The following is a 57,671-nucleotide window of genomic DNA, read 5'->3' as shown; positions in this document are numbered from 1 at the left end:
TTCCTTTGGTACGGGATATTTACCGTGCAAGTTCCCGACCGCTGCCGCAAACGTATCGATACCCGTCGCCTCGACAAATACACGTGAGCCATCTGGTGTCGAGAACGTTTTCTTGATTTCTTCGTAATCTATAGTTTCAGTGTGCAGATTAGACGATCCGCCAAAGTAATGTGGCTCACTCTCGATGAGAGCGCCGGTAAATTTAGCATATTCTACAACTTCCCTAGTAGCCCGAATAATTTCCTCGTCACTAGCGTCATGATTAGCCTGACTAATATCGATATGGATGAATTCATAGCCAACATCAATTGCCGCTTTGGAAGCCTCGACCGTTGGACTATGGTCGAGGTTAATATACATTTCAATGCCCAGTTCCTCACGATAGTTATCTACTAAATCGCGCATATTTTCGAGCCCCATCGCCTGGGCTTCCTCGTGACTAACCTCGACGAGTACCGGCGAGTTTAATTTTTTAGCTGCCGCTGCAATAGCCCGTAATGTTTCCTGATCGTCAACATTAAATGCGCCGACAGCAAAATGCTGCGTTCGGGCACGCTGCATTAAATGCCGCGCTCGCAGCGTCCGCTCTCTGATCTCTCTAATTGACATATTCCCTCCCGAGGTTTGAATTTATGCTTATATTGTAGCACTTTATCTGGACTGGGACAAAAATTCTGTGATTGTCTGCACCATTTTATCCGCAGTTAGACCATAGTAGTCGAGTAGTTCAGCCGCCGTCCCAGATTGACCGAACTGATCGTTCACCCCAATTCGTTTCATTTTAGTTGGCAACTGATCACCTAGTAACTCGGCAATCGCCGAGCCAAAACCACCAGTAATTTGATGCTCCTCGATAGTAACAGCGTTGCCCGTTTTCCTCACTGATTTCAAAATTGTTTCCTCATCGAGAGGTTTAATTGTCGGAACATGAACAACCTCAGCCAATACGCCCTGGTGAGCCAACTGATCGGCCGCCAGTAGCACCTGCGCCGTCATAGTACCTGTCGATAATAGAGAAATATCCGAGCCTTCTCGCAACACATAAGCAGGTCCGATTTCAAACGGTGAATCATCAGTCGAGAAAATTGGTGATTTTTCGCGAGCGAGCCGAATGTAGGTTGGTCGGCTATCGCTCGCCACTGCCTGTGCGACCTTTTCGGCCTCAACTGCATCGCCTGGCGCAATGACTACCATATGTGGCAACGTTCGCATTAGCGCAATGTCCTCTAACACCTGATGCGTTGCACCATCTGGACCAACATTCAGACCTGCGTGCGAGCCAACGATCTTGACCGGCTGGTTATTCAGGGCTATAGTAGTGCGGATTTGTTCCCAGTTGCGACCTGGACTAAACGCCGCATAACTCCCGGTAAACGGAATCTTGCCAACATGCGCCATACCGCTCGCAACCGTCACTAGATTCTGCTCAGCAATTCCGACCTCGATAAAACGTTCCGGAAATCGTTCGGCGAAATGATGAAATTGAACTGATTCTGCTAGATCCGCCGTGAGCGCCACAACATTTACATTATTTTCACCCGCCTGTGCGAGACCTCGCCCAAAACCAGCGCGAGTGGAATCAGAGCTGGTTTCCTCTAGCTTTTTTGGTTTCAATTCGACCCTTCCCTTTCGGTTTAATCGAGTACTTGCCAGAGAAAAATATCATCTAAAGCTAATGAGCAGCTCATTGCCGACCTTTTCCCATTAGCGACACGTCAGAGAAACGCTCTCCTAAATACGAATATCAGTGCGATCACAACCCTCACTATAAACTCTCGCCAATTCCAAAATATTATCAGCCTCCGATTGGGTTGTAATTCAAACGGTCTAAAGCTTAATCACTGAAAAATTGAGCGCTTAATAGGGTATTGGCTCGAGCCCAATCCAGATTGGAATCGCTAGATACAGTATGCCTAATCCCGACAACAAAGCCACGATAAATCCTAGCACTCGTTTCATATTACCTCCAACTGCGCTAATGCGCGATGCGCGACGAGCTTCCTCTTCGTTTGGCGCTTTGCCATGCCAATGGTAATCATTCTCCATGAAATCGACGCCTTTTCCTGGAATCGTGTAGGCGATGATCACTGTTGGTCGTTCGGTAACCGCACGAGCCATTTGACACGCATCGATAAAGTTCTCGATATTATTACCATCAACTTGCAACACATGCCAGCCAAAACTCTGCCACTTGTCGGCTAGCGGCTCGAGCGGCATCACGTCCTCAGTTGCACCGTCAATTTGAATATTATTCCGATCAACAATTACCGTTAGATTTGACAGGTGATACTTGTTGGCAAACATGATCGCTTCCCAGTTATTACCCTCGTCTAACTCACCGTCACCCGTAACAACATACACGTGACGTTTCGTGTTGTGATCGATATTTTTGATAGCATACGCCATGCCAGAGCCTTGGCTAATACCGCAGCCTAGAGGGCCACTGGTTGTTTCGAGCCACGGTAATTTCTCGCGCTCCGGATGGCCCTGGAGACGAGAGCTAAATTTTCGTAACGTCATCAATTCCTCCTCGGGAATCAGCCCAGCTTCGGCTAGTGCCGCATATTGTACCGGTACAACATGGCCAGACGACAAAACAAAGATGTCGCGGTCTGGATCATTCGGATCGTCTCGGTTGTACCGTAAAATATCGAAATATAGTGCAGCAAAAATATCAGCCAGTCCCAAAGGACCAGCTGTGTGACCGCTACCAGACGCCGACAGCATCTTGATAATGTTGCGTCTCATGTTGAGCGCATGTTGTTTAATCTCGCGAAGTGTCGCTGGATGCATGCTCATATTTTAGCATAATTTCTTTCAAGCGACGCGCCACGCTATTAATTGGAGCCTGAATCTTGACCTTGGGCAGAGCTTGTTTTATATCATTTTCAATAGCTAAATAATGCGTGCATCCTAAGACAATCTCATTGACCCCTTCAGCTCTAGCCTGGTCGATTATTGGCATCAGATCGTTTTTAGAGAAACTACCCTGTTCAATCTTTTCGGCCCACGTCGAACAATCCGGCTCAATAACCTGACTATTTTTAGCCCAACGTTGTTTCAACATTACATATTTATTAGAGTGCAGCGTCGAATCAGTTGCGAGCACCATGATTTTGGCATGTTTTGTATCATGCGCCGCCGGTTTTATAGCAGGTTCAAAGCCAATAAAGTGCACATCTGGATAACGAACGCGAAGTGTACTAATGGCCGCTGCAGTTGCAGTATTGCAGGCGATCACGATAATTTGACATATCGGCAGTAATTGTTGAATCGCCCTGTCTGTTAATCTAATGATCTCATGTACAGTTTTATTGCCATATGGCAAGTGAGCGCGATCATGCGCCGTGATAAATTCGACATCAGGAAAAAATTTTGCTAGTTGCTCGGCAACAATTTCCCCGCCTAGGCCACTATCAAAAACTCCGACTTTCATAATATAGTTGTAATTATGTCGCATAGATGTAAATATGATACCCTCGGATCGTCTGATTTAACTATCGCCGAGCCAACGTTAATCGCGTCGATACCAGCATGTGCAATCTGTGCTATATTATCGAGATTCGCACCACCATCCCAAGCGATTTCTGCGCTAGGGTTAATTGACTGAATAGCAACGACTTTGTCTAGCTGACGCAGATCCGCCTCGCCACCTTGATAGCCCAAGTGCCCGCCAAAGATCAAAACTTGATCAGAGAGCGCAATAATTTCCTTCACATCATCTGGATTAGTTTCGGGCAGTAATGCCACGCCGACTTTGATTTCGAACTTGTGTAGGTGCTCGAACATACGCGGCAGAACGGTCTGCGATTCATCACTCTCTGCATGGAAAATAACTAGATCAGGCGCTAGTGCAACGATCTGATCCAGCCAATCAATCGGACGACGCAGCATTAGATGTAGGTCAATTTGATGTAACATATCAGATCTGTCCCAATAGACTTGGTTTAGATTGATCGTTTGACTCGGCGCAAAATCGCCATCAGTAATATCAATGTGAAGCCTAGGGGCAAAACTCGCTAGCGTTTCCATCTGCCTAGTATATTCATCTGGCGTATAAGCCGTGATAGTCGGGATAATTTCTGCCATAAGCCTACTCTTTTGTAACAGATAAAGCCTTTGCTATTACTTCATCATCTGGCGGCATGACATTATGGCTAGCAAAATCATCTAGCCCCACCCATGAAAATGCATCATGTTCTTCGCTAAGCGTTATGTTTTCATCAAGCGGTTTACATAGCACAAATAAAGCAACAATGTGGTTCTTTACATCATGAATAGTTGGCCACCACTCGCCAATGTGAACTGGATCGCCAATTTCAATATCGAGACCGGTCTCTTCGTGAACCTCGCGGCGCAAACCGTCAAAAAATGATTCTGCGGCTTCGATCCTTCCACCAGGAATTCCCCATTTTCCAATATTTGTGCCTTCTGCATAGGTTGAAGCTTCTCGTAGTATCAAGACTTTACCATCTTTCACGATAACAGCCCTGGCGGCAACGCGTAGATTAACTTCGGACTGGCTCATGACTCCATTGTAGCACAAGAACTTTATGAGAGTTCGTCGAGTTCGCGGTTGCGCCTCACAAAACGTGCAGCAGAGCTAAACTCGGTACCGAGGAACGTATCAACGATGTCTTGCCAGTATTGGTCGTCATCGTTCTCGAGCGTTCGGGCCGGCAAAGACAAGACATTAGCATCGTTATCATTACGACCCCAACGCGCATCATCGCTGGTTGCAGCGACAATCGCACGGACGCCTTTGAACCGGTTTGCGGCCATTGCCATACCCTGACCACCGCCACACAGTAAAATTCCCCTGGCGTCGCTATCGTCGCCGATAATTTTTAGAGAGACTGCAGCTGCAAACTGCGGAAAATCGTCATTTTGATCAAGCTCTTTACTGCTGACGTCTTCGACCTCAAAGCCGCGTTTTTGTAGATAAGCAAACACTTTGTTCTTTAGGTGAAAGCCCTTGTGATCAGCACCGAGATAAATTTTCACCGTTTTATTGCTCCAATATTTTTGCTACATCAGCAGTTAGCTCGACGAGGCGATTGCTGTAGCCCCACTCATTATCATACCAGCTGACGACCTTTACCAAGTCACCATCGACGACATCAGTCAGATTCAGGTCGACAGTACTCGAGCAGGAATTGCCAATGAAATCGCTCGACACTAATTCCTCGTCGGTCACGTCCAAAATACCCTGGTAATATGGTTCACTAGCTGCCTTGCGCATAACTTCATTAATTTCCTCTTTGGTAGTGCGGCGTTTCAATAGGACAACGAAATCTGAGATGGAAACGACCGGTGTTGGTACGCGCAGGCTCAAGCCGCCAAATTTACCTTTGAGCGACGGGATCGTTTCGGTTGCGGCAATCGAGGCACCGGTCGAAGTTGGCACGATATTCACAGCAGCTGAACGCATACGGCGCGGATCGCTATGTGGCGAATCGAGTAGTCGCTGATCCTGGGTGTAGGAATGAACTGTCGTCATCATGGCTTTTTGAACACCGAAATTATTTTCGAGCACCGCCATCACCGGAGCAATACAGTTGGTCGTACACGAGGCGTTACTGACAATATCACCGGCCTCGCCGAGTTTGTCGTCATTGACACCGATCACGATCGTCTCGGCACCTTCACCTTTGGCTGGAGCGCTGATAATGACTTTTTTGGCACCAGCATCGACATGAGCCCTGGCTTTGGCTGGATCAACAAACAAACCTGTTGATTCGATGACGACATCGACACCCAAATCACGCCATGGCAGTTCGGCTGGATCTTTGACTGATAAAACTTTGAAATGTTTGCCGTCAACGATGACGCCATCGTCATCATAACTCACCTCGTGATCATAAATTCCGTAGGTGCTATCGTATTTCAATAGATGCGCTAGAGATTTGTTATCCGTCAGATCATTCAAGGCGACAATTTCGATGTCGTCTCGATTTAGTGCAATTTTAAATGCGTTGCGCCCGATTCGTCCAAAACCATTAATCGCTACTTTGGTTGCCATTATCCCTCCCGTTTCGTTAATGCTTTTATTTTACCATCTCGCTAGAGTCAGTGCAAGCGAAGCAATGCTATAATTGATGCATGCGTAATGCAGAATTTGGTCGCCTATCCAAAGAGAAGTTCAAGAAGAAGTCGGACCTCTCTCGCCTTCAGGCCGCACTCGAATTCGCCACGGAAAAGCACGCTGGTCAAAAGCGTCTCAGTGGCGAGGACTACATTTCGCATCCGATCGCTGTTGCTAATATCCTCATGGAATGGGATATGGATATCGATACTGTTGTCGCAGGATTGCTCCACGATGTCGCCGAAGACACCGATGTCGATCTGTCTGAGATTGCTGATCGGTTCGGCAAAGATATCGCGCTCCTCGTTGATGGTGTAACCAAAGTTTCAGCAGCTCGCGCCGGTCGTAGCGACATTACCACCTATTTACCAGCCACCAAAGACAATCTAACTAAACTCCTAGTTGCTACCGGGTCTGACGTACGCGTTATTATTATTAAACTCGCCGATCGACTCCATAATCTCCGAACGCTAGAGTATCAAACGCCAGAGAGACAGCTAAAAAAAGCTCGCGAAAGCCTAGAGGTGTTTGGACCACTCGCGGATCGTCTCAATATGGGTCGTGTTCGTGTCGAGATCGAGGATATCAGTTTTCATTATCTGGCGCCGAAACGCTATAACAAATTACGCAATGAAATAGATCAGCGACTCGATGCTTCGAAAAAGAAACTCGACAAAGTCCGTAGCGAAGTCAAGGCCGAACTAAACAAAGAGAAATTACGTTTTGAAATGGATGGACGAATAAAATCCGTTTATTCGCTCCATAAAAAGCTGCGCAAACGCCAAACCCTGGATGACGTCTACGACCTCATCGCACTGCGAATCATTGTTGACGATATCCCGACCTGCTATTTGGTACTCGGGCTACTCCATCAACTCTACACCCCACTCGTAGGACGAATCAAGGATTACATCGCCAGGCCTAAACCGAACGGCTATCAAGCCTTACACACTACCGTTGAAACTCATCAGGGTCAGATCGTCGAATTTCAGATTCGGACTCGCGACATGCACGAATATGCCGAGCGCGGACTTGCCGCGTCATTCCACTATAACGAGAATAAATTAACCGAGGTTTACCAAAAAGGCGGCCTGGCTCCACTGCCAGTCGATCTAATGTGGATTCGCGATCTCCAAGAAGCCGCTGCCCGACTCAGCGCTGGCGAAAAAGTCGACTTTGACGCCCTAAAAATCAACCTGTTCGGCGATCGAATCTTTGTCTACACACCGCGCGGCGATATCTTTGATCTTCCGTCCGGTGCACTACCCCTCGATTTTGCCTACCAAGTTCACTCCGAACTCGCCGCCAAGGCCAGCGGCTTCCGTATCAATGGCAAGATCGCGAAATTTGATACTGAATTAAAGTCTGGCGATGTCATCGAAGTCCTCACCCGCCGCAACATCTTGCCGAATCTAGGTTGGCTCCGTAAAATTACGACGCCACACGCTCGCAACAAATTACGCTCGCAGCTACGTCGAGAGAATATCGATGTAGCAGTCAAACCAGCCGCTCCCCAAGCCAAAAAGATGCCGTGGCAACGCAGCCGAGTCAAACCAAAACCCACCAACAAAGCCGATACCAAGAAAAACTAGATGTTAAAAATGGTCGGATGAGACACGATATAGTCGACTGCTCGACGATGCACTCCTGAATGTAGGTAGTTATTGCCAACAACCTCTGCTATCGGAACCCATTCGAAGCTTTCGTGCTCCCAGCTCAGACTGACCGTCGGTGTGTGATCAAGTTTTAATAGATAGACTAATCGAGCCTGGGACCGCTCACCGTGCTTGCGATAACTCGTTTCAGCATAGGCAAGCCTAGCCTGATTAAACGGAGCTTCGATACCAGTCTCCTCAAATAATTCGCGTAATGTTCCAGTTGTTACATCCTCCTCTACCGCCTGATCGCCCACCATGCCACCTGGCAAATCGGTCTGATGCGATAAGTCTGGACGATAATCTTCACCAGGAATTCGCTTCCACTCGGAACGACGCAGCACTAATAGCTGGTTCTTTTCGTTGAGAACCAAGACATTTGTAACGGTGAAATAGACGTTTTGGTTGGCTAATACTACTGGTTCGTCCATCGCTCCTGGCTCTCACGAATAATTTGTTTAGCAGTTTCGATATCTTCCCAGCCCTTGACGACAGTAGAGCCTGGTTTTTTCAGATCTTTGTAGTGGGTAAAGTGATGCTCGATCTGTTTGATAGTTTGCTCGGACAAATCCGCCAGAGTCTTGATAGCGTTACCTGTACTACGATCATCGGCCGGTACGACAACTACTTTATCATCAACCTCACCATCATCGACAAATCGCATCACCCCAATAATATGAGCTTCGAGATAAACGCCGGTTGGCAATGGTTCGTCAGTAATTATTAGGGCGTCCAGTTCGTCGCCGTCCTCGTCGAGGGTCTGTGGGATAAAGCCGTAATTAGTTGGCTTTGCAAAAATTTTTGGCTCGACTCGATCAATCGTAAAAACTTTTAGATTACGTTTCCATTCGATTTTGTTATTTGAGCCAGCCGGAATTTCGACAACTACATTGATGATGCCACCATCAACATCGCCAGCATCTAAAACTTGATTCCAATCCATATGAACCTCCTATTATTAGAGAATTATTTTATCTACTAGCTAATAGTATATCACAAACTGGTGGCTTGTGCGGCGTCGTCGCCAGTCAGAGTGGCAATTTGTTGCTTGGTGTCACGTTTGAAAGCTTGGACTTCGTCGTAGAGCTGGGAAGCCTCAGCAGCAGCGGCTTCTGATTGCTGTTTCGCCTCATTCGCTCGCTCCATGACTTCGCGAACTAGTTCACGAACGTCTTCGAACTTCTCGACTTTGTTATCCGTTGGTGGTTTCTTTAGAAACTCACTTGCTTCTTCTGGAATGGTTATGTCCGGCAATTTTTCATGGATTGATTTGTCAACCGAATCAAGCATTTTTTCGATAGAATCAGTAGCTCGCGACAATGCTTCGTCGTATTCGGCGGTGTAGGTTTTGATAAAATCAGTTTTCTCGACATCCTCAACAGGAGCTGGCACTGGTCCTGGTGCAACTATAGCATCTGGAACGGATGTTATTTCGGGTTGCACGGCTGGCTCTGGGATAAATGGTTCAACAGTTGGTTCGTTTGAGTCTTCTGGCTGCCCCGCCTCTTTGGCCTCTCCTACTACAGTTGAATCGTTGGTGGTAATAGTTTCATTAGGAACAATAACGTCCAAAGGATCAAGGCTAACTGTCGATTGATCATCACTAGGTGTGGCGGTACTATCGTCAGTCGATACTGAGGCTGCTCCGCTAGCATCATCGCCCAGCAAACTATTGACGTCAACGACCGGAGAAGAACTAGCGCTCGCGTCTACATTAGCTGTTTCGCTGCCATCTGAATTTGGGCTAGCTTCGTTAAACATTCCTGAAATATCCATTACCCACCTTTCTTTCTATTATCTCCATATTACCACAAGCACCTTGCCGGTGCAACACTTTTTTATGCTAGGCTAGGTGTTTTTGCACAAAGCTTTCGAGCTGTGTAATAATATCTGAATCGTTAGTTTCGAGAGCAATTTCCCTAGTGCCGAGCCAGACTCCGCCGCCCGCAAAATTATGCGATCCGGTGATGGCCACCTTTGAGCTATTAGGCATGGTGCAAATAATGAATTTGCTGTGAATGTAATTTTGCCGACTATAATCAGTTTCGAGATTCGTTTTCCAGCTGCTAATCCGAATAAAAATAGCATTCAAGGACTGACTTTGTTGCCAGGGATTAAAATACAATTTGGTTGGCTTGTTTTTTAACAGATCAGCTAATTTACCGGTGGGACAATACTGTGAGACATAAACAACCGATTTGGCATCTTGCACTAATTGTTTGGCTCGTCTATAAATGATTGAGTCGCGAGCTCGACCACCGTCGATCAAAACTTGACCATGTGGAATACTAAAATGATAGCTGTGGTATTTGTTCCTGGTCTTGTTGGCCCTGATGATGCGATGATATTCTCGCACCAAATTGTCAGCTAGATCATGGTTGTCGAGCCGCAGCATAAAGTCCGTATTATTGACACCTTCGTCGTATAAATTGATACCGCCAAAAGTATAGACCGTATCATCAACCACTAGCCACTTCGAATGCGTTCGGCCAGAAAACAAGAACGATGAGTCAGTTCCTAGCCAGTTGATTTTTACGTCAACTGATCGCAGTTTCTTTTTCAACGTTTCGACAGGTTTGATCTTGTGGCTGCGCGACGTCTTGAAGCGCAAATGTCCGCCAATTTCCGAATACGTAAAGATATCAGCCGCTAGATCGACCTTGACCCCGCGCGTTTTAGCCGTGATGATAGCGTCGAATAAATCATCTGTAGTGTCATCATAGCTTGCAATCATGGTCATTAGACAGATACGCTCCTTGGCAGAACCAATAACCTTTACAGCATCCTTGGTGTATTCATTACTGGCTAATAACTTTGGGGCTTTGGTTGATTTCATATTAGTATCACGAATTAACTATGCTAACGATCTGAACGATGAAACGTAGTGGTGTGTTAGCTGGAATCGTGTCGCCAGAACCAGTTTCACCGTACGCCAAGTCCGATGGAATGGATAGGTAGTAAACTCCGCCAGCACGTTTACCAACTAGGCCCTCTACCCAGCCATCGATGATTTTCGATTTTGCTAGCTCAAAACTAACCGACGAGGCATCGCTGCCTTCGGATTTTGTGCTATCGAAAATAGTGCCGTCTGGCAACCAACCAGTGTAATTAGCTGATATCGTGTCGCCTGCTTTGACAGTAGCACCCGTGCCCTCGACGAGAGTTTCGACTGTTAGTTCAGTGATATCGCTAGCATTAAATGCCGTCACTTTATCGGCGTAGCCATCGAGGGCACGCAGGTTAGCTTTGGCTTCTTCTTGCTGTTTCAGATAGGCTTTATATTCGTCGCTTTCTAGGTATTTCTGGTAGGCTTCTTGCTGTTTTTTGGCAGCAATAGTATTAGGATCGACATCCGAATTCTGTCCGGCAAACACCATCACGAAAAAGGTCAACAAAGTGCCGAGACCCATCACGATAGCTATGATCCAAATCGAAACCCGCTGCCAGTTGGTTGTTTTTGAGTCGTACTTCTTGTTCACCATGCGTCTCCTTTAGATTACTTTCGCGTTCAAATCTCTCGTTACTGCATCTGTCAATTTTGCCATTACCGTCGCAATCTCGTCACCGCTCAAGGTTCTATCGCTGGCAGTAAATGTCAGGCGGAACGATATATTCTTGGTCGTATTGTCATCGCCTTGATACATCGACAAAGGTTCGACATTTATGGCTAGGTCAGTTTGCGCAAAAGCATTCGTGATCACGTCTATCACCTGTTTATAGGTCATGTCAGCCGCCACCTGCAAGGTCAAATCACGTTCGACACTCGGATATTTGCTCAGCGGTTTATATGTATTTACCACTGTCTGCGTTTCGAATAGCATGTCGATGTTCAGCTCGAGCACTGCGGTATGATCTGGCAATTTAAAGGCTCGTCGAACTGATTGTTTCAGTTCACCAATGACGCCGATAATTGTACCGTTAGCGATAGTTAACGCACCGGATCGTTTCGGCTCGAAAGCATTTGCTCCGTAATCGCTAACGTCAGCCGATAATGGTTGAATATAGAGATCACCACGTCCGATAACGAACTCAACAATTTTTTTCATTTGATAGAAAATCGAGCTATGTTTATCTGCCGGATCCTTTGCAACGAGTACCGCAGATAGCATGTGGATTTCGGCCGGGACTTCTGGTTCCGCCTCGTCCATACGGTCTTTGGCATGAGTTTTACCGAGCTCAAATAACAAGAAATCATCGTAGCCGGCCCGGAAATTAGCAGTTGCTTTGTCGAGAAGCCCGGGGAATATATTCAGGCGATAATGTTGCAGTTCGGGACTGATAGCGTTAGTGATGCGATAGGCGTTCGTAGGATCGCTACCGACTTTTTCGATTAGGGCGGCTGGTACGAAACTATAGGTCAGGACTTCATTGCCTCCAGCTCGAGCTAAACTGCTGCGCACATTATCGCGGAATAAATCAAATTTACTCGGCGCCGTAGCAGTAAAATCTCGTGACGGCAGGGTTGGCTCAATAGTGTCGTAACCATTGACGCGGCCGAGGTCCTCGATCACGTCCTCTTTGATGTGTATATCCGTGCGCCACCATGGAGCGGTCGCACTAACCTGTCTGTGATCCACCATGACATTGACGTATTCTAGATTGTTTAACGTAGATGTAATGGTTGATTGCTCATAATCTGTACCCGTCAAGACGCTGGCGATCTGCGATTCAGATATCGTCAACCGAACTGGTTCTGTCGGAGCGGGATAAGCATCTGCAACGTCGCTCGCCACTGCTGCACCCGTTTGATCCGCAAACATCTGGGCCGCCTCCGCCAAGACGGGCGCGGTTAGCGCAGCTGGTTGACCTTTGGTGAAACGCGTGATGGCTTCGCTAAAAATACCGTGGCGGAACTGGGTACCTCGCAAATTGTATAAGTTAAAAGTTGCGCTCTCTAGAAAAATATTTTTAGTAGAATCGTCGATCTCAGTTTCGCTACCGCCCATTGCACCAGCCAGGGCGACTGGTTTTTGGTTTTTTTCACCAGCTGTAATCACAATGTCTTCTGGGTCCAGCTCAATCTCACGGCCATCGAGCAATGTCATCTTTTCGTTATTGCGACCCGATCGCACCACGATTTCCGGGTGATCACTACCGCTCACCTGCAATAATTTATCATAGTCAAAAGCGTGGAGCGGCTGACCCGTCACCAGCATCAACCAATTCGTAATATCGACAGCCGCGCTGATCGGGCGCATACCACTACGCGCCAAATAGCTGCTGGTCAATATATCGCTCCGCGCCGAACTATCAACATCGGCCAAAACTACTCCTTGATAACGAGCGCAGATCTTTGGATCGGCAATAGTCACCGTAGGCTGTTGTAGACCGGCCGTTTTTGAGAATTTGGGATCAAGCGTTATTAACCAATCCGGCGAGGTAAACTTTTCACCTTGGATCGCAGCAATCTCACGCGCTAAACCGATCAAGCCAAAACAATCCGGGCGATGGGTCAGTGATTTATTTTCGATATCAAGCAAATAGTCGTTCAGTTCGTAAAGCTCGGCAAATGAATCGCCCGACTCAGCTGCTCGATCAATTTCCAGAATGCCGTCGTGCTCGTCCCATAAAGCCAGCTCACGCGCCGAGGCAATCATGCCGTTACTCATGAAGCCACGTAGTTTTCTCGCACCCAATACGAACGGTTCAGCCGTGCCATAGGTTTCCGGCACTACCGTATTCGGTGGTAGCCACGCCACTAATAATCCAACTCGCACATTTGGCGCGCCGCAAACCACCTGGATCAAACCATTTTCATCGCGCTCAACATCTTTTCGCACGCCGCCATCGTCGATTTTGCAGAGATTTAAATGATCAGAATCGGGCACCGGTCCAGCTTCGATTACTTTTGCTACGAGAACGTCTTGGTATTTAGTGCCGAGATCAATCACCTCTTCGATTTCAACTAATCTCGCGCCGATCAATTCCGCTAGTTCATCAATCGGACGATTGATGGCGACATATTTTTTTAACCAATTTACTGAAACTATCACGATTTGCTCCTTTGCACAGAAAAATGATTGTTACTGTCGAGATTATCAATGACGTATTTTACATAATCAGGTATATTATCCGGCAGCTTATCGATATCGAACCACTCTAGCCCGCCACATTTTTCCGGTTCAGCATTGACGAACTCACCACGCCAATCGTTGCACGTAAAGAAGAAGTCGATATATTCATCGCCTTTGTCATCTTTCAACCTATGCATGACATGCGCAAAATTGAGATCTTTTGGTTCTATATCGATCGCCGCCTCTTCCTTGGCCTCACGACAAAGAGCTTCCTCAACCGTTTCGTTGCCATCAACATGACCAGATACTAGACTGTAATTTCCATCCATCCAACCGGTATTTTGTCGCAGAGACAACAAAATCTGATTTCCTTTCATAGGAATCAAATAAACAGCGCTCTTTAATCGGAATCTCTCTGTCGTCATTTGAACTCCCGCAGGAAAGCTAGTTTACCAGATTCAAAATGACGTAGGTCCTCGATGCCATATTTCAACATAACTAAACGTTCCAGACCGCCGCCCCAGGCAAAGCCACGATAGTTATCTGGATCGATATCGGCCGCACGCAAAACATTCGGGTGAATCATACCGCAACCCAGCATCTCGAGCCACTCTTTGCCGCTGCCGCCTAAACTAGCTGGTTTTTCAATTGCAAATTCCAAACTCGGCTCGGTGAATGGAAAATAGCCGGGCTGCGTTTTGGTTTTGAGCTTTTGACCATAATAAGCCTCAAAGAACGCCTGCAACGTCCCGAGCATCTGGCTCAAACTAGCTGTAGACGACACAAACACACCTTCGCATTGATGAAACGTATGCTCGTGCGTCGCATCGACATCCTCGTTGCGAAACACTCGGCCGTAGCTAATCGCGGCGATTTGACCGCCACTCTCTAGTTTGTCGCGGCCAGCCCGTAAAATGCGATTCTGCATGGTCGAAGTATGCGCCGGCGGAATAAAGCCCTCTTCGGTACGAAATGTATCGTAGCCATCGCGCGCCGGATGTCCGGGTGGAAAATTGAGGCTCGTAAACATATGAAAATCATCATCGATCTGGCGCGACTCAACCGCCTCAAATCCCATGCGGGTAAAGATATCAATGACATTCGAGATTTCGCGCGACAGCGGATGAACGGTGCCGTTTTCCGTCGGTAATAATTGCGGTTTTGTACCATTAATATCAAACGGTGCCGTGACGTCAATTGGTTCAACTGTCTGGTCTAGGGCGGCGTTTTCACGCTCGATAATTGCCGCCTCTAAAGCTTGTTTTAGCTCGTTGATCTGTCGTCCAAACTCACCACGCTGTTCGTTTGGTAGTTTAGGAATCTCGGCATAGAGGGCTTTTAGCTGACTATCTTTTAATAGCTCGCGCGGATTATCTCGCTCCCTAGCGCGCTCTAATAAACTAGCCCTAACCTCATCAATATTCATAGATCGATTATACCATTAATTTATCTTTTTCTGAAAGGCAGCTATCTGATTATTTAGGTCATCACGAACCTCGTTGAGCCAAGTACCATTACCGGAAATGACCGCGGCCATAGGGCTAGCAATAGAGTCAAAATCACTGGCCGCGAGAAGGCTCTCACTCAGGCTATCAGCAGCCGCTATGCTATCGGTTTCATCAGGGAACTTGCTGGCAATGAGGTCTCTATATTTTTTGACCAAGGTTAGCAAATCGCCATTTACGATATTTTTACCTTTTAGACCATCATTATATTCACCGACTAGTTGGTTATGTATATCTAGCACCATGACATAGTTTTTAAGGGCGACAAATATTTTTTGATACTCACCCTGCAATGAATCGACTTTTTTATAATCGCTACTGAGCAAGCCGCCTAGCCAGACCGAGCCAAGCTCCACCGTAGCACCAGCGTCTTTACCCTTGATCACATCATTGACCTGGTTCGCGGCGTCCGCACGAAAAGTATTGACGGCGCTCTTTGCCATAAACATCAAACAGATGACACCCGCGACTAGGAGCCCGATTACAGCCAGGCTAATAATGCCAATTTTAGCTTTACGATTTATTTTAAATGCCAATTGATACCTGCCCTTCTTGTATAACATTAAAATCTAACTCGTCATCACCATAATCGCAATTATAATACCGAATACGGCGACGCCGATTAATCCCCAAACCCAGGCCAAACTCGTAGTTGGTTTCAGATCTTTCATATATGCACTGTCGTCACTATCGTACGTTGGCGCCTTGACATCGCCGCCGACTAGCTGATTTTTCATCTGCTTTTCGCGCAGTTCCGCGGTAACACGTTTTTGGAGATCAGATTGCTGCTCTAGATCTTGACCATTCAATATGATTGCCATAAGAATATTGTAGCACTTTTTTGTTTTCCTGTGATACAATGTTTTTTGTAAACTTATGTAAGGAGGGTTAATGGCTACAAAAAAAGCCTCGTCGAAGAAACCTACTTCGACAAAAAAGTCCGTTGCTGCAAAACCAGCGGCGGTAACAAAAGTTACTGCAAAAAAATCTAGCGAAGCAAGCACTACTACAATCAAACCTGGTGCTTTGATTGCTGAGCTGCTCGGTACGTTCGTACTAGCTGGAGCTGTTATCAGCCTAGCCGCTAACGCCAATTTTGGTGTTGTCGGTATCTCGCTGATCTTGGCTATCTTGGTAGTTGTCTTTGGCGCAATTAGCGGCGCACATTTGAACCCAGCTATCACGATTGCGCAATATGTTAACCGAAAAATCGGTGGACTCAAAGCTCTCACCTATGTCGTATCGCAAGTCCTAGGCGCGATCCTAGCTCTCGCGATCTTAGCTGGTGTTTCCAGTGCCAACTGGGACTACAATGCAGCCGTTAAAACCGCTGTCGAGAATGCTGGTGTTTCTAGCTCCGCTATCGAAACAGCTGGTGGTATCGAAAAATGGTCTGAGACCTACGGTGGTATAGAGGCCGTAGCCGCACAGGTCGGTGTCGAAAACAAAGCACCGGAAACTTTCACTGTCTCAAAAATGGCCAGTGGTAAAGAATGGGTCGCATTCCTAACTGAGATCCTGGGTGCTCTCGTCTTTGGTCTCGGTGTTGGTTACGCAGTTTTTGGCAAGAGCAAAAGCCGCATCGAAGCCGGTCTAGCCGTTGGCTTAGGTCTACTAGCTGGTCTAGTGATTGGCGGTGCAACTGTTATCTTGAACCCAGCCGTAGCTGGTGCTATCGGTGGCTTCCACTGGGCCAACCCATTCGGCGCTGACGCTGGCGTTTTCTGGTGGCCAGTGCTGGTCTATATCGTAGGCACAACTGTCGGTATGACAGCAGGTGTAACAGCCTATCGTTTCCTAGCAAAAGATGCCGAACAGGCATAAGACGATTTATCACTCGTCAAAAAATCGCCTCGAAAGAGGCGGTTTTTAGTTTGGCTAACGTACATTAGACGTCGCTGCGCGGCTTGTCGATTAGCATTGGATCGACCGAGGTCTCACCGCCGGCGATCTTGACAACATCTTTGTCGACCTTGGCGAACTCTTTGTGAGCATTATTAAAATGATTGACCGTCGTACCGAGACTGCCACCGAGCTTGCCCAGGTATTCCTCGTATTTGCGTAGATGCTGCCCCAGCTGTCCAACGCGAACTTGGATCTCCTTGGCCTGTTCCTCGATTTGCAAACTGCGTAGACCTTGTAATACTGTTTCGAGATATGCCATGAACGACGTCGGGCTGGTGATAATGACGCGTTTATCGCGAAACGCATATTCGATCAAATCGCGTGAGCTACCGCCCTGACCGACGTTATTGATCAATAAATCATAGTATAACGCCTCGCTCGGAATGAACATAAATGCAAAATCCATCGTGCCTTCACTCGGTCGAATGTATTTGGCTGTCTCGTCGATTCGACCTTTTAGATCGGTTTTAACTTTGTTGAGCAGACCAGCTCGCTCAGTCTTGTCAGCCGCCTCGATAAAACGATTGTAGTTTTCGAGTGAGAATTTGCTATCGACTGGCAAGATTTTACCTTTGTTTAGAAAGATCACGGCATCCACAATTTCGCCGTCTTTGAATTTGTATTGCGCCTGCCATTGGTTTGGCGGCAAAATATTTTCTAGGACGCTGGCTAGATAATATTCACCGAAAACACCGCGTTGTTTAGGATTTGAGAGGATATTCTGCAACGTTTTTAGCTCGTCCGCCACGTCAACAACCCGTTTGTTGGTCTCATCGAGCTTAGTGAGCCGCGCACTAACATCATTAATAATTTTCGAACTCTCACTCAATTGGCGATGGACGGAATCTTGCGTTTTATCTAGTCGCTCATCAAACGTTTTACGTAGATTATCGCTCAGCGCGCCGATATCGCGCCGCAAATTCGCTAGATCATTCTGCAAAAACTGGTCTGTCTGATCCGATTCTTTCCTCGGTTTTTTGGCGGAGATAAATAGACCGACTAGCGCGATGATAATGATAACTAATAGAGCAACAATAAAGTATTCCATACCTTCTATTGTACACTAACTAATGCTATTTAAGCTCGAGCGAGTAGCCAGAAGGCGATAGTCAAGGCAACCATCAAAATAATCGCTAGGAGATAACGTTTGACCGCGGCAACCAGTGCGAAAAATAGATACAGCAAAGCACCAAAGATTGCTGATAACAATGTCGCCAAGATTGCCGAGCGGCTATCGAGGATAAACCACAGAGCGCCGAGGCTCACAAAGGTCGCAAGAGTTACTAAAACTGGTCGAAATACTCGAGCAGATACGAGTAGTGATACGGCGACTGACCCGACAATAATCAGACTCATGACAAATGCGGTTGACCCGGCATTAGCGCAAATACTGGCTGTATCTGGCGTACGACAAAATAGCGGCGACAAGACCCATGATTCTAGGATCAGTCGGAGGATCCATACTAGCGCTCCGCCAGCTAGCCCAATAATAGCTAGCCTAATCGCCTCGCGACGCGGCAACACTCTAGTAGCGCGTGGCTTCTCGACTTTTACCGTCGAAAAATCAAAATCTTTCCATTCATCTGGCTCAGAAGTACCACTAGATGACACCATAGTCTGACTCATAATGATATTATTCTATCATATGTTAGAGGTTTGCGCAAATACGCCGTATATTCGTCCCTAGGTTGGTCGCACGTCTTTTACGCCAGACACCATAAAGCCTGTCGCGCCGTATGATCTAGCCGTCGCCACGGCGGCAGAGTTCGGGCAAATATGCCCCATCATTCGTTGACCATTCGTCCTATATGCCGCCAGCGTATCCCAATCCGATTGTGAAGCTGTATAATCCATACCGATCAAGGTCCATTGGTTAACTGATGGCGCCGTTAGAGATGGCAAGTCGCTAGCGTAAAAGTAACCCCATCGCTCATAACCACGGTTAGCACAAGACGTGGCAAAGGAATTAGTACCCGGGCCATACGCTTTGCCGACAAATCGCTCTTTGCCACCATATGAATCGAGGATATTGAGCAGTTCTTCGCGATACGTATTAGCATATTTCACATCAACTACAAATAAATGCTCAGAATAAGCCTCCAGAATATCCTGTAATCTGGCATACGGTCGACTAGGCTGTGATGGGTTATTCGTAGCCATACTTCCTAAAATCTGATAGCCTTGGACCTGTGACCATGTCATCGTCGATGCTGCACCTAGCCCAGTAGTACCGCTCGTGCGATTGATATCTTGGTCATGCAACCCAAACCAAACACCGTCAGACGTCCTCGCGAGCGACAGCTCGAGACAGCCATACCCGAGTAGAGCCGACTGACCATAGGCAAACGACGACATCTCTGGAAAATCACGGCTACCACCGCGATGTGCCCAGTAAATTTCGTCTTGGGCTAACATCTCAGAAACATTGTGATAGCGCGCCACCATAGCCCTCATATCACTAACCTGCGACAAAACACCACCTGTATCACCTACTCGTACTTTTACATCAGTCAGAATATTGCCCGTATCACCGATCTTTGCCGTAAAATCTGGAGGTGTCGGAGTCTCAGAGCCAGCTGCTCCGATGGCGATTGACAACGCTGCGGCTCCTGCCACAACAGCCCAAGTTATATCCGTTTCTGTACGACCAACAGTGTTTGTTGAACCAATTAATTCACGACTACCGACATACATATATGTTCTAGAACTTGTAGTATAGTCGCCACCGGTTACTACTTCAGCTAGTGTAGAGAAATTATCCGGATACTTGGTAGGTACATGATTATTTCCAGCCGAAAACTCACTGCCTCCAAATTCTATAACCAGCGACGGATCGTGCGCCAGGTACGAAGGAATACCACGCCCACCAGTAATAGATAAGCCATATCCATCATAAAAAGATATCGCGTCCGAATCCCCGCCACGAACCAGGAACATAGCTCCGACTAAACGAGCACCAGTCGCTGTAGTAAACGTATACGATGATGGCTCTGTGCCTATCACCTGATGAATATAAAAACCATTTAACCTATAGCCAGACGAACTTGCTACAAACGCTGTTCCAATCCTAGTAAAGCTTGCGTTCGCCCAGTCTTCTGTAGCTGTTGGACTCTGCGAACGTAGTGCAGCTATTAATAAATCGCCAGTTTGATATCCACTAGGAACATTTAATGTTAGCGATCCGCCTCCCGAAGCATAGGCTGTAGAGACAGCTCCAACGATTTGTGGTGCATCACTGTTCCCACCTACTGCTTCGGGCGTAAACCAAATATGTCCTGCTATACCATTATTAGTCTGAGTATTTGGATATGTCCAGGTTGTATTATTCGATACACCTGCCGTAGCTATTGTCTTGTCGGCAATATTTATATTTCGATCGTCGCCCGCGGGATACGCTCCGTGATATTGCTTGGTCATGCCATTATCGACTATGATCTGACTATCTGTCTCTGCGGCAAGTGTTCTCTCGGTAGATATTGAAACTACGACACTATTATCGACTGTTGTGGTCACGCTAGGCGCAACATTCGTAGTGCTCGTGCCATGACCATTACGATCCCAAAATACTCCACTAAATGCATCTGCAGCGCCCCTATACCATACCATGTGCCAACTAGTTTGAATACCAGTACCATCTAGCGGCCAGTCATAGCTAGTCTCACCGGCTTCACGCTTTTTCATCCATACACCAGTTTCAAAAGCCCCCGCGCCCGTCGAATAGCCAAAAGATCTTACTATCGTCCATCCCGATAGGTCGCCAGGTACGTTCGTATCACCCATGCCAGATCCACCTATCATGACTAATATCATCCAGTCTCCCACATTACAAGCGGCGCCTCCTGATCCACCACCTCCGAGGTTTGGATTTATATTGACCGTAGAGACATTACTGCCTGTAGCACCATAGCGATAACCGCCAAATGTGACCGCCATTATTATGACCTCACTACATATAATGTGCCATAAACTGGAGTAGTTACCTCGGCGAACGAATCAACGACCTGTACTGGCCTGTTGCGGCAAGTGCCGATTGAGCAGTGGCTGTATCAGGAGCGGTCAAAACGGCTCGTCCGACAACTGAGGAGTCACTGATTTGCGATCCGGCAGTATGAGTATGTGAGGTTGCGCCTTTAGAATCCAATGCCGCTGTAATCCGGCCCCCCCGCCCCGCCGCCCCCTCGCGCCCCCCGGGCCGGGCGGCCGTCGGGCCCCCCGGCCGGGGCCGGGCCCCGGGCCCCCCCCGGTCCAGGGAACCGTTGCCCAGTCAACCTTGGGCACCGGTTGCCCTGTAGTTCCGGTTGCCCCTGGCCCCGGAGGACCTGTGCACCTGCCGCCCGGGTACCTTGAGCACCGGTAGCACCAATTGAACCTGCGCCGTCGCACCAATACCCCGGTGTTCCCATGCCTGTAGGGCCCGTTGACCTCGCCCCTGGCACCTGGCGTACCTGGGCCGGTTGCGCCCTGAAGACCAGTTGAACCAGTTGAGCCTTGGACGCCTTGTAGACCAGTAGCGCCAGTGGCGCCGGAGACCCAGTTGGTCCTTGAGGGCCGGTAGCGCCAGTAGCGCCTGCAATAGAGTTTGGTTTAGTGGCAACTGCAGGATCTAGTAAGTCTTCAGTAATGGTAGCTGGTTGGATAGTATCGGCAGAGACGGCATTGGTAGCTAGACTAGCAGCGGTAACAGCTCCGGTAGCTATGTTAGCTGAGCTAACTGAGCCAGGAGCTAGGTTATTAGAGGTTACTACGTTATCTTTGAGACTACCATCAGTTTTATGGGCGGCAGACAGGTAGTCATTGAGGATTTGACCCCATTGGCCTTCGTCGGAACCTGGTGTTGGGAGACGAGTCATAGTAGTACTACTTCTCCTCTATGGGTACTTTTGCTTGTTTGCGGTAGTTTTATAACCATAGTTGGTTCACACTCCTCCTAGGTGACATGTTTAAGCTTATAGATAGTGTACAGGTTAGAAAAAAGAAAGTCAAGTTTTGTACAAATATTAAATCGTCACTAAAATAAAATATCTATAAACCTACTCACTAGCTTATATTTTGATGGTTTCGACGACCTATGTATTTATGAATTTCGATAATTGCTAGCATTACTACAGCTGCTATTAAACAAGCTAGCCAAGAATCAGCGTGTATAGTATTAAGGTGTAGAATAGAGCTAAATGGAGTTAACATAACAACTACCTGGACTATTATGGCCGCTATCAGTGCAAACGTAAAAGCCCTGTTCTTGATTCGCAAAAGACGATAAACCGGCGCCTCTCCACGCATAGCTATAGCATTAATCCACTGAATAACAACTAAAACTAAGAATGTGGCTGAACGAGCTTCAGCTTCACCGTGCGTACTTAGAAATATAACAAATACAGTTAAGGATATTATTGACATACCTAATGCAGCTAATACTATACGACTAATCAGATAGTTAGATAAGATTGGCGCATTGGCTTTCGCGGGCGGATGTTTCATATCATTTTTATTACCAGGTTCTAGACCTAGTGGAATCACCATAAAGGTATCTGTCACTAAGTTAATCCATAGTATTTGCACAGCCAATACTGGTAGGGGTAAACCAATTAATAAAGCTCCAATCGTAGTCAACACTTCACCTGCATTGGTAGCTAATAGGTAAACCAGAATACGCCTAATGTTAGCAACAATAGTACGCCCTTCGTGAACAGCTGTAACAATCGATCGAAAATTATTATCTAGCAGCACTATATCGCTAGCGTCCTTAGCAATAGCCGCACCTGATCCCATAGATATACCTACATGCGCTCGCGACAAAGCCGGAACGTCATTAACTCCATCTCCGGTCATAGCTGTAATATCAGTCTTATTCAACTCATTTAGAATTAAATGTTTAGCTTCGGGTATAACCCGCGCATAAACTCGAGTATTCTCAACTACGGTAGCAAGTTCGGATGGATTTAGTTTCATAAGACGTCTGCTATCGTAAACTTGCAATGAATCATTAGCTATGCCGATTTTCTTGGCGATGTGATAGGCAGTTTCAGAGTGATCACCAGTTATCATTCGCACCTGTACACCAGCCCCAGCAGATTCACGAATAGCTGCCTCTACGCCGGGACGCAACTCATCGGCAATCGCCATTAAACCAATTAGTTTCATTTTCTTAACAGGGATCTCTGATAATTTATCTATCTTATCGGATAATGAAATTTGTGCGAATGCAATTACCCGAAACCCTTTTCCCGCAAAAGAATGTAACTGTTCCATAGCATTAACTTCTTCAGCGGCAGACATTTTACATTGATTTATAATCTTTTCAGGAGCTCCTTTAACGTACACTTCAAACTTTTTTTCAAATCGCCATATATTGCCACTCATAGAATACCGATAGTCAAATGGCAAAACTTGTACTAACTCCGCATTCGCTAAGTTATGCGGTGCGTTGACTTTGTATTTCTGAGCGTACATTAATAGTGCATTATCGAGTGGATCACTGATTGAGCCTTTGGTCATATTGAGTGAAAAAGCCGTTTGTAGTGCGAAAGCTTGAGGATTGAATCTGGGCGACCAAACATCCTGCACTCTCAATTCATTACGAGTTAGTGTGCCAGTTTTATCAGTAGCGATCGTCGTCACTAAACCGATATTTTCAATAGCACGCATATTGCGAACTAAAGCTTTTTCTTCGGCCATCCGTCGCATTCCTAGAGCCAGTACAACCGCAATAGCAACAGGCAAACCCTCTGGAACAGCAGAAACTGAGAATGCCAAAATGAATCTTAATGCTTCTACTAGTTCGATACCACGTATCAGTTCTAGAACGAGAGTTATACCAGCTAATACAAAAACTGCCAAGATAACTTTCCTAATGATATCGTCAATCTTTTTCTGGACTGGTGATTTTTCATCTATCTTACTCGCCAGTTTGGCCAAGCGACCGAACTCGGTGTCATTACCAATGGCTGTTATAGCAGCAATACCAGAACCTGTCACTACAAAAGAGCCGCTAAATAACATGTTCAGCTGATTATAGACTTCCCTATCGCCCTTTAACTGCTTTGTAGTCTTTTTTACTGACAGAGACTCCCCTGTTAGCATCGACTCATCTACATGAAGGTTGTTCGACTCGATCAAACGGGCATCGGCTGGAATCTTTTGTCCTTCTTGTAGAATTATAATATCACCGCAGACTAAATGCTCTGTTTTAACCCTAGTAATTATATTATCGCGATAGACCTCGACGTCTTCGTGCTCTCTATGTCGCAAACTACGTAAAATTCTCTCCGTTGACCACTGTTGAAACCAGTCAATTACTGCACTAATCATAATAATGGCAAAAATAATAATGGCGTCGACAAACTCTTGTTGCCACAAGCTAACGCCACCAGCTGCAACTAGCACTAACATCATCAGAGACGAAAAAGGCGCTGCTAGCTTTTTCCATAGTGGCTCACCTTTGACCTCCAATTGATTCGGACCATGCGCCAGCAAACGTTTATTCGCTTCGTTAGAGGTTATCCCTTTGGGACTTGTATTCAGAGATGATAAAGTCTCTTCTGCAGTCTTTTGGTAAAATATCACCCTTTAATTATACAAGTAATGCTTTAATTTAAGAAAGTAGGGCATTTAGCGGTTACGTAGTCTACCCAGATATTCACGAATCGCCAGCGCAGCCGTAGTGCCTTCACCAACAGCCGCAGAGATCTGCTTTGTAGAGCCACTCCGAACATCGCCACTAGCAAAAATACCAGGTATATTAGTCATCAATCCATGATCGGTAACAACGTAACCTATTTGATCTAGCTCAATACCGGATCCAGTTAGAAATCCAGTACTGGGGATAATTCCGGCAAAGATAAAAACTCCATTAACCTCTAACGTTTTAGTCTCATTGCCATTAGCCTCACGGATAGCTAGTGAAGTAATTTGACCGTTAACTGAGATAATTCTATCTGGAATCCAACTTTCATGAAGAGTAATTCTGCCGTCATTTATATACTCAAATAATTCTCTTCTCAAAACGTCGGAAGCTTTAATATGACTACGCACCACCAGATCGATATGAGCTGCGAACTTGGTTAAAAATATAGCCTCTTGGACTGCCGAATTAGCACCGCCCACCACGGCTAATCTTTTATCTGTATATACAACACCGTCTAGGGCCCCTGAATAGTGGATGCCTTTTCCATAGAATTCCTCTTCTCCGGGAATACATAGTCTCTCATACGAGCTACCGGTAGCTACTAATACAGCTCTAGCCCTTAGAGTGTAGTTATCGGTTGTAATTATAGTAAACTCGCCAGCCTTCTCGATCTTTTGCACTTCGCCCATGCGGATTATAGCGCCGAATTTTTCAGCTTGGGATTTAAAGGCTTCTGTTAGAAATTTGCCGCTAATACCATTTGAAAACCCAGGATAATTATCGATTCGACTTACGCTCGCCATAATTCCGCCGACAGGTCCTTTTTCAATTAAGATCGTTTCAATATTCTCGCAGGCAGCATACATTGCAGCAGTTAGTGCGCTTGGTCCAGCACCAATAATCACTAAATCGTGAACCTCTTTTGTCATAGTAGCTATTGTACAGCCTGGGTCAGGATCAGTACAGTATACGGCGGTAGATCGACTGGCTGACCAGACGTTATCGTGTCAGCCTTTAGCTCGGCAAAATCAGTCGAGTAACCTTTCCATGATGAATTAAACCGGATTTTCCACTCGCCCTCGGGTAGCGGCAACGCGTAATCCGACACTCTGTGCCCGTTAAAGCTAGCTACAACAATAACTGGATACTTATTGGCTCCACGTTGGTATGTGAGAATTTTGAAATTTTCATCCGATCCAAGTACTGCTATCTCACCACTCGTTAGCCCTGTCGTATCGCCATATTCATTGCGTCGCAATGCTATCAGATGTTGATGAGCCGTGACGATACCAGAAAATTTTTCTAGATTGTCCCAATCAAGGGCTTGCCAATCATTAAAATTACCGCTCTGCAAAAACTCGGAGCCAGCGAGTAGCATCGGCAATCCTGGCGTCGTCAGTGCTATAGCCGATGACAAAATAGCAATCCTCCTCGCATCGACATTGTGCGGATCGGCAGTCCCGACTGAGGCGATTCTGGCACCACCATTAGCAGCGGTATCATGACTGTCCGCAAAAACGATCCTTTGCCGATAGTCTCCATTAAATTTCTGGCTCATGACGCTATTAAGATTACTGAGACCCGCAGGCTCTCCGCCTACGTCTAGCGCGCCACGAATAACGTGCGGCAACCCCAAATCCCACTGCGTATCGAATCCACAGCCGCCATCGGCTCGTAGCTTTGTAATCCAATCATTACCCGCACAGTCTTCCGCTATCATGAGAGCCGAAGGCTTAATCTTGTGCGCTAAATCAGTAATGTCACCTAGCAACTGCCACGCGTCTGCAATATCACCGGCCGGATCATTATTTCTACCATTAACATTGCGCATATAAATAGTGCTATCGAGCCGCATGCCGTCAATATGATAGTCATTGAGCCACATTGCCACGTTATCTAGGATAAAATCTCGCACCTCTGCCCGACCATAGTCTGGACGACCGCCCCACGGCGTATCGCCACGTTCATCGTTATAAAAGTAAATCCCACCCCGTTTGTTCTCGCTCCAACCATCAAATTGCCAGAGTCCCGCACTGCCGCCTATAAAATGGTTGTAAACTAGATCCAAAATGACTGCGATGCCATGGTTATGAGCTTCTTTGACAAAGTTTTTTAGGCCAAACATACCGCCATAGGCACCCTCTACTGAATAAACTGCATTCGGCGCATAACCCCAACCAAAACTAGCCATCATTGAAGTAATTGGCATCAACTCTATTGTAGTAATACCTAAATTTTTTAGATGATCGAGCTTGGTAATAGCATCAGCAAACGTAGCTGCAGTCGCTGCATCTGGACGAGCAAAAGTACCTACATGCAATTCATATAGCACCTGCTCCTCAAGCGGCTTCGGCCGAAATTTATTATCATCTCCCCAATCAAATGTTTCATCCGCTATCACACTCATGCCATTATCGGAATCGGTTAACACTTTAGCTCGCGGATCATTACGCACTAATTTTTGCCCACGCCATCCTGTCACTAGATAGTTATAAGACTGCCCGGGCTTGACATCTGCTACTCTTGTCACCCAAGTGCCATCTTCTTCGAACTGATCGGATTTTGTCAGAGGAATCTCAGCCCAATCAGAAAACTCACCCTGGATCGCTACCGAGCGCGCAAATGGCGCCCATAGTCGAAAATAGGCAAATTCATCGTGCAGTTCCACCCCTAACTTACTCATCTATCTATATTTTAGCATAATCAGTTCAATATTGTTGCGATTATGCTAGCATATAATTAAATAATATGGTATAATGTATTATTAATGGCTCAAATCAGCGGAACGGAGATCCTCAATGACGCCAAAGAATGGCTTGTCACGCCCAACGCGGTACGTGATATTTTAGTGATTTGTTTAGCCATGATCATTGGCTATTGGCTCAGCCGCTTTTTAGCTCAGGCTATCATTCGGATTGCTCAGATCATCTCCACCCGTAGCGATATAGAATCCAACGAGACTCGCGTTATGAGACTGCGACAAACCGAGACTTATCTCAGTATCACGGTGGCTACTGTTCGAGCCGCAGTCGTCATAGCGGTCGGTTACATTGCCTGGATCATCGTCAACCCGTTCTCCGCCAGCAGCGCCATGAATAGCGTAGCAGCCATTGGTGCTGGAACGTTTTTTGCCCTCATTGCTGGTCAAACTGTCGGCATTATCTTGCGAGATTTAACCGCCGGCGCCGTTATGATAGCGGAAAACTGGTATCGGATCGGTGATTTTGTCAAAGTCGAACCATATGGGAATGTCGAAGGCGTTGTTGAACGATTCACTCTGCGTTCTACCAGAATACGCGCTCTTAATGGCGAAGTTATCGTGATTCATAACCAGAATATTACCGGTGTCCACGTTACACCCCGAGGCGTTCGTACTATCGCAGTCGACGTATTCGTGAGAGACAAAGTCCGCGGCACTGAGGCAATACAGAAAATTATTTCTGCCATACCACGCGGCAAAACCATGCTAGCTCGCCCATTGCGTATCACCAAGACCGAGCAATGGGGTGAAGATCGCTGGCGTATTACTGTCATTGGACAAACAACACCAGGTCGCGAATGGTTAATCGAGAAGTTCTTTGTCGAAGCCCTCATCGACATTGATGACGGTAAAACTGGTCAAGATCGTCTACTAGTACTACCGCCAATGTCACGAAATGCTGATGACGCCGCCGATAAACGTTTCAACCGTGCTGTTCGTGTCAAGCAGGAAAAATAGCGTCTACCGAGTTAACCAAATACGGCTCTCGTCTCGCTCCACTAACCCATCGCGGAGTAAGCCATCTAATGCCGCCCGGTAACGGCTATCAGCACCGAACGTTTTCTCGAACTCTACCATCGAAGACGTATCCGCGAGCAACGCCCTGATCATTTCACCGCGTAATTCTCGTACACTTCCCCGCAATGATGACTGTTTTTTGTAGTGCTGACTCTTTGCAGTGTTTCGAATGCCTTGGCCTTTCAACCACGTTCCATAATCCATCAAATTTTGGTAAAAACGTCGCGGATCGCTACGATCAATAGTCTCAGATAGTAGCTCGTGAATCTGTCGATCACTGACCGAGTCAGCATCATTGAAAAAATGATGGATATATACCGTACGAATATTTGTTTCAATAAATAATGTCGGCTGATTAAAAGCATAGGCCAAGATCGCCCCCGCTGTATTAACGCCAACACCTGGCAAACGACGCAACTCAGATTCACTATCAGGGATAGTCCCATCAAATTCACGCATGACCATTGATGCCGCCGCGTGTAGGAATTTTGCCCGGCGGTTATAGCCGAGGCCCTGCCATAACGCGAGTACTTCGGCCAAACTGGCACTCGCCAAAGTCGATTCGTCAGGAAAACGAGCGATAAATTCCTGGAACTTTGGTTCTACTCGCGCTACCTGAGTTTGTTGCAACATCAATTCACTTACGAGCACATAATACGCTCTCGTATCACGGCGCCACGGCATGTCGCGATATAACTCATCACCGCGCTGACGTAGCAAATGTTGAAAATCGGCTAATTCCATTCTTATCTATTATACCGTCTGCAGTAGTACTATTAGCTAGCATTAGCCGTCGATCGTGGCTTTGCGTCGATATATAAATTGACAGTAGTAATGATCAAGATCATAATGACCGGTCCGTACACGATACCGAGGATTCCAAAATAGGCAATGCCACAGAACGTTGCGAGCATCATGAGTGCAACTGGCAATTGGATCTTCTTTGGAATTAGTTTCGATCGCCACAGTGGTTCGAGATTACCAAACGCGTAGAATAGGATGATCACAATCAATCCCGCCCAGAACTGACCGCTAACCATAGATAATATCGCCATCGGCACTAGGACGATACCCGAACCGAGTGGAATAAAATTCAATATAGTAAACAATACAAATAATATAAAGAATAAGTGTCCGTAGCCCAGGAATATCAGCAAGATAGCTGAAAAGATAGCCGTGATCATTGACAGAATCAGCTGTCCTTTGACCATAGCATTAGTCATTAGACCAATCTTTTCCAGATAATGCTCAGTCGCCGATCGACTAAATGGACTGACGGCTTTGATTTTTGCTATCAACTTCGAACCATAGGTTAAGAATGCAATAAACATATAAATGTACACTATGAATGCGATACCGAGACTAGGTAAACTAGTAGCGATACCTAGGAGTATTTGAGCACTGCCACGCGCAATAGTTGGAATTGAGTTGCGCAGAAAATCCACGATACCGACTTCGGTAACACTGGGCTCTTGGCCGGTAATTGGTTCTAATACACCATTGGTTAATTCTATGGCTCTCTCGACAAAGCCCGGCATGTCTTGCCAATATTGTGATCTACCAGCTTGATCGGCAAACGTTGATAATTGTCCTACTGCAGATACAGTCACAAACACTACTGGCAATAGTACTATCAAAAAAGATATCATTAGCGTTCCAAAAGCCGCTAGCCCGCCACGACCTTTACGGCCTTTTAGTTTGGTGTAGAGTGGGTAGAACAGATACGCCATCAATGCAGCTAACACGATAGCAGCTATCTGCGGCCAAACAAACCAAATGGCAACTGCACCAATTACTAATAAAGCTACTGCTAGCACTCTCTGATTTGATTGATTCTTCATTGGGTTATACTACCGCATATTGTAATAAAATTCAATACGAAAGTTATAGCACAACAACACCATAGTATGTATAATGTATATTGTAACTAACAAGGAGGGTTTTATGGTAACGAAAAAGTCACAAGATACAGTACGAGTAGTTGGCATAAAGCCTAGCTCAGTAGCTATGGTGCAGGGTACGCTATCTATGCTGTTCGGTTTGGTTGCAGCAATCCTATTTTCAATTAGTAGTACTGTCCACTGGGCCCAGGAGACCGATAGCGTGTTACGCGGCTTGACCCTCGGGCTAGCTAGCGGTTTCATTGCTATCGTTGGTGTCCCAATCATCTATTTTGCCGTCGGTTGGGTGCTTGGATGGATCCAGGGTTTCCTCATCAATGCACTCGTTAGCATGTCGGGTGGTATCGTATTGAAAACGGAAGAGGAATAGTTCATGTTAGGACGCAGAAGTGCACGTCGTCGAGGTATGGTGATGGGTGCTGCAATCGCTTCGTCACGGGCGAAAAAGCAAAATACTGCAGCTGCACCAGAGCCGACACAGCCAGCTTCGACCGGTGATAGTATCGAACAGCTCAAACAATTAGCTGAACTGCGCGACCAAGGCATCCTGACCGAAGAAGAATTCGCCGCTAAAAAGAAACAGTTGTTGGGGTTATAATATGATTCGCTTTCTCGCTCAATCTGCTCTGACACTGATCGGTAATGCTATTGGACTGTTAGTCGCAGCAATGCTATTGTCGGACTTTCGTATTGACGGTCTAGGTTTTACTATCAGTATCGTATTCTTTACTGTAGCACAGATAGTACTAGCACCATTTATTCTGAAGCTAGCGGTCAAACACGCTCCAGCGTTTCGTGGCGGCATCGCGCTCGTCACAACCTTTGTCGTATTATTACTAACAACGTGGCTAACCGATGGACTACGCGTTAATGGTATTACTACCTGGATCATCGCACCGCTAATCATCTGGTTAGTGACAGTCGTTGCCGGCATAGTGCTGCCAATGGTGCTGTTCAAAAAGGCTATGGGAACAGCAAAAGACAATCGATCAAACAAGTCCTAGGCGTGACAAAGGCCTCGCCCCGGTAGAACCGGACGAGGCCAATGCCTGATGGATGGATGGCTAGTTGCCGTTCGTGGCGGCTTGAGCGACGTGATACGCCATGCCCTTGCCGGCGAACTTCCCCTCTCGGGGAATGACCCACATGTGGATGTGCGGTACCGTCTGACCGGCGTCTCGACCGAAATTCATCGAGAGGTTCCAGTCGACGATCCCCATCCACGGGATCTTGCGGAGCAGGCAGTGAACGCTCAGCCAGAAGAAAATCCCCAGCCGAAAAATGCTCTCCTTGTGCCGCTTCGGGACGATCATGTACGTCCCAGGCACGGTCTGACTGTACTCGACAATCAGATACGCCCAGGGCGTCTCAGCCACGACCTTGTCGCGGCTGATCTTCCCACTGGCGAGACAAAAGAGACAATTGCCCCTCTGCCCCTTGAGTTTCAGAGAGAGTCTTTCGACATCCTCTCTGATCTTACTAAAAAAGGTTCGGACCTGTGTAGCAACCACGGCACGTTCCCCTTCCCTATCTCCATGATACGACCATCGCATCAGGCTCACCCACTATTATAGCATATTAGTTATGTTTTGTAAATGATTTGGTATTCTAATGCAGAATACTTGCTAATATCTTCTCTGAAACGACTCCGCGCATGACAGGCTTGCCATCGACACAAATTTCCAATTCTATACCAGTCTCATTTCGTCTATAGCCGATAAATAGATCGGCATCACGATAAATACTCTGCGCTGGAGTGTCTCCATCGGGTAAAACTGCTAACCCAGTCAACGTCTGCCCCAAATCAATGTCATTTGTTATCACGATATCTGCCGTATCCTTTTGCGGCATCAATAGGTCAAAATGAGCTCGTTTCACAAAGCTAAAATATTGTTCGGCGACTTTTTCAAATGACACGACCTGTTGCACCATAACATTCCTATAGAGACGCAAAACAAATCGGCGAAAGAAATTGCTATCGAGAAATACCTTGAGATCCACTATTTCGTTAAAAGCCCCGGACCATGGGAACAGTCCCTCGATGACAACTATTCGTCGCCCCGTCGGATTGTCAGGCTGCGCCCATGCTAACTGCGTAGACTGTACAGGGCGATGCGCCTCTAGAGTATATGCCAAGTACTGGCGCTCTCTACCGGCTAGTAAGTCCTGCAGGACCAAAAATGCCTCGTTTAGACGATAATTATCAGGGTCATCCCATTTATAGGGAGATGTTTTTCGGTGCGCAAACTCTTTACCCAGTGCAAAATCATCGAGGTGCAATATCGCAACCTGATAACCAGCCCGTAGCAACCGATCACGCAAACTATTGCTCGTCCAGCTCTTGCCACTCGCGGAACCACCCGCAATACCCACGATATAGGTAGCTTTCTCGGATTTAGTAATAGCCTCAATAATCGGTGAAATGCTCGTATTCATGGTATCTCCGATTATTGTCCATTCCGTTAGGTCCGTACATGTCATAGCCTGTATCAACGAGGATTCGCGATACTACCTCTGTTGCTTCACGAAAGAGCTGTGCGTTTGCCTGGTAGGTATCGCCCTTTGCAACAACGATATAACTGTTGAAATTGTCGATCGAATAAAGCCCCTTTGCCCTATCAAGATCTCTAGTATCTTCTCGGCTATCACTAGTCAAGATGATATATTGCCTATCACCGAGATGGGCCGTATCTGGACCATAATAGCCGTGCGAATAGTTTTCTACATCCTTGGTTGAAACATTCATGCCAGCGCCCTCTCTCAGCACGATGCCCCACAACTCAGCAGCATACGAAACACCTGCGGTATACAAAATGATAGTTTGTTTTTTTGGATCTATCCACCGGCATAGATCTTCGTGAATACCGACGCTATCGATCACGCCTGAGGCGGATTTTGTACCACCACACAAATACTCTATCGCCATCAGCGTTGTCAAGGGACTAATGGGGCGACAAAAGATTTTCTCTCTATCTGGAGGAATAACGATGTTTTGATTATCCCCTAGATCCAATTCGGGATTACCCGATAGCGTCACAACTGCACATCGATCGATTGCCTTGTTTAGCATTATTAGAGAATCTGCTCGGTTGAGACCATAACTGATGATAATAACGAGGTCGTCTGATTCTAGATGGTCGATCTCCCGAATGGCTTTGCCTGTTGGCAGGAAATATACTGGCTTCTCCGGAAATTGTCGCCTCAACCGATCTGCGAGATACTGCGCCGTCGGCAAAGAAGTCCCCGTGCCAGTAACAATGATTTTTCGGCTACGCCTAACCGTAGCAATAAACCGATCGCGCTGGTCAGGAGAAATATCAATAGCCCTAGTGTAATCATCGATAGTTGAAACTAATTGGAGGTAATTTTTCGTTGAATCGTTCATTACTCTATATTATACCGCGATTGGCCGTATCTTGCGCAATAAGTTTTGTCATACTATTGTCTTGAGGTACCATTTTTACGATACGTACCGCACCTCGAAAATCAGGATGGTGATAATTTGCTATCGGGCGAACTCGATCCGCAGCCTCGCCAATGTGATGTTTAGCTCCCGCTTTCTGCTGTACGAAATGCATGATGATACGTGTTGGATCAATTTCAACAACCGCAAAATGGACCGAGGCGGCGTCATAACTATTAATTCTATCGACAACACGAGCGAGTGTCTGACCACTGTTCGAATTATCTTCGCATACAACGACATGCTTGCCGGCAAGACTTTCGATATCGATAATCTGATCAATCGCAGTCTGGTTACCTCCTGGCGTTTTATCTTTAGACCACATCGTTTGCCCATTGTGTACCGAGATAGGATAGTGAACAGAGGAAACAAGTTTTCCTCGCACTCCATATAGCAGACGCGCCACTTCCGACAGCTCGACACCACCACTCGTAAGACCAACTAGTGAGTCCGTCTCTGGATATTGATCACATAGATAATTTGCACGCGCAGCAATCACAAGAGGATCGTCAATCTCTGGAGATTTAAACTTTGGATGAATACTAGCATTGGAATATACCTGACGATACTCCGCCAATACAGATACCTCTTCACGTATTGCACGTATTAGTTCATGACGATCATATGGCAAACCAAGCATGTGAGAATATTGCAACTCAAGCGCCCTCTGATATCCACTACGAAGCTGCTCGGACAGACGTATAATTGTGTCAATATTCGTAGACAACGGGTCGTCTCGCATGACGTTAATAGCTGAAAGATAAGTAGCGAGGAAATTGCCTCTTAAATTATCTTCTACGCCCAAGACCGCAAGATGCTCTGCTTCTGACGAGGGAACGCTACTCTCAAGTGTATCAATTGCATCTCTTATCTCACCTTCAACCATGTCAAGTTGCGCAGAAAAATTACCCTTTAACTCGGGGATATATTGTCTATAATAAGCTGCGCCACGGCCAAATACGTAGTTACCTTCCTTACGCACACGATTCTGCGTATAGTATGATCGGATATTAGGGTTATTTATACTATCAATAGGAGGTAGAGCGTAAGCACCGCTTGCTTCGCTTATAAGCTGCGCATACCCGTCGATATCAGCAACTGAGAACTCGTCGCTACCACTAAAGCGATCATGGAATGACTGCCATATTTCTGGTACATAACTCATCACTTCCGATGTAGCATCGTTAACAATATGATACATCGTCTCATCAGACGGCTCAAGTGTAATATCTTTACGATTAACACACCGTTCATTACCAGTCGTCAATGCCTTTTCGACGCTAAAACTCACTGGACGGCGATAATGTGGGCGCATGCGTTCTATGTGATTCTTCAAGGCGCTAAAACAGCCCGTAACAACACTGTCACTGATAAGTTGAGCACCCTGAGGAGTCTCACTTATATCTCTCGATGAGTCAGTGTAGTCTATTAGCACCGGAACCATTCCTGTATTTCTAGCAAACAGCAGGTCCGAAACTGCGTTCCCCACATAGGCAGAATGCCCTGCATCAACAAACTGCCCTGTTTCCTCTTGATACGCCTGAAGTGCATCGGCCTTGGGTTTACGATTTGTGCCGGTCCCTAGAAACGAGGCGCTGTTACGCAAATCTATGCCTGTCCTATCGTCGAGAATAGATAATACTCGCCCTCCTGCAGTAGGTGTCGAATTACTAATAACGCCAACATTGATATTATTGCGAGCCGCAAAATTAATCAATCTTACGAGAGACGGATCAAAACTGACATCCTCGGGTTGAATATCTCTATGCAGATAATCACTAAACCCTTCCCAGAAGCTACGCGTATCGGTGGGATTAATCATACCTGCAAGCACACGCTTTTGCTTGCCTCCATCATGCATATTTTGATGAAGTAATACCGACTGCTCTACCGCATCCTTATCTGGTATAGCATAAATATGATCCTTTATCGTAAGATATAAGCATTTCTGAACGAAAGCGGCCCGATAGACTGCCATCGTATCATCGAGATCAAAAAGTAGAGTATTTGCCTCTCCTAATTTCCTAAGATTAGCGCTTGATCAACGTACAAAAGTACTGGAGTTATTGCTCGCCATATTATTGAACGCCACATCTTTCATATAGTTTTATATTGTATCATATTAAATACATTTTGTAAATGATCACGAATAATTCAGCTTGATCGTATTGTTCGCTGGTGAAACTACGGCTTTGCGGCCGAGTGGCAAAACAATCTGTGGGTCGGTGTGTCCAAAATCGACGTTTTGAACGATTGGTATGGCTGTATTGTATTCACGAATTGTTTTAACGACAGTCTCTCGCTGCTTTTGCCGATAGGCAGCTTTCGTTTCAGTATCATTTTGTTTATTAAACTCCCAAGCTTTTGGTCGCCCAACTAACACCGCTTGGAACTTGTCAAACCAACCGCGTTCGCCAAAACCCGTTAGCAAATATTCAATGATCCAATGCTCGGGTATATCCTCGGCAGTTTCGATCACCAGGATTGCGCCGTCTATGTCTTCGTCCATTGGCAAATACTTCCCCGTACTAGATTGAACGATCAAGCTCTCGACACAACCACCCCATAATATACCCTCAGCATCCTTGTCGCCGTCCCAAATCAAACCGTCATTCGGCTCTAATTTACGTTGTTTTGATAGATTACTCTCGACCGACCAATCTAGGCCTTCGTCGTTATATTCGCTAGCGACCTCCATCTCAAACTCGCCCTCATCAAATAGAGCATGTTTGATAGAATTGACGGTCATGTCGAACATCTTGACGTTCATGCCAAACTGGTTCATGATGCCGCCACCGTAATATGACGGCATGCCCAGGTTCCACAAAAAATTATGCAGATGAGTATTATCGCTAAACCCGAAAAACGGTTTCGGGTTGTCAATGAATATTTGCGGGTCGAGATATTTAATCAACTTTATCTGATCATTACCACCTATAGAGGCGAAAACCGCTTTGATTTCGGGATCACCAAACGCCGCCATGACATCCCTCGCCCGATCCTCGAGCGATGAACCCATTTGCCTCGTGGTCGGATATTCAACAGGCTCGAGCTCGAAAACCGTACGGAGGCGCTCCAAACCCAAATCCTGCACCCAGGGAAATAATCCCGGTAGACCAGCCGATGGAGATATGATTGCGACCTTGTCGCCTTTTTGCAGTTTGGATAGCTTGATGTGGTATCTCATAGTTATTATTATACAACACTGCTATCAATCAATACTTTTCAAAGAGCTGTCTGAACGCATCTTCCCGATGCGACAAAAAGCCCTTGCGCAGCTCTGAACGGCAAAGCCGGTGTCTACGGCAGATGTTGAAAGTTTATTTGTTTAGTTCTTTTTCAATTAAGTTTTGAACCCAAGCGTCTGTATATAGATAATCTTTATGTGGCTTGTCATACACACAATACTCTGATTTGCAGTTGGATTTGTTCGTTGCGTTATTCGCTGGTCTTACTTTATACTTATGCCACATATCTGTATGCCAATTCATTGTTTTTATGTAGCCCTGTTCTTTCAACTTTTCTAAAACCATACTTGGTTTTAGAAAATTGACATTAGCCACTGGCACCTGTTTCTCTTTTATTGCAACAACCGCCTTGTCATATTTCTCCATTTCTTGTGGGTTATCTGAGTCGTACTTAACAAATTCTATTGCTAAGTCCGATGACGAGCGATAATTTCCAATCTTCGGTATCAGGTAAGCCTTGAATGAGTATTTTTGTGAATTTTCTACTTCTGCTTCAAGCAGTCCACGATAATCCTTAACGAAACTTATTACGGATTTTTCATCTTTGCTGACGGGCAGAACCCTCTTTAACGACCTTGAAAGTTGTATTGGTACAAAAAAGAGTATCAATCAGAGCATATTGTTCGCCGAATTCCTTAACTAGCCAGTCCTCGAAGTTTAAGACTAACGCTTGGCTTTCGCCTACCAGCTCTTTATCAAGAGCTGGTAGATTGCGATGTTCAATCTTATTGCGTAGTTTCACGAAAAGTTCAATATTTTTACGAATAGGGTCAGTTTCATCAAAAATTTCTGTTACAGATTTTGATAATTCCCACGCCTTTTTATCGCCGTCAATCTTCTTGTATCTGCCATTCTTTTCTTTATAAAAATAGTTCACTTTTTTACGCTCAAGATAGGCGTGTGTTATGGCAGTCCAAGCAATAATCATCAAAACCGTAAAGTTACCAGTTCTAAATGAGCTTCTAGGGTCATTATATGTCGATATCGCTTGTGTGGCAGAATCAATAGACTTGTCTAATAATTCTTTAACGCCTCTCGGAAGTCGTTTGCTCATAGTTCCATTATATCAAGTTATAGCTCAAGGTATTCGTGAGCAATTTTGTCAAACCGTTTCTTTATAACTTTGTGCGATACATCTGATTGGTCAATTCCAATCCATCTACGACCAAGATTTTGTGCCGCCAAAAGCGTTGAACCGCTACCAGCGAAACAGTCAAGAATAATAGAGTCGTCATGTGATGATTGCTCAATTATCATTTCAAGCATTTTTAGATTTTTCTCGGTTGGATAAAGTGGGTATGCTGGATCAATATAATTCCAAATATCCTGCATCTTTTTACCCTTATGTTCGTCTGCAAACTTCTTGATTCGAGGTACGCCGTTCTTTGACCACTCAATCAAACCGAGGTTGTCTAGTTTGTCTAATTCTCTTGGGTCTGTTCGCCAGTGTCTGCCACTTGGCGGAAACATACCGCGCCATTCACTACCAGTTTTACCGTTAGTTTCGCCCGGTGCGTGTACTGGAACTGTATTATATCTGCGCCCATTTTCATCAACCTTCTTAAACATCTTAGCTTTGTCATTTTCATCAAGCTTAATAGTTACATTATTAAAGATGTTTTTATCTTTATTCTTTGCGTAAAAATATATTACGTCTTTCTGGTTGCCGTATGCTTTACGCATAAAGTTTTTAGGGTTTGATTTAATTCTAGTAATATCATTCTTAAAATTATCTATACCAAAAACCTCATCCATTATAATCTTGACGTAATGACCCATCTTTGTATCTATATGCAGGTATATAGAGCCATTATCTGAAAGTAATTCTCGCAAGAGTATTAGGCGTTCACGCATAAACTCGATGTACTCAGACGGTGTCATTTGATCGGAGTACGCAACAATTGCATTTTTCTTACGACTAATTGTACTTACTCGTTCGTCCTCAACGGTAAATGTTTGATTCGTATTGAAAGGCGGGTCAATATAAATTAAGTCAATTTTGCCAGTATAGTTAGGTAATAATGATGACAGGGCTGTGAAATTATCACCTTTAAGCAGTAATGAATTATCAGTATTTTTAACAGATCTTTTAAGAGATTTAGCATTTGCTAATATCTCTTTTTCTGATTTTTTACCCGCATAATCAAGATTCATAAATACCTACAATGAGAACAAATAATCTCTTAATAAAACTGCCGATATAATCACTTCGTTATCGCTAAAATCAGTAGTAATTGCTTTGTGCATTTTGTTGTTGCCTTTGATATACAAAACACCGTCCAAAATAGCAATTTTTATCACTTCTTTATTTGTTATCGCTGAATTTGACTGCATTGTTGATATTGCGTCATTGAATTGGGCGTTTTGATGACCACCAAAGTCTGATAGAAACTTTGCTTCTGCGATTACATACTTGCCGTTGAATTTGGCAATAAAGTCCAAGCCTTTTGGGTGTGCATAGCCTAGTTGGTTACGAGCAAAAGTTTCCATTGCAGCGTCAGAACCGTCAAAAACTGCATTTTCGGGTGTATTTATAAAATCTGTTACGCTAGTAAAGACTGAAACACCAAGACTTCCAGCCTTGATCCAGTTCTTAAACAATGGTCCAATCTGGCGATTTGTTTCTTTTGGAACTGTTGTGCGGTCAATGATATCATCAAAGCCCATTTCATATAACATACCCACAAGTCTCTGCACTGTACTTGGGTTTCGGTCAATAGATGAACTGTCTCTTTTTAGGTAGGCAACATAAGAATCTTTAATCGGGAATACTTCTTGTTTTAGTAAGATTTTTAGTAGAGTATTGCCATCCCTGTTATCGAATGCTGTTCTTATGCTATTTAGTGTCGAATTGGGAAGTTCTCGCCGGAGATTTACGGACATCGGATAAACACGATAAAGCAAATCAAGATAATTGCGTTGGGTTGCAAGTTCAATACTCTTTTTAGTCCATATATTCATAGCGTCGCCTTTTTGCGATGCCTGAAATTAAAAACGACACCGCAAGGTGTCTTACTCCCAATTCACAACCCGACTGTCGTCGTTTCGTTTATGCGGTGTCGTTTGTATACGACGACCACATATAAAATGGGGGTCAGGCTGACAATTAAGAGTAAGACCCTCTTATTATAACACTTTTTGTCTCTCTTTGATTCTCAAAGATGTAAAACTCAACAAAATAATCTTCTCTTTTCTATAATGAGGGATATCGGCTAAAGCCTCCTCCGCTTGCTAGAAAAATGAGCAAGCTAATTTTTCCGCGCTACGCTACGCCGCACCCCCGATACGTTTTGCTGGCGCAAAACATCGGCGGCTCGGATCCCGACCGCGAGACAATGAAAAACGCCAGACCAAAAGGTCTGACGATTTTCATGGCTGGGGATGAGGGATTCGAACCCCCGATCACGGGACCAGAACCCGTTGCCTTACCGCTTGGCCAATCCCCAATGTCTGGTTAGTTTATTGTCAATCTCGGACGCTATTTGTAAAAGGTTCTGGACCCGAACGGGACCTATTTATTAACCTACTCGACCTATCGGTCTCGGACAGGCCGTTGCCTTACCGCTTGGCCAATCCCCAATGTCTGGTTAGTTTATTGTCAATCTCGGACGCTATTATCTTACTGTTTCGCCAGTTCCCAAATAGCATAGAAATTATACCACACCGAGAGCAGGCAGGCTAGTTGCGGAGGTTTGGTGTTAAATAACGTTATCCTAGATATTTCTCGACTTGCTGTTTGTTGATACCGTTTTTGAGATCAGTAAAGCCCTGCTGTTGTAATATCTGCATAACAACGTTAGACCTACTACCACTACGACAATAAACAATGATTTCCTGATCCCTAGGCACGTCTCTCAGCTGCGACGGCACCTGTCCGCTCATAAACTCGGCCGGTGGAATGTTTATTGCTCCATCAACGTGCCCATCCATATATTCAAACGGCTCGCGAGTGTCTATAATTATGGGTTTTGTCATATCTTCCCCTTGGCTTTTTTCAACTCATGAACCTTGTCCGACAACGTGCGCCAGGTTTTTTCGATACCGAGTTGTTTGACTGTGTAGAAATTGAATACTAGCCATAGTCCGTTAAGTGCCAGTAACCACCAACCAACAGTGATTCCATGGAATATACCGAACTGCGCCGCCGAAGCCTCGGTTCCAACCGACCAGATCACGACGAGCAGCCAAACCCATGGGCCCAGTACCGCAAAAAATCCGCCGACTAGTCGTGCTAGTTCGCTCGTCTTGTACCTCATGAGGAATGGAATGGACATGATTTCTGATAACAATACCACACCTGCTACAGCCGCCACCCAGACCGCACTACCTGATAACTGCTGGTACAGGCTGTCGATCATATAGTTAACACCCGCCAGCTGCATGATGGCAAATAGTGCCATGACGACGGCCGCGACTTTACCGAATAGCGGCGCAGATTTTGACAGGGGTTTTGGTGGTTTAGTGGCTACAACTTTGGGGTATTTCACGAAAGGCTCCTCCTCTTTATTGATATACCATAAATTATAGCATGATCGGCATCACTAAACGGAAAATGATGTGGTTTTTACAAACCTATTGCATAACGGTTATGCTTTATGCTAACATGATTGGTAGCAGAATTTGAAACAAAAACTTTTAAAAAAGAAACTGCGTAGAATTTTGCAATGTCTCCACCACACCTCTTTAACCTCAGGGCTCTCCCTGGGGTTTTTTGAATCAGTTTATTATTAGAGTTTCACCGAATTATCATTGCGCCATTTTTGAATCGCCGCGTGATTACCGGATAACAAGACCTCCGGGACCTGCATATCCCGAAACGTTTCAGGGCGGGTATATTGCGGGAACTCTAGCTCTGTCTCTTCGCTATAGCTCTCGATTTCTGCCGAAGTCTCACCGCCGAGCACCCCCGGCATCAACCGTACCACCGAATCAATTACGATCATCGCCGGAATTTCACCACCAGTCAGCACATAGCGACCAACCGAAATTTTCTCATCAATGAAATGATCGATCCGAGCGTCAAAGCCCTCGTAACGACCGCAGATGATAATGTAGCTATCGTCCGACGCCGCGTAACTACCGGCGTGTTGCTGATCCCAGAAATTGTCAGTCGGTGTCATCAGTAGAACCTTGGCGGTCGGATCTTGTCCCTTCGCAAATTCTAGTGCTGCAACGAGCGGCTCAATCATCAGTAGCATACCATCACCACCACCATATGGTGTATCGTCGACGGTTTTACGTGGACCTAAACCAAAATCGCGCAGGTTGACAGTCGAAAATTCAACCAGGTTTTCTTTGTGCGCCTTCCACATCATCGAGGTGGTGAAAAATGACTCGACAAATTCAGGAAATAGGGTGATGACTTGGAACTTTTTCATCTGTTACAGTATACCACAGATAGAAACCAAAAACCGCCGGTGATGGGCGGCGGTTTTTGACACGCATAAGTCTCGCATTTATCGTGTGTTTTAGTTCTCGCAATTGAACTGAGAATATTATATATCAAGATCGTCTAATTCTGCAAGCTCTTCGCGGGTCTTTTTTGCCAAATCGCTTTCGTTTTCCACAGTTTCAGTGTCAGTTTTTTCCACAGTATCGACTGTGTCGGCTTTTTCTGGTGTAGTATCGGTGGTAACAGGCTGGTTTTCGGCTGCATTTTCGCGGTCAACGTCGATAATTTTCAAATTGTAATGATCGTCATTTTTGGTGCCGAGCGCGCGTAACAGGTTACGCAGCGACTGCGCCGTAGCGCCATGTTTACCGATCACACGACCGAGATCACTCGGTGCGACGGTCAATTTTAGCAATATACCCTTGTCATCGACAATGCGTTCTACCCGTACGGCATCTGGTTCATCCACCAACTGTTTGACAACATATTCAATAAATTGTTGTTCGATCATTTCGGCCTCCCTCGTTAGTTATCATGACCATTTTAACAAAAATCCGCCCCCTGGCGCAAGGCCTAGGCGGGCGGATCTCATATTCTAGCTAGATTATTCAGCTGGTGTAGCTTCAGCTTCGGTAGCTTCAGTAGCAACCTCTTCGGCTGGTGCTTCTTCGGCAGGAGCTTCGGGAGCGACTTCTTCTTTTGGAGCGTTTTTACGCAATTTCTCTGGATTACGAGTAGCTCGGGCCTTCGATAGGTTTGGTTCTTTTACCCAAGATGGCAATTTGATTTTGGCATCTTTTAGTAATTTGACAATGCGTGGGGTTGGCTGAGCACCATTGTTCAGATATTTTTCGACTAATTCTTTGTCAAAAGTGGCTTCCTTGGTATGTGGATTGTAGGTGCCGACATAGGCGACTACTTTACCTGACGACGGGTGGCGCTGAGCTTCCTGGACGGCGACCCTATAAACAGCATAAGCCTTGCGGCCGGTTCGTTTCAAACGAATTGCGAGCATTATTCTCCTTTGTTAGTTAAATTGTATGACGGTTTCACTAGATTATACAGATTAGATCGTCAAAAGTCAACTGTTAATTGGAATCAAGCCCGAAACTCCCTCGGGTCCTGCCGCTCGGTCCGCCCCTAAAATTTTTTCGGTCAATCACCACCGAAAACAATTTTGGGAGCTGCCCCGCCTCACGTCACCCGAGGTGTGAGTTTCTACTAGTGTGGCTACTTATCAGTCTGATGACGATAAGCGGCGAGGGCTTCACGGGCGGCCTCTTGCTGGGCGGACTGTTTGCTAGAGCCGACACCTCGCCCCATTTCCCGACCAGCTACAAAAGCGCCGACGGTGAACGTTTTTTCGTGATCCGGACCAGTCTCCTCGACCACCCTATAATCCGGCGTTTCGTTGTCGATACGTTGGCTGACCTCTTGAAGGTGTGATTTCGGATCGCGCCAGCTACCGTCGTCCAAAATGTCATCAATGCGATATAAAATATGTTTATCGACAAATTGCCTGGCTGTTTCAAAACTTTGATCTAGATAAATCGCGCCGATTAACGCCTCAAACGCATTGGCCACAATATGCAATCGGGCCGCCTCTGACCCCTGTTTTTCGCCACGGCTCATACGGATCAAGTGTTCGTAGTCTAGTTTTTGACCAGCAGCGGCAATCGATTCAGTACGCACCAAGGCTGACCGCCACGAGGTCAAAATTCCCTCTGGCTGATCGTAATTTTTGAACAAAAACTCAGTCGTCGCTAGTTCCAACACTGCGTCGCCCAAAAACTCTAGTCGCTCGTTGTGGGCGCGAGCCGATTTGCGGTGCTCGTTGACGTAGCTGCGGTGAGTGAGAGCCGTTACTAACAAATCAATATTGTTAAACTCGAAACCCAGGTGATCGCGAGCAAAAGCCTGATATGTCTCAAAATTCACCCCAGCTACCGCCGGGACTAACGGCTCATCATTCGAACGGCGATCAAACGATTGCCAGACGGCTTTTTTCGGCGATGGACTCTTGGCCATTATTCAATTTCTCCTTTTTGGCGGAGGCGTTTGCGAGCTAATAATACGAGCTTCATGACGTCTTCGTAGGCAATCTTGTCGATAGCTTCGTCGAAGTCAAACCATCTGACATCGTGCATCCATTCTTCTTTTTTCAAGTTCTCGTCTTTGCCGGCCTTGAACAGATAGGTCTGCATGTTGATAATAACCAGACTATTGCCACGACGATAGCGGAAATTGACTTTACCGAGCCAGCAAACCGGCTCGATACCGAACAGGCCGACTTCCTCGCCGATTTCCCGAATGGCTGACTCCTGAGCGGTTTCGCCCTCTTCGATATGACCTTTTGGAATCGTCCAGCGGTCACGGACGTCCTGGAACAGGACAATCTGCAATTTACCAGCTTTGGTGAGGCGATAGACGACGCCGCCGGCCTCGGCTTCGCGAATAATTTCGTTAATTGCCGGTTTGTCGCGTCGAAACGGCTTTGCCAGTCGCGAAAAACCCCGCTCACCAGTATCATTTTCGTCTTTTATCGTGACTAAATCAGGCGCGGCGTCTTCATCAAATTTGTTCTTTTCCTCTGTCATCTATTCTCCTCTTGCATTCATCTGGCGCCAAATCGTACCGAGGACACCGTTGATGAATTTGGAGGAATTTTCCGAACCAAACAATTTACCCAGCTCGACCGCTTCGTTAATAGCGACCTTGGGCGGAATCTGCTCGCCAAAATATTGCAACTCATAGAGAGCGATGCGCAATATTTCGTGATCAGATAACGGCAGCTGATTGAGCGGCCACTCCGGTGCGACCGGGGCTATTACCGCATCGAGCTGCTTGGCTTCTTTGACAACACCGCGAGCCAACTGCTCTACAAAATCACGATCGCCGATCTTTTTGCCATAATGACTCAAACTGCGATCCAGAATGTCATCAATATCAGCGCTATCATCGCCTAAACCCGCACGAAAATCATATTCGTACAAAGCTTGCAGCGCGATGATCCTACCCAGGTGCCGATTGCTTGCCATTTCGGAAAACTCCTCTTGTCCTTTTAATTAATTGTAAAGTTCTAGCGAGTCCGCCCACTACGCGCGGGCGACTCTCGGCCGATCTTTATTTGACTGATTTACCAGTTTCGCGCTTGGTGGTGGCGACTTTGACCGGTGATTTAGCATTGACCTGGCGGGCCAGTTTCAAACGCAGATGACTGCGACGCAGACCAGTTTTACGTGGGCTAGAGTGCTTTTTAGGCTCACTACTCATTCTTTCTCCTTTATTTAAACTGGTTCTATTCTAGCGGATTTTGAGTGTTTTGGCAATAATTATAGGCTGTTTTACTGAAAATCATTGACTTTTGATTATGTTTGTGCTATAATGATAGAGTTATGCCAAGTAAATATCCTATGGCGAAGGCAGCAGACCTCGCCCCTACACGACCAATCGAGAACCATGAGTCAAATCATGTTGGACTCAAAACGTTAGCTGGTGCAGCAGTCGCTGGCGTCGCGTTAAGTATGCTAGTAAATTATATAAATCAAGAGAACGAACGAATCGCCTACGGTGCCCGAGAGGTAGCCGGCGCGCACACAGCAACTGTCAAGGGTGGCACATTCACTCTCGAACCTGGTGCTACCGTGCGAGCTAACCCAGTAGTAGCTAACGGTGGTGACTTTAACGGTGTTTGTGTCATCGGTAAAGATCAAGATCCTGTTACATTGCAGGCAAAAACCGTTACTATCGTTGACGGCGTCAAAACCAATCCGAATGATCCTAATGGCCCATGGGTTGAGATCAATCTAGCTAGTCTACCGGCCGAAATGCAAGCCTCCTGCGAAGAAGGCATCAAGCGCGATCAGGACGGTAAAGGTTGGATCTCACTCTCTGGCGGCGCAGTCAGTCTCAAAACGAAATAGTTATTTGACTACTATATTAACGATTTTACCCGGTACGTAGATAATACGTGCCGGTTTTTTGTCGCCGATAAATTTCGCAACATTTTCAAGCTCTAGAGCACGTTTTTCGATATCTGCCTGGATAGTTTCGACGTCAACGGCAATTTCACCGCGGAGCTTGCCGTTCACCTGGACCGCAATCGTCATCGTATCGGACACTAATAGTTTTTCATCCCAAATCGGCCAATCGCTAACGTGAATAGAGCCAGATTCGCCTAGTATTTCACGCCAAACTTCCTCGGCAATATGCGGTGCAAACGGTGCTAGTAGTTTGGTGAAATCAGCTATAGCCTCGCGCCAAACCTTGCCACCTTTATGCTCGACCTTGACGAGACCGTTTAAGGCCTCCATCAGCGCTGCTACGGCCGTGTTAAAGCTCATGGATGCGATGTCGGCGCTAACTTTCTTTGTGGCTTGGTTAATGATTTTCTTGATAGCCTTTTCGTCATCAGCCGTAGTCGAATCCTGATCATTCAAAACATCTTGCACCAGATTCCAATAACGCACGAGGAAACGATATGTGCCAGCGACACCTTCTGGGTTCCACGGCGTCGTCTGGTCGTACGGCGCAATAAACGCAATCATCAGACGCAGAGCATCAGCACCATAGCCGCTGTCGATGATCTGGGTTGGGTCAACGACGTTACCGAGACTCTTGCTCATTTTGCGGCCGTCAGCCGCCAGTACAATCCCCTGCCCGCGGCGCGCGGCATATGGTTCTGGCGTCGGGACGAGACCTTGATCGTACAGGAATTGATGATGAAACCGCGAATAGAGGAGGTGAAGCGTCGTATGCTCCATACCACCCAGGTACAGATCGACCGCACCCCAATAATCTAGTTTATCGCGATCGGCAAAAGCCTGGTCATTATGAGCATCAAAATAACGTAGGTAATACCAGTTACTACCAGCCCAGTTTGGCATCGTGTCGGTTTCGCGTTTAGCTGGACCGCCGCACGTTGGACAGGTTGTGTTAACCCAGGAATCAATGGCAGCTAGTGGTGATTCGCCGGTGTCGGTCGGTTCGTAATGATCGACCGGCGGCAGTTCAACCGGCAATTGATCGTCAGGAACAGCCACCGCGCCATGGTCGGGACAATGAATAATCGGGATCGGTTCGCCCCAGTAATGTTGGCGCGAAAAGATCCAGTCACGCAGTTTGTAGTTGACTTTTTCATGAGCGGCGCCTTTTCCAGCCAGCCAAGCAACGATAGATTCTTTGGCATCGTTTGATGCCGTATCGCTAAATTGCGCCGAGTTAATCAAAATTCCACTGTCGGAATGGACAGGAGATTGATATATTTTGCCTTCATTATACAGTTCTGCAGCCGCCTTTGCCTGCGCAATAGCATCATGCCAGTGCGCGGCACCCTCCACGCCATTTGCAAAGCGCTTGACAAGCTCGTCATAGCTACACCATTCAGCCGAATAGTCCTCGTGATCCTCATTGGAGGATTTTGGCGTTTCCGTCTCGGAAATGATGGCCAGATAGTTCATGCCTGAACCGCATCGATTAACACCTTTATTGCTATTAAAATAGTAGGTGTAGAAAAAGTTACCTAGAGGAATCAGCCCCTCGACTGTATGATACCCCGCTTCCTCGGCTAGTTCGCGGTGAGCTGCGGCTTCGTATGATTCCTCGTCACTCTTGCCGCCGCCCGGTAGCCATGGTTTGTCGCTTTTATGATTATGTAAATGCATAAAACGTTTTGTGGTCGGATCATAGCCAATAACATTAACTCCGGTCACTTTTTCGGCATTTTCGAGAGGCTCGTTAAAGGCTTTAGCGATAACCTGAATAATCGGCAGGTTGAACTTGTGTGCGAATTCATTGTCGCGTTCGTCGTGAGCTGGAACCGCCATGATTGCACCTGTACCGTAGCCCATTAACACATAATCAGCGATCCAGATTGGGATCTTTTCGTCATTAGCTGGGTTAACAGCATAAGCACCCGTCCACACCCCAGTTTTCTCACGACTGGTTTCCTGTCGTTCGATGTCGGATTTGGCCTGTGTGGCCCGAATATACGTCTCGACGGCACCTTTTTGCTCTGGCGTGATAATAGTTTGAACGAGTGGATGTTCAGGGGCGAGAACCATAAATGTTGCCCCGAAAATCGTATCTGGTCGAGTGGTAAATACCGTGATATTCTCATCATGACCATCAACCGTAAAATCAATTTCGGCGCCAACTGAACGACCGATCCAGTAAATTTGCTGGTCGGCAATCCGTGACGGATAATCAACCGTTTCTAGCCCTTCGATCAGACGATCGGCATAATCGGTAATCCGTAGCACCCATTGTTTGAGTTGCTTTTTCTCGACCAGCGTATCGCAGCGTTCGTGGCGACCATTAACGACCTCTTCGTTAGCGAGACCGGTTTTACAAAATGGACACCAATTGATAGCAATTTCGTCCTGATAGGCCAGACCGGCTTTGAAAAACTGTAGGAAAAACCACTGCGTCCAGCGGTAATAATCAGGGTCAGTAGTCGAAAAGCTACGACTCCAATCGAGGCTGAGTCCCATAGTGCTCAGCTGGTCACGAAAACTAGCCACGTTATTTGCCGTTGCAACCTGTGGAGCGATCTTATTTTTGATCGCAAAATTCTCGGTCGGCAGGCCAAAGGCGTCAAACCCCATCGGAAACAGCACGTTATGTCCGGTCATGCGTTTGTGCCTAGCGATGATATCGCCCAGCGTATATTCGCGCATATGACCCATGTGCAGTCCCGCGCCCGAAGGATACGGAAACTCTGTTAACATGACAAATTTTGGTTTGTCGGCAAAATCGCGAGCAGCATAAAGTTCGGCATCCGACCAACTAGTCTGCCATTTTTTCTCAATATCAACAGGATTATAGCGTTTCATATCTGTCATATTATAGCACAAGGAACCTCAAAATCTCCTCGGGTCCTGCCGCTCGGTCCGCCCCTAAAATTTTTTCGGTCAATCACCACCGAAAACAATTTTGGGAGCTGCCCCGCCTCGCGTCACCCGAGGCGAGGATTTTGATACTACCACCTTACTGCGCTACTAGTCGGTGTCTTGGCCGATATTCTCTAGACTAGAGAGCCAGGCGTTCTTTTTATCGAGCCATTCGCCACTCTGGCGAACTAGATGCTGTTGATCTTCGACGTGAGCCAGTAAAATCTTGATGGCCTCCTCGGCGTAAACACCGTTCTGGGAACCCTTGGCGAGAACCACGCCACCAGATTTTAGAACTTTGTTGGCAAATGTCCCGGCCGAGATCGGATCAGGGAACGACTGTACGTTGTTGCCTTTGCGTTTGGCAGCTGGCGCTAGATAATGCGCCGCATCGTCGCCAATCGTAATCACCCATTCGAGATAATTCGGATCGCACATTTCGCCGACCTCGCGGTGAGCATCAACTGAAAAGGTGCCGAGTTCATTCATCGAACCTAGGATCGCGATGCGTTGATTAGCGTCGACCAGGTATAGCGTCCGTAGCGCCTCGATCGCCGCATTAGGACTGGAGTTATACGTGTCGTCAATAATCGTCGATCCACGCACGCCACGCAAGATATTCATGCGTCCCGATGTCGGCATGATTTCGGCTAGACCCTCGGCGATCTCCTCGGCTGTCATGCCGAGTTTAGCGCCGACGAGACCAGCCACGGCGGCAGCTTTTAGGTTGTGATCACCGACTAGGTGTACCGTCGTTTCGATACCTTCGGCGAACTCTGGTCCGAAAAACTTCCCAGTGTAGCCATCGAGCGGTGTACCGTCGGTGGTCTCAAAACGATATTCGCCGCCAAACAAACCGTAATTCGTAATATTTGTCGTTTCAGCATACGGCGCAAAGCTCTCGTCAACGTCGTCGCGGTTAATAATAGTCAAATCCGAATAGCTCGCAACTGATAATTCCTCACGAGCAACCTGACCCATGCCACCAGGGAAATGTTCCATATGTTCCGGCGCTACGGCGGTTACAATTGCCATATCTGGGCGCAGGTAGGTGCCGTAGTGCGGAATCTGACCTGGGCCGTCAGTGGCTAGTTCCTGGATAATGACATCGACACCTTGTGAATCGCGAATACGTTTACGCATGGCCTTGAATATATGACGCCAGACTCTGATTGATCGCAGTAGTTCCTCAGGTGGGAACTCGATACCAAGAATCGCTAGTGGTACTGACAATTCGGAGTTCAAATTGCCACGCTCGGCCTGGACGCGAAATTTAGGATGGAGCATCGTCGCAATTGCGTTCTTGGTCGTAGTCTTGCCGACCGAGCCAACCACCACGATCAATTTCGGATGATGTTTTTTAAAATATTTGACCGTTAATTTTTCGAGTTTTCTCTGGACGTACTTTTTAAACATACCTATAGTTTATCATAACTGGTTTGCTCTCTCCTAATTAGCCAGACGAGCGCAGCGCCGATGCCGCCGATCAGCATAGTAATTGGCAGCGTTGCAAAATCGAGTTCGTAGCGGAAATGGCTGGCGATGGACGGCACCGATATGATCATAACAAAAGCCGTGGCACAGGCAGCGATGAGACCGAGTTTCCAACCGCGGAGCGGTCGAGCGAGCGACACCAGCACTGACATACCGATCATCATCATCGTAATTGATACCGATGTGCCGATGACGGTCATTGGCGCACCACGGTAGTCTAGTAACAGATAGGTTATCATCATGGAGGTAGCCGCGATGAACCCGACTGGGATCGCAAATTTTAATACTCGCGTCAAAAAGCCTGGTCGATATAGCTGCTGGTTAGGTGCGAGGGCTAGGAAAAAGGCCGGTACGCCGATTGACAAGACACTGATCACCGTCATTTGCGACGGCAAATACGGATAAACCTGCCCTGCTACCGTCACCGACAGCGCCAGCAGTAACGAATAGACGTTTTTGATCACAAACAAGCTAGCGACGCGCTCGATGTTGGCGATAACGCGGCGACCTTCGGCCAGGACGCTCGGGAGACTCGAGAATTTATTGTCGAGCAAAACGATCTCGGCGACCGCTTTGGTGGCAGCCGCGCCAGAGTTCATAGCAATGCCGAGATCAGATTTTTTGAGTGCCAGCGCATCGTTGACGCCGTCGCCCGTCATCGCCACTACTCGACCAGAGTCCTGCAGCGCGGCGCAAATCAAACGCTTTTGCTCGGGCTGAACTCGACCGAACACATTGTGTTTTTTGATGATTCTATTAAACTTTGTTTGGCTAGTGGCGGACTTTCTAGGATCCGGCAGATCACGGGCGTCAAACACGGAAACTTCACCCATATTCACGCGACGCGCCACGGCAGCCACAGTTAGCGGCGAATCACCCGAAATTACTTTTATATCGACTTGTTGTTCGCGGAAAAATTGCAAGATCTGACCGGCATCATCACGGATATTTTCCGATAACACTACCAATGCCGCCGGTTGAAATGACGGAATGGCGTAGGATTCATCTGGCCAACTCTCGATCCGAACTAACGCCAAAACGCGTTTGCCTTCGCTAGCGATGGTTTGGGCTTTTTTGAATAACTGATCCTTTTTAGATGTTGCAAAAATTACCTCGGGGGCGCCGAACAACCACTTTGTGCCACCAATTTCAATTGCACTCCATTTTCGCCCGCTATTAAAAGCGATCTCGCGGTCAAATGGTGCCGGTTTGATCTTGTCTAGAGCTCGGCTGATCGCCGTGTTAGTTGGAGAATTGGCCCGGCTGGCAATAGTTGCGAGTGCCAGATCAACCGCCTGACGAGAGTCGGTATCAACCAACACCACGGCGTCAAACTTGATGTCGCCCTCGGTCAGAGTACCAGTTTTGTCTAGTAGTAATGTATCGACGCGCGCCAGTGTCTCGACAGCTGGCATTTGTTGGACGAGGACTTTGCGGCGCGCCAGCTGGATCACCGCCAGCATGAACGCCGTAGAGATCAACAGCACGAGCCCCTCGGGTATCATACCGACAATCGCTGCCGTGGAATGAACAACCGCCTGCTGCCAATCACCAAGATCGAGCCGGAGTTGACCGAATAGTAATAGCGGTACGACCAGTACTAATAGCCATGATATCCAGCGTAAGAGCTTATTTGTGCCATCCACCAGCTCGCTGCTGGCGCGTTTAAATCGCTTGGCTTTCGCAGTTAATTCTGCCGAGTACGACTGCGCGCCGACTTTGTCAGCACGCATGACACCCTTGCCAGCCACAACAATCGAACCAGATAGTACCGTGTCGCCAGCTTTTTTGAAAATTGGATCGGACTCACCAGTGAGCAAGCTTTCGTCGATCTCTAGCCCCTCGGCATCCAGAATCTCGCCGTCTGCTACGATCTGATCGCCCAGTCTAATTCGCACATAGTCACCCTTCACCACTGATTCAACGGTGATTTCTACTGTTTTACTATCTCGGACGGCTCGGACAGTGGGTGCGTTCAAAATTGATAGTTTGTCGAGGGTGATCTTGGCGCGTAACTCCTGGAAAATACCGATAGCGCTGTTGATGATCAGCGCCATACCAAACAGTGCGTTGAACGGCGAGCCGTCGATAATAATGACGACCACCGCCAGTGTTGCCAGGATGGCGTTAAAGCGCGTAAAGATATTCGATCGCAAGATATCGACGAGCGAACGACTCGATTTGTCGGTCGATGTATTCACGAGTCCGTCACGCGTGCGACGCTGGACTTCTGCGTCCGAGAGGCCAGTAAATCGTTTCATCTGTCAATTATACTACATGCTAGCTATAATAAACTCGCGATAGCCCACATCACCAGTGGCAATGTCAACGCCGATAACACTGTGCTAATAGCAACGAGCTCCGAGGCGCTACCGGTATCATCGCGATATTTTTCGGCAAATAGTCCGAGACTGGTGGCAGTTGGCAGGGCTTGAATTAGAACCAGGATATGAATGACATCATTCGGCGCGCCAATCAGTTTCAACACGACAAAAGTGATGAGCGGTCCTAAAATCAGCTGTGCTAGACAGGTTAACACGAGTATCTTGCGCCGCAAAACTTGTAATAAATTAGCTCGGCTGAGCATATAGCCAATAGCGATCAGCGACAACGGTGTCATCATTGCGCCGGTGTAGCCGACCGCGTTGCCGACGAATCCCGGTAATTTCATGCTAAATAGGAATAATAAAAAGCCCACTACGACGGCGATAACGTTCGGATTGACCAATGTTCGACCGAGGTCTTTTAGACGAAACTGCTGGCGAAATAGCGATACACCATATCCAAATAACGCGAGGTTAAACACTACGATAAATCCAGCGTAAGGCACGAGACCGGCTTGACCATAGATAGCATTGACGAGTGGAAAGCCTAGGAAACTAGCGTTATTAAAGATAAAAGCAAATTGGTATTCAAAATAGTTTTTGGGATTGCGTCGTCGCGGAAAGAGCAATTTGGAAACAATAATCGCCGTTAGTAATACGACGACTCCGCCGCCGAGGCCATAGAGAAATGAATTGAGAGATTCGACCTTGAACTCTCCAGGAAAAGAGCCGAGTAGCGCACACGGCCATGCTACATTGATAAGGAGGTTAACCAACGTCTTGTTAGTGTGTTCGTCAATCCACTCGCGTTTGCCCGCGACCCAGCCTAAACCAACAATTAGCGCCACCGAGGCGAGGCTCGAGTAAAAAATGCTGAGATCGACTTGCATACCTCTATTTTAGCACAAGCACGTATCGGCTTGCGAAACCGCTTTACCTCTGCTAGAATGAGGAGGTTCGGGGTGCTAGCTCATCTGGTAGAGCGCGACATTCGCATTGTCGAGGCGAGCGGTTCAAGTCCGCTGCACTCCACCAAAACTTATTTTAACTCGTCTTGTTGCCGTCGGTCACAACAATTTTATTGACGTTATCTAATTTTGTCTCAGTCGAATTTAGTTTGTTCTCTACGACGCCGGCGGTGGTTTCGACTTTTTCGGCCACAGAATCAACTTTGTTGAGAGTATTGTCGAGGACCTGATCCAAATTCTGTTCGAATTCATCGAACTTTTTTACGATCTCGTCTGGATCGAAATTTGCTAGCATGCTAAATAATCCCATAGCTATATTGTACTACCAAATCTGCTAAATAGCTACGTCGTCGTAACGATCAATGCACTCGTTGCAGTCGACCAGTTGCCAGTTGCATCTCTACACTCTAGCGTAAATGAGTATTGAGTCGCTGAGGTTAGTCCATTAATAGTGACCGTATTGAGCGGATCACTATACGGATAGGCCGTCATTGCCGCAATTATTCCGTCCTGGCGAATACGATAACCTACCACACCCGTGCCCTGAGCGGCGCCAGCATCGGTCCACGTAAATGATATTGATGTAGCATTGATAGCAGTAGTCGCAAAACCGGTCGGTACGCCCGGAGGTGTTATGTCGACACCAGTACCAGCAACTAGTTGTGTCTCGATCCACTCGATACGCGTATTGAGCCACGTATGGATATTCGGCGCGCTACCAACACCCCACACTGCCGCATCACGTGCCACTGCGCCGGCTACCGAGGCCTCTAAATTAGTGAGCCAATCAAATATATTGTCGCCTTCGGCTAGTAATCGCGAACGAAGTAACGCCCATCGATGTTTTAGGACGTCACGGAACCATGGGTCTTCTAACATTCGTGCAATCCAGGTTGCACCAACACGCGTCCACCACCCAGTTGATGGATGCGGAATGAAGAATGTGATACCACACGAAGCATCGAAATCCCAGCCTGGACCAGCGTGCAATTTGCTGGCTGGACCTGTCTCGGGGTCGCGCGGCTTGGTTAGTTTGACAGAGGCACCAAAGCCACTGTCGTTATTACAGACTAGCTCGTTTAGCAAATACCAATCCGCCCAACTATCAGCATCGAGCAAATCACGCCAGGCACCATCGGTAAAATCCTCGCTAAACAAAGCATCTTCGCAGGCTTGGGTAAAGTTTTTGGCATAATTATACTGTTCTGGAATATCGCCGTCTGGCGTATCAAAGATAATCGGCACATTTAGCCGCGTACGCCAGCCAATTTCATCATTCTCCTCAAAGCGAGTGTCTACTTCTAATATATAGCCGCCAGTTAGGTTACGACCACTGATTTGGGTAGCTTTTAGCTTGTCAATATCTACTCGATTTTTGTCTACTTCGACCGATTCTGAAAACTGGTAAAGGCCGAGATAATTACCATTCAAATATACCTCTAGATTAACTGATCGCGGCGCCCACGGCAAACCGGTGCGGCCGCTGATTTCATTCGCCATAGTATAGCGAACTTTGCTCGGATCGATGTAGTTGGCCAGCAGCGCCCAGTCTTCGCTCTTGGGCATACCTAGCACTTCTACTTTGTTATCCAGCTTTACCTTGAATGGCTTTTTCGGCATGGTCCAGGTAGAGTTACCTCGACCACGAATACGTCCGGGCTGATTAAAGAGTTCTGCGCCAGAACCTAATTCATTAACAATCTGATAATTACAGTTAACGTAGGTCGTTTTAGTAGTAACTGGTGCACCACCCTCTGTCGTAATGTACAGCACCGGTTGGCTCAGCTCATACTCTGGTGCCGGTGGTGACTCACCTTTGCGTAATAACAAACCGCTAGCCGTACCGCCGGTTTGCTTGAGACGTGGGTACTCTTGCTGTCCACCGTTATCATAAGTATACGCCATACGTTATGCCTCTGTCACGATAACATCAATGCCGTAGCTCTGGCCACCGATAGAAGACGAGCTAGTAGAGCCACTATTAGCTCGCCAATAGTTGCGATGTGTACCCGCTGGAATATCCTCAGGCGCCAGATAGAGAGACGAACCATCGCTCGCCTGGACTTGAGCCGCACCTGCAGAGGTAGTAGACATATAGGTACCGTCGCCAAAGTCATACCCAACCCAGAAATACGTACCGCTGGTGAGAGTATATGCCGTCGGAAAGCTGACTTCGTTCCATTGCCCTGACGTAATAGACATCGTAACAGTGCGCACAGGGTTGGCAAGATCGGGCCCGCCACTAGTTGGAGTAAATAGGTAGACCGTCGCAGTTGATGGTGTGGTTCCACCGGTTGGCACGTAGACTCTAGCACCTGTCAACTGGTAGCTATTAGTATCGGCTCGAAAGCCAGTCGCCACAGTCATCGTACCGCCATCATTATAGACCTGCAAGGCTGACACAATAGAGCTACCATAAACCGAGTGTGTTCCACCAACAGAGGTTAAGGTAGTAACATTTAAGCTATCAGACACATCGCCCCAGTTACCGGCCGCATCACGCGCCCGAACCGTACAAGCGTAGGTTGTATTGCCATTGCGACCAGTAATATTGGTCGACGTACCGGTAACAATTTTATAGCTAACACCGTCGATAAATACTTCGTAGGCGGTTACCGCTATATTATCGGTTGCGCCGGTCCAGCCCAGTGTAAAGCTACTTGAGGTGATGCTCGATGATATCAAGCTTGTTGGTTGAGTGGGCGCTTCGGTATCAGTTGGCTGCGTCGGGCTAAACCACAAATCGCCATTTGTCATATTGACGGGCTCAGTAGCACCACCTAACCATAGTACGGTATCGGCGGTCGGTCGAGCTTCGCTGCCAGTAGAAACGAGAACTGATACTACGCCGCTCGCTGCCACCGTTGGAGCATCAATCCACTCTGTAGCATAGTCTGCATTAGAGCTTTTGGCTAGCAACTGGCCAGTAGTTCCAGCACCTGGAACGCCAGTACCGGCAGGACCTATAGGACCTGTCGCACCAGTTGGGCCGGCAGCTCCACTAGGACCGCTAGGGCCTGTTGCGCCCTGTTGACCAGCAATAACATTAAGCTTGTCTCGGACATCCTCGGAAAGGTTGGCTTCGGAAATGGCATCGTTGGCTATCACGCTAGCATCAACAACATCTGGCTTCAGCGTACCGTCCGGTTTGTGAGCCGTCGAGAGATAGTCATTGAGGATCTGACCCCATTCACCTGCGTCTGATCCGGGTGTTGGTAATCTAGTCATGATAGTTTTATAGTCCCTTCGTTTAATATAATTATACTCCAGTGTGTCACTACCTATCCGCTAGGTCAATAAACGCTCGTGCTATTTGGCGTACCAGCCATCACCCCATAGATCGTAAAGGCGTTCAAAATAAGCTTGGTATTCATTCCGAACATGATCCGTACTAAAACGTTTCTGAGCTTTGTCTCGGATCTTGC

Annotated in this window: 59 protein-coding genes and 2 tRNA genes (2 of these 61 cut by a window edge); 8 read left to right on the top strand and 53 right to left on the bottom strand. The window is 46.8% G+C overall.

Annotation, left to right across the window (positions count from 1 at the left end; translation table 11 throughout):
- The 8 genes from IPL44_02790 to gap all read right to left on the bottom strand — a co-directional run.
- Window positions 1–561 carry the 5' portion of a class II fructose-bisphosphate aldolase gene (locus IPL44_02790; GenBank protein ID QQS17810.1) on the bottom strand. It extends 297 nt beyond the left edge of the window, so only the first 561 of its 858 coding nucleotides appear in the window; the start codon lies at window positions 559–561; its stop codon lies off the left edge, out of view.
- Between the two features lie 90 nt (window positions 562–651).
- Window positions 652–1,614 (bottom strand): transketolase family protein, encoded by a 963-nt coding sequence (locus tag IPL44_02785; protein ID QQS17211.1) that lies wholly within the window; start codon window positions 1,612–1,614, stop codon window positions 652–654.
- Window positions 1,615–1,857: 243 nt separating this feature from the next.
- Window positions 1,858–2,793 (bottom strand): transketolase, encoded by a 936-nt coding sequence (locus IPL44_02780; protein ID QQS17210.1) that lies wholly within the window; start codon window positions 2,791–2,793, stop codon window positions 1,858–1,860.
- Window positions 2,765–3,436, bottom strand: coding sequence for an aspartate/glutamate racemase family protein (locus IPL44_02775; GenBank protein ID QQS17209.1), 672 nt, complete (start codon window positions 3,434–3,436; stop codon window positions 2,765–2,767). The genes IPL44_02780 and IPL44_02775 overlap by 29 nt, the downstream gene beginning before the upstream one ends.
- Window positions 3,433–4,089: a hypothetical protein gene (locus IPL44_02770; protein ID QQS17208.1), complete on the bottom strand. Its 657-nt coding sequence runs from the start codon at window positions 4,087–4,089 to the stop codon at window positions 3,433–3,435. Before IPL44_02770 ends, IPL44_02775 begins: the two co-directional genes overlap by 4 nt.
- Window positions 4,090–4,093: 4 nt before the next feature.
- Complete coding sequence (locus IPL44_02765; GenBank protein QQS17207.1) at window positions 4,094–4,528, bottom strand: NUDIX hydrolase; 435 nt, start codon at window positions 4,526–4,528, stop codon at window positions 4,094–4,096.
- 23 nt (window positions 4,529–4,551) lie between these two features.
- Complete coding sequence (locus IPL44_02760; protein ID QQS17206.1) at window positions 4,552–5,004, bottom strand: RpiB/LacA/LacB family sugar-phosphate isomerase; 453 nt, start codon at window positions 5,002–5,004, stop codon at window positions 4,552–4,554.
- A gap of 4 nt (window positions 5,005–5,008) precedes the next feature.
- A complete protein-coding gene (gene gap, locus IPL44_02755) occupies window positions 5,009–6,022 on the bottom strand; it encodes a type I glyceraldehyde-3-phosphate dehydrogenase (GenBank protein QQS17205.1) in 1,014 nt (337 codons plus the stop codon).
- Between the two features lie 80 nt (window positions 6,023–6,102).
- On the opposite strand from gap, the gene IPL44_02750 reads away from it, so the two are divergent.
- Window positions 6,103–7,677: a bifunctional (p)ppGpp synthetase/guanosine-3',5'-bis(diphosphate) 3'-pyrophosphohydrolase gene (locus IPL44_02750; protein QQS17204.1), complete on the top strand. Its 1,575-nt coding sequence runs from the start codon at window positions 6,103–6,105 to the stop codon at window positions 7,675–7,677.
- Here the strand turns inward: IPL44_02750 and IPL44_02745 are convergent.
- The 10 genes from IPL44_02745 to IPL44_02700 form a co-directional block, all read right to left on the bottom strand.
- Window positions 7,674–8,171, bottom strand: coding sequence for an NUDIX hydrolase (locus tag IPL44_02745; protein ID QQS17203.1), 498 nt, complete (start codon window positions 8,169–8,171; stop codon window positions 7,674–7,676). The two genes, IPL44_02750 and IPL44_02745, sit on opposite strands and share 4 nt — an antisense overlap.
- Window positions 8,156–8,683 carry an inorganic diphosphatase gene (locus tag IPL44_02740; protein ID QQS17202.1) on the bottom strand — a complete coding sequence of 176 codons (528 nt, stop codon included), beginning with the start codon at window positions 8,681–8,683 and terminating at the stop codon, window positions 8,156–8,158. Before IPL44_02740 ends, IPL44_02745 begins: the two co-directional genes overlap by 16 nt.
- A 50-nt stretch (window positions 8,684–8,733) precedes the next feature.
- Entirely contained in the window at window positions 8,734–9,516 is a 783-nt protein-coding gene (locus IPL44_02735) for a hypothetical protein (protein QQS17201.1), read from the bottom strand.
- A 67-nt stretch (window positions 9,517–9,583) separates the two neighbouring features.
- On the bottom strand, window positions 9,584–10,576 hold the full coding sequence (locus IPL44_02730) for a phosphatidylserine/phosphatidylglycerophosphate/cardiolipin synthase family protein (GenBank protein QQS17200.1): 993 nt from the start codon (window positions 10,574–10,576) through the stop codon (window positions 9,584–9,586).
- A gap of 7 nt (window positions 10,577–10,583) precedes the next feature.
- Window positions 10,584–11,222, bottom strand: coding sequence for an FKBP-type peptidyl-prolyl cis-trans isomerase (locus IPL44_02725; protein QQS17199.1), 639 nt, complete (start codon window positions 11,220–11,222; stop codon window positions 10,584–10,586).
- A gap of 9 nt (window positions 11,223–11,231) precedes the next feature.
- A complete protein-coding gene (pheT, locus tag IPL44_02720) occupies window positions 11,232–13,733 on the bottom strand; it encodes a phenylalanine--tRNA ligase subunit beta (protein QQS17198.1) in 2,502 nt (833 codons plus the stop codon).
- Window positions 13,730–14,179 (bottom strand): NUDIX domain-containing protein, encoded by a 450-nt coding sequence (locus tag IPL44_02715; protein QQS17197.1) that lies wholly within the window; start codon window positions 14,177–14,179, stop codon window positions 13,730–13,732. Before IPL44_02715 ends, pheT begins: the two co-directional genes overlap by 4 nt.
- Window positions 14,176–15,180 (bottom strand): phenylalanine--tRNA ligase subunit alpha, encoded by a 1,005-nt coding sequence (pheS, locus tag IPL44_02710; GenBank protein QQS17196.1) that lies wholly within the window; start codon window positions 15,178–15,180, stop codon window positions 14,176–14,178. The genes IPL44_02715 and pheS overlap by 4 nt, the downstream gene beginning before the upstream one ends.
- A 15-nt stretch (window positions 15,181–15,195) precedes the next feature.
- On the bottom strand, window positions 15,196–15,795 hold the full coding sequence (locus IPL44_02705) for a hypothetical protein (GenBank protein QQS17195.1): 600 nt from the start codon (window positions 15,793–15,795) through the stop codon (window positions 15,196–15,198).
- A 33-nt stretch (window positions 15,796–15,828) separates the two neighbouring features.
- Window positions 15,829–16,080, bottom strand: a complete 252-nt coding sequence (locus IPL44_02700) for a hypothetical protein (protein QQS17194.1) — start codon at window positions 16,078–16,080, stop codon at window positions 15,829–15,831.
- A gap of 70 nt (window positions 16,081–16,150) precedes the next feature.
- Between IPL44_02700 and IPL44_02695 the strand changes: the two genes are divergently transcribed.
- The gene (locus IPL44_02695) at window positions 16,151–17,083 is read left to right on the top strand and encodes an aquaporin (protein QQS17193.1); all 933 of its coding nucleotides are present in this window, start codon (window positions 16,151–16,153) and stop codon (window positions 17,081–17,083) included.
- Window positions 17,084–17,147: 64 nt separating this feature from the next.
- Here IPL44_02695 and IPL44_02690 read toward each other — a convergent pair whose 3' ends face one another.
- From IPL44_02690 to IPL44_02665, 6 genes are all read right to left on the bottom strand, one after another.
- Window positions 17,148–18,212 (bottom strand): DNA recombination protein RmuC, encoded by a 1,065-nt coding sequence (locus IPL44_02690; GenBank protein ID QQS17192.1) that lies wholly within the window; start codon window positions 18,210–18,212, stop codon window positions 17,148–17,150.
- 29 nt (window positions 18,213–18,241) lie between these two features.
- Window positions 18,242–18,790, bottom strand: coding sequence for a hypothetical protein (locus IPL44_02685; GenBank protein ID QQS17191.1), 549 nt, complete (start codon window positions 18,788–18,790; stop codon window positions 18,242–18,244).
- Between the two features lie 57 nt (window positions 18,791–18,847).
- Window positions 18,848–21,097, bottom strand: coding sequence for a hypothetical protein (locus IPL44_02680; GenBank protein QQS17190.1), 2,250 nt, complete (start codon window positions 21,095–21,097; stop codon window positions 18,848–18,850).
- A gap of 1,104 nt (window positions 21,098–22,201) precedes the next feature.
- Window positions 22,202–24,727, bottom strand: a complete 2,526-nt coding sequence (locus IPL44_02675) for a cation-transporting P-type ATPase (GenBank protein QQS17189.1) — start codon at window positions 24,725–24,727, stop codon at window positions 22,202–22,204.
- 45 nt (window positions 24,728–24,772) lie between these two features.
- Window positions 24,773–25,717 (bottom strand): FAD-dependent oxidoreductase, encoded by a 945-nt coding sequence (locus IPL44_02670; GenBank protein ID QQS17188.1) that lies wholly within the window; start codon window positions 25,715–25,717, stop codon window positions 24,773–24,775.
- 5 nt (window positions 25,718–25,722) lie between these two features.
- Entirely contained in the window at window positions 25,723–27,471 is a 1,749-nt protein-coding gene (locus IPL44_02665) for an alpha amylase C-terminal domain-containing protein (protein QQS17187.1), read from the bottom strand.
- Window positions 27,472–27,555: 84 nt separating this feature from the next.
- Here IPL44_02665 and IPL44_02660 point away from each other — a divergent pair, with 84 nt between their 5' ends.
- On the top strand, window positions 27,556–28,506 hold the full coding sequence (locus tag IPL44_02660; GenBank protein QQS17186.1) for a mechanosensitive ion channel: 951 nt from the start codon (window positions 27,556–27,558) through the stop codon (window positions 28,504–28,506).
- 3 nt (window positions 28,507–28,509) lie between these two features.
- Here IPL44_02660 and IPL44_02655 read toward each other — a convergent pair whose 3' ends face one another.
- Window positions 28,510–29,310, bottom strand: coding sequence for an A/G-specific adenine glycosylase (locus tag IPL44_02655; protein QQS17185.1), 801 nt, complete (start codon window positions 29,308–29,310; stop codon window positions 28,510–28,512).
- A 32-nt stretch (window positions 29,311–29,342) separates the two neighbouring features.
- Window positions 29,343–30,407, bottom strand: coding sequence for an AI-2E family transporter (locus tag IPL44_02650; GenBank protein ID QQS17184.1), 1,065 nt, complete (start codon window positions 30,405–30,407; stop codon window positions 29,343–29,345).
- A gap of 103 nt (window positions 30,408–30,510) precedes the next feature.
- Between IPL44_02650 and IPL44_02645 the strand changes: the two genes are divergently transcribed.
- Genes IPL44_02645 through IPL44_02635 form a run of 3 tightly spaced genes read left to right on the top strand, consistent with a single transcriptional unit; the run spans window position 30,511 to window position 31,471 of the window.
- The gene (locus IPL44_02645) at window positions 30,511–30,837 is read left to right on the top strand and encodes a hypothetical protein (GenBank protein QQS17183.1); all 327 of its coding nucleotides are present in this window, start codon (window positions 30,511–30,513) and stop codon (window positions 30,835–30,837) included.
- A gap of 3 nt (window positions 30,838–30,840) precedes the next feature.
- On the top strand, window positions 30,841–31,065 hold the full coding sequence (locus IPL44_02640) for an SHOCT domain-containing protein (protein QQS17182.1): 225 nt from the start codon (window positions 30,841–30,843) through the stop codon (window positions 31,063–31,065).
- A 1-nt stretch (window position 31,066) separates the two neighbouring features.
- Window positions 31,067–31,471: a phage holin family protein gene (locus IPL44_02635; GenBank protein ID QQS17181.1), complete on the top strand. Its 405-nt coding sequence runs from the start codon at window positions 31,067–31,069 to the stop codon at window positions 31,469–31,471.
- A 60-nt stretch (window positions 31,472–31,531) separates the two neighbouring features.
- Here the strand turns inward: IPL44_02635 and IPL44_02630 are convergent, their stop codons facing one another.
- The 19 genes from IPL44_02630 to IPL44_02540 all read right to left on the bottom strand — a co-directional run bounded on the left by IPL44_02630 (window position 31,532) and on the right by IPL44_02540 (window position 45,843).
- Window positions 31,532–31,978, bottom strand: coding sequence for an HIT domain-containing protein (locus IPL44_02630; GenBank protein QQS17180.1), 447 nt, complete (start codon window positions 31,976–31,978; stop codon window positions 31,532–31,534).
- 97 nt (window positions 31,979–32,075) lie between these two features.
- Entirely contained in the window at window positions 32,076–32,903 is an 828-nt protein-coding gene (locus tag IPL44_02625; GenBank protein QQS17179.1) for a hypothetical protein, read from the bottom strand.
- Window positions 32,875–33,852 carry an SIS domain-containing protein gene (locus tag IPL44_02620; protein QQS17178.1) on the bottom strand — a complete coding sequence of 326 codons (978 nt, stop codon included), beginning with the start codon at window positions 33,850–33,852 and terminating at the stop codon, window positions 32,875–32,877. Before IPL44_02620 ends, IPL44_02625 begins: the two co-directional genes overlap by 29 nt.
- A 4-nt stretch (window positions 33,853–33,856) precedes the next feature.
- The gene (locus IPL44_02615; GenBank protein QQS17177.1) at window positions 33,857–35,908 is read right to left on the bottom strand and encodes a hypothetical protein; all 2,052 of its coding nucleotides are present in this window, start codon (window positions 35,906–35,908) and stop codon (window positions 33,857–33,859) included.
- A 165-nt stretch (window positions 35,909–36,073) separates the two neighbouring features.
- Window positions 36,074–37,117, bottom strand: coding sequence for an LD-carboxypeptidase (locus IPL44_02610; GenBank protein ID QQS17176.1), 1,044 nt, complete (start codon window positions 37,115–37,117; stop codon window positions 36,074–36,076).
- A gap of 133 nt (window positions 37,118–37,250) precedes the next feature.
- Complete coding sequence (locus IPL44_02605) at window positions 37,251–37,787, bottom strand: hypothetical protein (protein ID QQS17175.1); 537 nt, start codon at window positions 37,785–37,787, stop codon at window positions 37,251–37,253.
- Window positions 37,717–38,232, bottom strand: coding sequence for a DUF3644 domain-containing protein (locus IPL44_02600; GenBank protein QQS17174.1), 516 nt, complete (start codon window positions 38,230–38,232; stop codon window positions 37,717–37,719). Before IPL44_02600 ends, IPL44_02605 begins: the two co-directional genes overlap by 71 nt.
- Before the next feature lie 17 nt (window positions 38,233–38,249).
- Window positions 38,250–39,332, bottom strand: a complete 1,083-nt coding sequence (locus IPL44_02595) for a site-specific DNA-methyltransferase (protein QQS17173.1) — start codon at window positions 39,330–39,332, stop codon at window positions 38,250–38,252.
- Between the two features lie 6 nt (window positions 39,333–39,338).
- A complete protein-coding gene (locus IPL44_02590) occupies window positions 39,339–40,139 on the bottom strand; it encodes a restriction endonuclease (protein QQS17172.1) in 801 nt (266 codons plus the stop codon).
- Window positions 40,140–40,550: 411 nt separating this feature from the next.
- Window positions 40,551–40,624 (bottom strand) — tRNA-Gln (locus IPL44_02585).
- A 262-nt stretch (window positions 40,625–40,886) separates the two neighbouring features.
- Window positions 40,887–41,153 (bottom strand): rhodanese-like domain-containing protein, encoded by a 267-nt coding sequence (locus tag IPL44_02580; protein QQS17171.1) that lies wholly within the window; start codon window positions 41,151–41,153, stop codon window positions 40,887–40,889.
- Window positions 41,150–41,665 carry a hypothetical protein gene (locus tag IPL44_02575; GenBank protein ID QQS17170.1) on the bottom strand — a complete coding sequence of 172 codons (516 nt, stop codon included), beginning with the start codon at window positions 41,663–41,665 and terminating at the stop codon, window positions 41,150–41,152. Before IPL44_02575 ends, IPL44_02580 begins: the two co-directional genes overlap by 4 nt.
- A 240-nt stretch (window positions 41,666–41,905) precedes the next feature.
- Window positions 41,906–42,556, bottom strand: a complete 651-nt coding sequence (trmD, locus tag IPL44_02570) for a tRNA (guanosine(37)-N1)-methyltransferase TrmD (protein QQS17169.1) — start codon at window positions 42,554–42,556, stop codon at window positions 41,906–41,908.
- A gap of 117 nt (window positions 42,557–42,673) precedes the next feature.
- Window positions 42,674–43,078, bottom strand: coding sequence for a KH domain-containing protein (locus IPL44_02565; protein QQS17809.1), 405 nt, complete (start codon window positions 43,076–43,078; stop codon window positions 42,674–42,676).
- 96 nt (window positions 43,079–43,174) lie between these two features.
- Window positions 43,175–43,585, bottom strand: coding sequence for a 30S ribosomal protein S16 (gene rpsP, locus IPL44_02560; GenBank protein QQS17168.1), 411 nt, complete (start codon window positions 43,583–43,585; stop codon window positions 43,175–43,177).
- Between the two features lie 215 nt (window positions 43,586–43,800).
- Window positions 43,801–44,598, bottom strand: a complete 798-nt coding sequence (rnc, locus tag IPL44_02555) for a ribonuclease III (GenBank protein ID QQS17167.1) — start codon at window positions 44,596–44,598, stop codon at window positions 43,801–43,803.
- Window positions 44,598–45,167: an NUDIX domain-containing protein gene (locus IPL44_02550; protein QQS17166.1), complete on the bottom strand. Its 570-nt coding sequence runs from the start codon at window positions 45,165–45,167 to the stop codon at window positions 44,598–44,600. Before IPL44_02550 ends, rnc begins: the two co-directional genes overlap by 1 nt.
- Complete coding sequence (gene nusB / locus IPL44_02545; protein ID QQS17165.1) at window positions 45,168–45,608, bottom strand: transcription antitermination factor NusB; 441 nt, start codon at window positions 45,606–45,608, stop codon at window positions 45,168–45,170.
- Window positions 45,609–45,693: 85 nt separating this feature from the next.
- Complete coding sequence (locus IPL44_02540; GenBank protein QQS17164.1) at window positions 45,694–45,843, bottom strand: hypothetical protein; 150 nt, start codon at window positions 45,841–45,843, stop codon at window positions 45,694–45,696.
- A gap of 122 nt (window positions 45,844–45,965) precedes the next feature.
- Between IPL44_02540 and IPL44_02535 the strand changes: the two genes are divergently transcribed.
- Window positions 45,966–46,493 carry a hypothetical protein gene (locus tag IPL44_02535; GenBank protein QQS17163.1) on the top strand — a complete coding sequence of 176 codons (528 nt, stop codon included), beginning with the start codon at window positions 45,966–45,968 and terminating at the stop codon, window positions 46,491–46,493.
- Here the strand turns inward: IPL44_02535 and IPL44_02530 are convergent, their stop codons facing one another.
- The 4 genes from IPL44_02530 to IPL44_02515 all read right to left on the bottom strand — a co-directional run bounded on the left by IPL44_02530 (window position 46,494) and on the right by IPL44_02515 (window position 54,168).
- A complete protein-coding gene (locus IPL44_02530; GenBank protein ID QQS17162.1) occupies window positions 46,494–49,403 on the bottom strand; it encodes a class I tRNA ligase family protein in 2,910 nt (969 codons plus the stop codon).
- Between the two features lie 165 nt (window positions 49,404–49,568).
- Window positions 49,569–50,876, bottom strand: coding sequence for a hypothetical protein (locus IPL44_02525; protein ID QQS17161.1), 1,308 nt, complete (start codon window positions 50,874–50,876; stop codon window positions 49,569–49,571).
- A gap of 2 nt (window positions 50,877–50,878) precedes the next feature.
- Entirely contained in the window at window positions 50,879–53,215 is a 2,337-nt protein-coding gene (locus IPL44_02520; protein ID QQS17160.1) for an HAD-IC family P-type ATPase, read from the bottom strand.
- A gap of 23 nt (window positions 53,216–53,238) precedes the next feature.
- Window positions 53,239–54,168, bottom strand: a complete 930-nt coding sequence (locus IPL44_02515) for an AEC family transporter (protein QQS17159.1) — start codon at window positions 54,166–54,168, stop codon at window positions 53,239–53,241.
- Between the two features lie 69 nt (window positions 54,169–54,237).
- Here IPL44_02515 and IPL44_02510 point away from each other — a divergent pair.
- A tRNA-Ala gene (locus IPL44_02510) sits at window positions 54,238–54,313 on the top strand.
- A 9-nt stretch (window positions 54,314–54,322) separates the two neighbouring features.
- Here the strand turns inward: IPL44_02510 and IPL44_02505 are convergent.
- The 4 genes from IPL44_02505 to IPL44_02490 all read right to left on the bottom strand — a co-directional run.
- Window positions 54,323–54,556: a hypothetical protein gene (locus tag IPL44_02505; GenBank protein QQS17158.1), complete on the bottom strand. Its 234-nt coding sequence runs from the start codon at window positions 54,554–54,556 to the stop codon at window positions 54,323–54,325.
- A gap of 32 nt (window positions 54,557–54,588) precedes the next feature.
- Complete coding sequence (locus IPL44_02500) at window positions 54,589–56,151, bottom strand: CotH kinase family protein (protein ID QQS17157.1); 1,563 nt, start codon at window positions 56,149–56,151, stop codon at window positions 54,589–54,591.
- 3 nt (window positions 56,152–56,154) lie between these two features.
- On the bottom strand, window positions 56,155–57,474 hold the full coding sequence (locus IPL44_02495) for a collagen-like protein (GenBank protein QQS17156.1): 1,320 nt from the start codon (window positions 57,472–57,474) through the stop codon (window positions 56,155–56,157).
- An 81-nt stretch (window positions 57,475–57,555) separates the two neighbouring features.
- Window positions 57,556–57,671, bottom strand: partial view of a glycosyltransferase gene (locus tag IPL44_02490; protein ID QQS17155.1) — the 3' portion only. The gene runs 958 nt beyond the window's last position; the window shows 116 of its 1,074 coding nt (coding positions 959–1,074); its start codon lies beyond the right edge, outside the window; the stop codon is at window positions 57,556–57,558.

Source organism: Candidatus Saccharibacteria bacterium (genome assembly GCA_016699895.1).
In the GTDB taxonomy this organism is placed as follows: Bacteria; Patescibacteriota; Saccharimonadia; order Saccharimonadales; family Saccharimonadaceae.
The sequence above is the reverse complement of the archived record's forward strand: the minus strand, read 5'-3'. Positions and strand labels throughout refer to the sequence as shown.

Coding starts and splice junctions, on each gene's coding strand:
- IPL44_02780 (QQS17210.1), bottom strand. CDS start 2,793: ATGCATCCAGCGACACTTCGCGAGATTAAACAACATGCGCTCAACATG.
- IPL44_02775 (QQS17209.1), bottom strand. CDS start 3,436: ATGAAAGTCGGAGTTTTTGATAGTGGCCTAGGCGGGGAAATTGTTGCC.
- IPL44_02770 (QQS17208.1), bottom strand. CDS start 4,089: ATGGCAGAAATTATCCCGACTATCACGGCTTATACGCCAGATGAATAT.
- IPL44_02765 (QQS17207.1), bottom strand. CDS start 4,528: ATGAGCCAGTCCGAAGTTAATCTACGCGTTGCCGCCAGGGCTGTTATC.
- gap (QQS17205.1), bottom strand. CDS start 6,022: ATGGCAACCAAAGTAGCGATTAATGGTTTTGGACGAATCGGGCGCAAC.
- IPL44_02750 (QQS17204.1), top strand. CDS start 6,103: ATGCGTAATGCAGAATTTGGTCGCCTATCCAAAGAGAAGTTCAAGAAG.
- IPL44_02745 (QQS17203.1), bottom strand. CDS start 8,171: ATGGACGAACCAGTAGTATTAGCCAACCAAAACGTCTATTTCACCGTT.
- IPL44_02740 (QQS17202.1), bottom strand. CDS start 8,683: ATGGATTGGAATCAAGTTTTAGATGCTGGCGATGTTGATGGTGGCATC.
- IPL44_02735 (QQS17201.1), bottom strand. CDS start 9,516: ATGGATATTTCAGGAATGTTTAACGAAGCTAGCCCAAATTCAGATGGC.
- IPL44_02730 (QQS17200.1), bottom strand. CDS start 10,576: ATGAAATCAACCAAAGCCCCAAAGTTATTAGCCAGTAATGAATACACC.
- IPL44_02725 (QQS17199.1), bottom strand. CDS start 11,222: ATGGTGAACAAGAAGTACGACTCAAAAACAACCAACTGGCAGCGGGTT.
- IPL44_02715 (QQS17197.1), bottom strand. CDS start 14,179: ATGACGACAGAGAGATTCCGATTAAAGAGCGCTGTTTATTTGATTCCT.
- pheS (QQS17196.1), bottom strand. CDS start 15,180: ATGAATATTGATGAGGTTAGGGCTAGTTTATTAGAGCGCGCTAGGGAG.
- IPL44_02700 (QQS17194.1), bottom strand. CDS start 16,080: ATGGCAATCATATTGAATGGTCAAGATCTAGAGCAGCAATCTGATCTC.
- IPL44_02695 (QQS17193.1), top strand. CDS start 16,151: ATGGCTACAAAAAAAGCCTCGTCGAAGAAACCTACTTCGACAAAAAAG.
- IPL44_02690 (QQS17192.1), bottom strand. CDS start 18,212: ATGGAATACTTTATTGTTGCTCTATTAGTTATCATTATCATCGCGCTA.
- IPL44_02685 (QQS17191.1), bottom strand. CDS start 18,790: ATGAGTCAGACTATGGTGTCATCTAGTGGTACTTCTGAGCCAGATGAA.
- IPL44_02680 (QQS17190.1), bottom strand. CDS start 21,097: ATGGCGGTCACATTTGGCGGTTATCGCTATGGTGCTACAGGCAGTAAT.
- IPL44_02670 (QQS17188.1), bottom strand. CDS start 25,717: ATGACAAAAGAGGTTCACGATTTAGTGATTATTGGTGCTGGACCAAGC.
- IPL44_02665 (QQS17187.1), bottom strand. CDS start 27,471: ATGAGTAAGTTAGGGGTGGAACTGCACGATGAATTTGCCTATTTTCGA.
- IPL44_02660 (QQS17186.1), top strand. CDS start 27,556: ATGGCTCAAATCAGCGGAACGGAGATCCTCAATGACGCCAAAGAATGG.
- IPL44_02655 (QQS17185.1), bottom strand. CDS start 29,310: ATGGAATTAGCCGATTTTCAACATTTGCTACGTCAGCGCGGTGATGAG.
- IPL44_02650 (QQS17184.1), bottom strand. CDS start 30,407: ATGAAGAATCAATCAAATCAGAGAGTGCTAGCAGTAGCTTTATTAGTA.
- IPL44_02645 (QQS17183.1), top strand. CDS start 30,511: ATGGTAACGAAAAAGTCACAAGATACAGTACGAGTAGTTGGCATAAAG.
- IPL44_02640 (QQS17182.1), top strand. CDS start 30,841: ATGTTAGGACGCAGAAGTGCACGTCGTCGAGGTATGGTGATGGGTGCT.
- IPL44_02635 (QQS17181.1), top strand. CDS start 31,067: ATGATTCGCTTTCTCGCTCAATCTGCTCTGACACTGATCGGTAATGCT.
- IPL44_02625 (QQS17179.1), bottom strand. CDS start 32,903: ATGAATACGAGCATTTCACCGATTATTGAGGCTATTACTAAATCCGAG.
- IPL44_02620 (QQS17178.1), bottom strand. CDS start 33,852: ATGAACGATTCAACGAAAAATTACCTCCAATTAGTTTCAACTATCGAT.
- IPL44_02615 (QQS17177.1), bottom strand. CDS start 35,908: ATGGCAGTCTATCGGGCCGCTTTCGTTCAGAAATGCTTATATCTTACG.
- IPL44_02610 (QQS17176.1), bottom strand. CDS start 37,117: ATGAGATACCACATCAAGCTATCCAAACTGCAAAAAGGCGACAAGGTC.
- IPL44_02600 (QQS17174.1), bottom strand. CDS start 38,232: ATGAGCAAACGACTTCCGAGAGGCGTTAAAGAATTATTAGACAAGTCT.
- IPL44_02595 (QQS17173.1), bottom strand. CDS start 39,332: ATGAATCTTGATTATGCGGGTAAAAAATCAGAAAAAGAGATATTAGCA.
- IPL44_02590 (QQS17172.1), bottom strand. CDS start 40,139: ATGAATATATGGACTAAAAAGAGTATTGAACTTGCAACCCAACGCAAT.
- IPL44_02580 (QQS17171.1), bottom strand. CDS start 41,153: ATGACAAAACCCATAATTATAGACACTCGCGAGCCGTTTGAATATATG.
- trmD (QQS17169.1), bottom strand. CDS start 42,556: ATGAAAAAGTTCCAAGTCATCACCCTATTTCCTGAATTTGTCGAGTCA.
- rpsP (QQS17168.1), bottom strand. CDS start 43,585: ATGCTCGCAATTCGTTTGAAACGAACCGGCCGCAAGGCTTATGCTGTT.
- rnc (QQS17167.1), bottom strand. CDS start 44,598: ATGGCCAAGAGTCCATCGCCGAAAAAAGCCGTCTGGCAATCGTTTGAT.
- IPL44_02550 (QQS17166.1), bottom strand. CDS start 45,167: ATGACAGAGGAAAAGAACAAATTTGATGAAGACGCCGCGCCTGATTTA.
- nusB (QQS17165.1), bottom strand. CDS start 45,608: ATGGCAAGCAATCGGCACCTGGGTAGGATCATCGCGCTGCAAGCTTTG.
- IPL44_02540 (QQS17164.1), bottom strand. CDS start 45,843: ATGAGTAGTGAGCCTAAAAAGCACTCTAGCCCACGTAAAACTGGTCTG.
- IPL44_02535 (QQS17163.1), top strand. CDS start 45,966: ATGCCAAGTAAATATCCTATGGCGAAGGCAGCAGACCTCGCCCCTACA.
- IPL44_02530 (QQS17162.1), bottom strand. CDS start 49,403: ATGAAACGCTATAATCCTGTTGATATTGAGAAAAAATGGCAGACTAGT.
- IPL44_02525 (QQS17161.1), bottom strand. CDS start 50,876: ATGTTTAAAAAGTACGTCCAGAGAAAACTCGAAAAATTAACGGTCAAA.
- IPL44_02520 (QQS17160.1), bottom strand. CDS start 53,215: ATGAAACGATTTACTGGCCTCTCGGACGCAGAAGTCCAGCGTCGCACG.
- IPL44_02515 (QQS17159.1), bottom strand. CDS start 54,168: ATGCAAGTCGATCTCAGCATTTTTTACTCGAGCCTCGCCTCGGTGGCG.
- IPL44_02505 (QQS17158.1), bottom strand. CDS start 54,556: ATGGGATTATTTAGCATGCTAGCAAATTTCGATCCAGACGAGATCGTA.
- IPL44_02500 (QQS17157.1), bottom strand. CDS start 56,151: ATGGCGTATACTTATGATAACGGTGGACAGCAAGAGTACCCACGTCTC.
- IPL44_02495 (QQS17156.1), bottom strand. CDS start 57,474: ATGACTAGATTACCAACACCCGGATCAGACGCAGGTGAATGGGGTCAG.